Raw genomic sequence first — 57,671 nt, 5'->3', positions numbered from 1 at the left:
CTACGTGTCCACCCATCAGCCCGGGCCGCTCACGATGGCGCAGGCCGCGATCGAGAGCTACACCACCAGCTTCTGGTGGGCCACGGCCACTTTCGTGTTCGGTGCGATCGTGATCGCGGTGCTGATGCCGAACACGGTGCCCGCCCCGGCCGAGGGCGAGCCGGTGCTGGCGCACTGACCCACCCGCGCGCGGCCCGGACCGGTACTCGGTCCGGGCCGTTGCCGTGCGCCGGTCAGGCGATGCTGGGTGTTTGCCGGACCCGCACCGCCGACTCCGGTGTCGGTGGGTCTGGATACGATGAGCACTGACCACCGTCGGATCAGCAGGGGAGGGCAGCGCATGACATCGCGGCCCGCCGCGCTCGATCCGGCAGTCCTGGCGGCCATCTCGGTGGGCGGCGGTCTCGGGGCGACGGCGCGCTACGGGGTGGGCCAGTGGTGGCCGGTGCGCGCCGGTCAATTCCCGTGGTCGACGTTGACGATCAATGTGGCCGGCTGCTTCGCGCTCGGGGTCCTGATGGTGGTGGTCACCGAGTTCTGGTCCGCGCCGGTGCTGTTGCGGCCCTTCCTGGGAGTCGGTGTGCTCGGCGGCTTCACGACCTTCTCCGCCTACAGCCTCGAGCTTCGTACACTGATCGACACCGGTTCGACGGGCACGGCCGTCGGCTATCTCGGCCTCTCGGTGCTCGCGGGGCTCGGCGCGGTGGTCGCCGCCATGACCGGAACCCGCTGGGCCGCGGGCGCCGCGAGGCGCAGCACGTGAATCCGACGACGGAAGGTGGCCATCCGATGGTCGAGACGCGGGCTCGGACACCGGGAGTGCGGCGATGACCGCGGCTCTGGTGTTCGCGGGCGGGATGCTCGGCGCACCCGTGCGCTACCTCATCGACCGGGCGGTCACGGCGCGATTCGCGGCCGGGCTGCCGTGGGGGACGGCAACCGTTAACATCGTCGGTTCGGCGTTGCTCGGTGGTCTGATCGGCGCGAGTACCGGCAGTGCGCTGTCGGCGTTCGTGGCCGTCGGCTTCTGCGGTGCGCTGACCACGTTCAGCACGTTCGGTTACGAGACGGTCCGTCTGGTGACCGAGGGCGCTTACGCGTACGCCCTGGGCAATGTCGTGATCAGCGTCGCGGCGAGTCTGGCCGCGGTGTACGCCGCCGCGACCCTGACCCAGTGGTTGTGCGCATGATCCTCATGACCAGCCGCGCGCAGCCGACACGGAAGGGAACTCCCACCATGGCCCACGATCGCGCCGGACGGCCCGCCCGCCCGACCGACCTGGTGGACATCGCCCACCTGGTCACCGCGTACTACAGCCGCGTCCCCGATCCGGACGAGCCGAGCCAGCGGGTGGTCTTCGGCACCTCCGGCCACCGCGGGTCCAGCGCGGACAGTGCATTCAACGAGGCGCACATCATGGCCATCACCCAGGCGATCGTCGAGTACCGCGCCACCCGCGACATCACCGGCCCGGTCTATCTCGCCCGCGACACCCACGCCCTGTCCGAACCCGCCTGGACCACCGCGCTCGAGGTCCTCGCGGGCAACGACGTCACCGCCGTGATCGACGCCCGTGGCCGCTACACCCCCACCCCGGCGCTGAGCCACGCTGTGCTGCGCCACAATCGGGGCGGCACCAAGCACCAGGCCGACGGCATCGTGGTCACCCCGTCGCACAATCCGCCCCGCGACGGCGGCTTCAAGTACAACCCCCCGCACGGCGGTCCCGCCGACACCAAGGCCACCGACGCCATCGCCGCCCGTGCCAACGAACTGCTGCGCGGCGGGCTCGCCGAGGTCAAGCGGGTGTCGCTGGCACAGGCGATGAAGTCCCACGTGGAGCGCTACGACTACCTCGACCGGTATGTGTCCGACCTGCCGAACGCGCTGAACCTGGACGCGATTCGCGGCGCGGGCATCCGGATGGGCGCCGACCCGATGGGCGGGGCCAGCGTGGACTACTGGGAGGAGATCGGCCAGCGTTTCGATCTCGAACTCGAGGTGGTCAACCCCTTCGTCGATCCGACGTGGCGTTTCATGACCCTCGACAGCGACGGCAAGATCAGGATGGACCCGTCCTCGCGCCACGCCATGGCCGCGCTCGTCGGGATCAAGGACGACTACGACATCTCCACCGGCAACGACGCCGACGCCGACCGCCACGGCATCATCACCCCCGACGGCGGCTTGATGAACCCCAACCACTTCCTCGCCGTGGCCATCGAATACCTCGTCGCGAACCGCATGTGGTGGGACGCGCTCACCAAGATCGGCAAGACCGTGGTCACCTCCTCGATGGTCGACCGGGTGGTCGGGCTGCTCGGGCGCGATGTGTACGAGGTGCCGGTCGGATTCAAGTGGTTCGTGCCCGGATTGTTCAGCGGCAGCCTGGCTTTCGGCGGTGAGGAGAGCGCGGGCGCCTCGTTCCTGCGGATGGACGGCACCGTGTGGACCACCGACAAGGACGGCATCCTGCTGGCCCTGCTCGCCGCCGAGATCGCCGCCGTCACCGGCCAGACCCCCTCGGCCAGGTACGGCGAACTGGAACGCCAGCACGGCAGCCCCGCCTACGCGCGCATCGACGCCGTCGCCACCAGCGAGCAGAAAGCCAAACTGGCCCGGCTCAGCGCCGAGGCGATCACCGGCACCGAGGTCGCCGGTGAGCAGATCACCGGCGTGATCACCACCGCGCGCGGCAACGGCGCCGCACTGGGCGGACTGAAGGTGACCACCGAGAACGCCTGGTTCGCCGCGCGCCCCTCGGGCACCGAGGACAAGTACAAGATCTACGCCGAATCCTTCCTCGGCGCCGAGCACCTGACCCAGGTGCAGGCGGCCGCCGAGGAGATGGTGAACCAGGCGCTGGAAGAGTGAGTACCCCGGTCAAAGTCCGGCTACCCCCCGAGATCTGGGTCCTGATCGCGGCCGCGTTCGTGATCGCCCTGGGCTTCGGTCTCGTCGCACCGGTCCTGCCGCAGTACGCGCGCGAATTCGGGGTGGGCATCGCCGCGGCCTCGGCGATCGTCAGCGCGTTCGCGTTGATGCGGTTGCTGTTCGCGCCCGCCAGCGGCCGGCTCGTGCAGAAGCTCGGCGAGCGGCGGGTGTATCTGGCCGGTATCGCGATCGTCGCGGTGTCGACCGGTGCGTGCGCGCTGGCCCAGACCTATTGGCAGCTGATGGTGCTGCGTTCGCTCGGCGGCATCGGCTCGACGATGTTCACCGTCTCGTCGATGGCCTTGATCATCCGGGTGTCCCCACCCGCCGCGCGCGGGCGGGTCTCGGGTGTCTACTCGACCAGTTTCCTGCTCGGCTCACTGCTCGGCCCGCTGGTCGGCGGCGCACTGGCCGGGCTCGGTCTGCGCGCACCGTTCGTCATCTACGCGGTCGCGCTGCTCATCGTGTGCCTGATCGTTTTCGTTGGATTGCGGGAATCGCCGGTGCTGGCCACCGACTCGGCGACAGCCGCGCCCGAACTGACCTTCCGCCAGGCCATGTCGCGGCCCGCCTACCGCGCGGTACTGCTGACGAGTTTCGCCGGCGGCGCGGCCGTGTTCGGTGTGCGAATGGCGTTCGTTCCGCTGCTGGTGGTGGAGATCCTGGAGCAGGAAGCGGGCATGGCGGGCGTGGCGCTCACCGTGTTCGCCGCGGGTAACGCGGCGGTGCTGTTCGCCTCGGGCCGGCTCTCCGACCGTTTCGGTCGCAAACCGTTCCTGATCCTCGGCTCGGCCATCTGCGCCGTGGGCACCGCCGCGCTCGGGTTCGCGCCGACGATGCCCTGGTTCCTGGCCGCCTCGTTCGTGGCCGGACTGGGTTCGGGGATGTTCACCCCCGTGCAGCAGGCGGCCCTGGCCGACGTGATCGGCACCAGGGCTCGCGGTGGACCGGTGCTTGCCGCGTTCCAGATGTCGGCCGATCTGGGCACCGTGCTGGGCCCGATCGTGATCGGCTGGGTCGCCGACCACACCTCCTTCGAGGTGGGCATGACGGTCACCGGTGCGGTGCTGGCCGTGTCGGCGGCGCTGTGGCTGGTGACGCCGGAGCCCTCACGGATCGTCCACCACGAAGACCCCGCCCACCCCGATCACGCGGGCGACGGCATCGACCCCCAGTGCACCTGCGACGGCGGGCCCGCCGACGCGCCGGTGGTGCGCGACGGCATGGCGCCCACCGGTCGGCGCGCCGGCTACGGCAAGTCGCCGTAGCCGATCGGCTGGTCAGCGACGTTTCCGACCGCCCGGGCGGCGCGCCGCGACCGACTCGAGGCAGAGTGGACGGGTGAGCAAAGCCGGTTCTTCGCACAAACCCAGCCCCGTCTCGAGCAACACCACCTACGCGCTGGGCGCGGTGGCACTCGTCGTCATCGGTTTGATCGTGTTCGCCGCCTTCAAATGGGGCAAGGAAACCCCCACCGAGGTGCGCAACGACGGTTACGGTGCCGTGCGCGAAGCCGCGGTGGAGGTGGCCGTGCAGCCCGAGGGCGTGATCCGGCTCGGCCGCCCCGACGCCGCGAAGACCATCGACATCTTCGAAGACCCCCTCTGCCCCGCCTGCGGCCTGATGGAACGCGGTTTCGGGCAGGAACTGGCCCAGAAGGTGGACGAAGGCAAGCTGGCGGTGAACTACCACTTCGTCGCTTTCCTCGACCCGCAGTCCAAGAGCGAGGACTACTCCACCCGCGCCATCGCGGCGAACCTGTGTGTCGCCCAGGCCGGCTCGGGCCCCGCCTACAGCAAGTTCCACGAAACCCTGTTCGTGGATCGTCAGCCCGCCGAAGGCGCCGAGGACCTGAGCAACCCCGCCTTGGCCACCATCGCCCGCGAATCCGGCTCCCCCGAATCCGCCGCCGCCTGCATCGCCAACAGCACCCAGCGCGACGCCGCCGCCACCGCCGCGCAGAAGAACCTCGCCGACCTCGACGCCCGCACCGACAACAAGGCCGCCACCCCAGCCATCTACGACGGCACCACCGCCATCGACTGGCGCGACGAGAACTGGGTCGTCGACCTCGCCCCCTGACCCGCGTGAGGTTCGGCACATCCTAGTTCCCACCCCGTCCCACCGCACGCCCCAGCGCCCACCCCAGCCCCACCCACAACGCCGTGTTTTCGCCCGCTACCAGCCGATTTGTTCTCCCGGAGAACCATGGTGTAACTTCATTCAGGCAGCAGCGAGAGCCGCTGAGAAAACAGAACACGGGGCTATGGCGCAGCTGGTAGCGCACCACACTGGCAGTGTGGGGGTCAGGGGTTCGAGTCCCCTTAGCTCCACAGAAATAGCAGGTCCGGCCCGGTCATTGACCGGGCCGGACCTGTTTTCTGTCCTGGCCCCCCGGAAACCCCCCGTTTTGGTCGTGTGTTGATGGATTCGCCCTGCGGGCTGCTCGTGCTTTTGGTTCGGACCACCGTCTTTGTCGCAGGTTCGATTCCTCGGCAGGACACGCAGAACATGGGAAACCGGAAAACGCCTGGTCGTTGGAGATTCTTACCCGATCTAACGATGTCGGACTGCCGGTACGGACTGGTGCCCGGTCCCATGTTCGATGTGCCCACGGCGGGGCGTGTCGAACATTGGAACGCAGACGAGCAGCGGTTTTGCGCTGGTCGTCTCATGGTCGACGCCACCTAGCCGTTGTAGATGGACGCTGACGGTGGTGTGTCCGCAGGGCGGATCGACCAGTACGCCAACCCTGCTTCAGCACCGAACACTACTGGTCGCGGGTTGATTCGTAGGGTAAAGCCCGCCGCCGTCGTGCACGGCGGCGGGCGCAACGGAGCCTACGCGAGCCATCGATCACTGCTACTCGAAGACTCCTCCCCGCAATCGATCGGGGGCTTCGACCTACTGGATGAGCTATCTGCCGAGTATCACGTGCAGCAGGCCAACCATCGCGAGTGTGGTCGCAACCCCGGCGCCCACATCGGTGATCGCTCCGACAACGACGCCAGTTGCGCCCGAGAACGCGAGGATCACGAACCACCGCAGCGGCAGCGGCTCGGGATCCGGTTGCCAACCGGACTGGTTCGCGGTGCTGGTTGCCATGTGGTGACGCCTCTCTGTCGTGTTGTCGGCCTTCGCGGTACGCGCCGTGCAGGGGTGGTTAATGCGCTCCAGCCTTCTACCGGCAGCGGTCTCCGTCTACGCTTGGTCCTGTATCGATATGGCAGGGGCTTATCATTTCGGACGACGATGTAGTGGCGGCCCTCAGCGTTCCGCCGTTCGACGGGCAAACCGGTACCGGCGGCATGGCTTTCGCCGATGCGGATGGGACACAGCGAGTCGTGGTCACCTACAGCGACCTGCCCGGACCGTGGACGTACACGATCGAAGGTTCGCTCGTAAAGGGCGAGCCGATGATCACCAAGTTGTCAATCGGGCAGCGAGATCCGGCGACGCCGATCTCGATCAACCAGACCCGCCTGCGCCGCGTACAGGTCAAGGTGCTCTTCGAGCGCATCAAGCATGCGCTGCACACCGACTGGTCCGACCGGGTGTCACAGCTGCTCGGTGACGCCCGGACTCAATTGCCCAAGTCGGATAGGTCGTGGCACGCGCAGCACTACCTGCAGGTGAGCTGGGCGTATACCGAGGCAGAGAAGGCTGGGCGTCCGGCCCGCAAGGCGATCGCCGATCAGTGGAAGGTCTCACTTGTCACCGCGAGCCGCTGGCTGAGCGAAGCGCGTAAACGCGGCTACCTCCCGCCCTACGTGCCGGGTAGAAACCGGGATACCGAGGACGATCTATGGTCGCGGCAGCGCTTCGCCACGTCCATCGTCGAAAAGTCGGCCGCAGAAGCCTTCTTCCACCGCGTGGTGAGCGATGCGGTGAGCGCGTCATCGGAGACGGCACTGGACACGATCTTGGACACCGCGCTCTCCATGGCCAGCGAAGCCATCTCGCGCTGCACTGCCACCGAGCAACCCGAAGCCGAGCTCCGACTCACCGCGTTCATCAGAGAATTGCTCGCCTTCACCAGACCCGGTCAGCCCAGCGATGTGCGCTCAGCGGCGAACGTGCTCCTGGATGTGCTCGCTCCAGAGGAGGGCAACGGCAGCTCCTGACGTGTACCGCTTGCGCCAGAGCCGGTGGATGCCAACCACCGCGCCCTCGTCGAACCGCCGTCCGCCCAGGCTCGGCCGCGCGCAGTGAGTTCGCGGAGCGGGAGCGGGAAGGGCGCTATCCTGTAGCTAGGGAACACCGACCGGGGAGGCATTCCGATCAACGACGATACGAACCGAATCGATCGGGCCTCCGTCGGGCTTTGCGAGTTTCAGATCAACGAGTTTCTTGGGCATACCTTCCGAGAACAGACGACCTCGGATTTTGGTGTCGACGCTCATGTGGAAGTCAAACGTGATGGAGTTCCAACTGGTCGGTTGGTCGGTCTACAGCTGAAAGGGGGCCGCTCGCAGTTTGGCGAGGAAACAGATGTAGGTTGGAAGTTTCGTCCCAAGAAAAAGCACATTCCGTACTGGCTCGGTCACTCCCTGCCTATGTATCTCTTGCTGATCGACAAGAGTGCACAGACAATATACTGGCAAGAATTGTCGGAGAGGACGTTGAAAACCGGCCCGCGCGGCGGCGTTTACGTCGTGGTTCCAAAGACTCAGACCCTGCCCAGCGCTGGGGCAACTTGGGAAACGGCCGCCGAGCAGTTCGCAAAAACGGCGCTTTCGGACTATCGCGACAACCTGACGCGCTTGCCGTCGCCGGTAATTACTCGGTTAGAGATCTTCGAGGCTGCGAATGCGGATGCAGCTGCTTTGCTCGCTGCGCACCTCACACGAGGTCGTGGGGCGCCCGAAGTCGTTGTGCGCACCTTATTGGGCAGCGCCCCAGCTTGGCTCTCGCCCGATGGCACAAGTGATGGTCTGGTAATACTAGCTAACTATGCACACGCTCATGGTTTGCCAATATTGGCGGTCGACGTGCTACTTGCTGCTGCGGAACAGACGCCGGAGTTGAAGTTCAGGTACACGCGTGACGCGGGTCTCACTGCGCTGGAATTCGATCAACTTCGTGCCCAGGAGCTCCTCGCGGTCGCTGCCTCAATGCCCGAAGCCTCCGGGGATGTGCACCTCGAAATTGGTTGTGCTGTTCTCGCCCATCCCGAAGGCTCAGCCGCGCCTGTACCTTTGACGGAGGAATTCAAGGCGCGACTTGAAGCTATTGCCGACGACGAGCTGGTGATTTCCTTTCTTGCGCGTCAGAGCGAACACGCCGACAACCTCGATCGCGCCGTTGAACTGTTCGAGCGGGCGCTCGCGCGGGTTCCTGAATCAGCCGGACTGATGAGTGCTTTAGCGCGTGTACTCAGCCGCAGGGCGCGAACACCGAGCATGCAGCCTACTGACCAACGGCGCGCTGTCCAATTCGCCTCTGATGCCGTCGACCGGATTCACGCCTGGTCCGGCCCCACCGAGTTTGCATTGCACACGCTGTTGCAGTGCCTGCTCGTCGCGGGCCAATTCAGTAAAGTGCTCGATCGAAGTTTGCCAGCGCCCGACGGCAGAGCGACTTTCGAAGAGTCGCAAAGGCTCGATATCTGTACCTTTGCAGCGACTGCGGCGACCGCTCTCGGGCGACGTGACCTCGCGCTGCAATTGATTGAGTCTCTCCCACCGGGCGCGGATCGAGACCTCGCGCGACTTCGGTTGGGAGACGAAGCCGATGAGGACGGGGACCAGAAAAGAGCGTTGATCAGTCTGGCCGAACGACTGGACAAGACCCGGCCCGAGGCATTGCTACAAGTCGTGATGCGTTTGAGCGACCTCGGAGTGGATGAGTCAGTGCGGCTCGACCCACTCGTGGCCGATCGCATCATTGCAGCGGATCTCCGGGATCTCGCAGCGATCAGCGCCAAGGCTCATGCCGATCTCGACGCAGTTCTCCCGGAATTGCGCCTGTTGGCTGAGCGTGACGAACTCGCTGCAAGGAAGCTTATTGATTATTTGGCAGACGCCAACAGGATCGACGACGCCGAAGTTGCAGCCGAGGCAGCCCATCTTCGATTCGGCATTCCTGATTTCGCGTTGAGGCGTGCTGAACTACTGATCCGCTTGCAGCGCCTGGATGAGGCGCACGACACGGCTACTGATGTCCTTGCGTCCTCCGTCGCTGAGCCGGTTGATCGTCGTGCCGCCCATCAATTGTTAGCGCGTCTTCTATGGCATCAAGCTCTAGAGAATCCCGCCGACAGCCGAATTTTCTCGCGGCTCGAACGCCAGCTTATCGAGTGCGTGAACTCGGATGAACTGACTGTCGAAGAGCGCGATGTCTGGCAACTGCTAGAGGTGCAGATGCGCCTGGCCAAGGAAGATGACGCTTTTGCGACGCTGTCGCGTTACGAGCCGGCGATCGTCACACCGGACATGGCTCGTCTCTGGTTTTCGGTCGTGATGACCCGACCAACGCTAGCTGCACCCACGTACGCGCGCATGTTGCAATTGGCGGACACCTTTGCTGCCGAGGCAGAGCTTAGCGCCGGTCTTCTGACCGCGGTGATCACTCGCACGCGCGATGCGGACGACGAACTGGCCACACCTGTTGATCAACGACCAATCCTCGATCGTGATCGCCGAGCAGCCGCGTTCGCTGCACTCGATGCTCACGTGGAGCGGCACGGTGACCGTAGCCCGATTAAAATCCTGCAGGCGCCTACGAGCGAAGACCTGATCGCCCAGATGACCGACCTCACGCGTCGCGATGAGCGTCCGCTGATCGAACTCGTACAGATGATCCGTCAGGCCCGCCTACCTTTGGGCATGTTGGCTTTGGCGGCGGGGCGTCCGTACTCTTCCACTCTCGCGACCAGACCGCTCGGATACTTCATTTCAGCAGCGGCAATCGAAGAGGACGACTCAGCCGATGAGGAGGCAGCCCGGGCAGCGTCAAACCGTGATGTCGTGGTCGATGCTTCCACCCTGCTCGTCGCTGGTGAACTCGGCGAGTTCGACAACTTCCGCGGCAAGTTCCGTAGCCTCCTCATCCCTCTAGGGTCTTACACAGATATACGTGCGGGACGCGCCGTTCTGGAGGGTCGCTCTTCAAGTAGCAGCTCTATACGATACGACGCAAGAACCGACTCGATCGTAGCTGTCGAGATCGAAATAGAAGGCCATCTCGAAGCGCTCGCCCGATTCTCGAAAATCGACCGTGCTCTTGCCGCTACGCGAACGGTCGAAAACGCCACTCTTGAAGAGGTCAATCTCCCGGGGGCAGCCCCTTGGCTCGGACCGATCGCGCTCGCGAAGCGCCGAGGTGTGCAACTTTGGTCCGACGATCTGGCGCAGAGGCGACTGGCTAGAAGCCTCGGTGTAGAAGCATTCGGAACATCGACACTACAGCAACTTCGTACTGCCAGCCGCTTAGAGAACGGAGCGCTGGACGAGACGCAGTATAAAGAAATCCTTGAGATAAGGCGGCGAGAGATCCTCGACGCTCTGGGAGCACACATCGTCGATGTTCCAACTGACTGCCAGGTTGTCGTCGATCGAGGCAGCAGCGAAGAATGGGACGAACAAGTCGCGCTGGTCACAGTAGGTCGGCCCGGGTGGTGGCATATGGCTGTCAACTCATGGAAAGACCTGCAATACATTTTGGCAGCCGTGGAGCGAGAAAGCGGCCCATCCGATACGTGGCGCTATCAAGCTATGTGGGGTGTCACTCAAGTTGCGCCCGACGACTCGACACGTGTTGCAATGCTACTCGCCTGTACTGCCATGATCACTGTCGGAGATACAGTGCAAGAGGACCGAATGGTTGAGCATCTCACTGTAGCCTGTGAGATCGCGACTCAAAGTGGCGCTAAATCTCCTATGGACTTCCTGGTCGAGGCCGCAACGGTGCTTGAGTCAGCGGGAGCGTCTTCCCCCGCGCCAGTTGACGTCGCACGCCTGCGCTCAAGGCTCTCCAGATCAGACGACTGACCTGGACTGTTGGTCCAGTCCGAACACGCCACTCAAGCATGCGGCGCAGTATTCTCGGTAAACGCGCTGGGTCGCCCGTAGGGTCGTTCCTTTCGAACGCCGTTCGCCGTCTTCGGCCGCGCGCTTCGTGTGCGAGCCCGCTCGCCCATCGCCGGTGCTCATCGCGGTGACGGGTCGGACAGGCGACTGCGGCGGCGGGCAGCCATTGCCGATAGTTGTACCCAAGCTGCCGGTCGCCGACTGTTGGAGGGTCGATATTCGTCGCTGCGTTATCCCCTGTCGAGTCCGGACTGTTCCTGCCCGCACGCGGAGGCTAGGTAGGCACACGGATCGGTGGACCGGGGATCGGAGCAGCCTGTTACGTCTAACAGACACCGGTAAGCTTGGATGCCTCCGGGTGCCGGTTTCGCCACACGAATACCGCGCGCCCGGTGGCGTTCTCGTGCGGTGCCCAGATCCACGCGCCGAACGCCCGCTTTCCCTGCCGCTCGGGGCTGCCATACCAGAACATGCGGACCATCGGGGGCAAAACCCGCACCTGGGTGCCGTGCTCGTCTGCTGTCACGTCGCCCGCGCGTGGTGACCTGATGCCCATTGACCCCCCCGGGAATCCGGCCGATGGCTGTCCTCGCTCAACCAGAGTAGTGCGCAGTAGTGAATGATCGCAGCAGTTCAACCAGCAGGCCGCCGGCCTATGTCGCCACTGCCAGGTCGACGACCGTGGCGTCGGCGGCGTTGAACGGAGCGATTGGCGGATGGGTCGCGTGGTGCACGCGACAGGTGTGCTGTGGGAGCACAGTGTCCTTGAACGTTCGGTACGTAGGTGGTGCGAAGTGAACGTATCGCTGCAGTCCAAGCCAAGGCGCTGGCCGCGCTGTTGAGTTGGCTGCAGATTCGTGGCGACAAGATCCGCGCTAAAGGCCGGGTCGAGCGGTTTCCGGCTCTGATCGCCGCAGCGTTGGCTGTGCGCCGTGTCGGGAAGAAGTCGGCAAGTGCAAGACTTGAGGCGGGCCCACCGGTAACCCCCCGCTTTCGTCGTAGAGGTGGCATCAATGTCAGGCTGTGCCGAGAGAAGATTGTTCGAGAACTGAAGGCCGCGCTGTCGGCAGGCTTCATCTTTGTGCTGGTCAGCCCCTTTTACCATGCTCCTGACCATCTCGGCAAGGTGAACCGGGCGGCTTCCTGTCGTCCGTTGGCGTATTTGACGTTCTGACCACCGATCAGCGCGGGCTGAGTACCTGCCGCTGGTCTCGGGGTGACCCGCGGATGGGTGCGGTGCGGTTTTCGCCACGGAAGAAGATTCCGATCAAGGCGCCGAAATTCTGTCGCAGCCGAGCATATTTCGAGATTTCAGCGACCTATTGCCCGGTCGGGGTGGCCGCCGCGCTGGACTGGTCGTCGGTGGGGTTGGGCTCTGCACACCAACCCCGTCGGGGCCGGTGGACTCATGACGCTCTATGTGGGGGTCAGGGGTTCGAGTCCCCTTAGCTCCACAGAAATAGCAGGTCAGGCCCGGTCATAGACCGGGCCTGACCTGTTTTTTGCGGTTCAGCCCCCGGTTACCCCCCGCTTTGGCTGTATGTCTGATTGATTCGGCCCGTCCGAACTTGTCGTGGTTCGATGCACTGCGACGGATCGAAATCGGCACTAGGTCATGTGTCCCAATCGGATTTTCGGTTCACCGCCGGTAGTCCGTCAGGTCGGGCATCATGTTCGCCGTGGCGAAGACTGCCGGTGATCGGCATCAACTTCTGACGGACAACCAGTGGGAACTTCTCGAGCTGCTGTTGCCGAAATCCGATGGCCGCGTGGGTCGTAACTTCTCCAACAACCGCCAGGTCGTGGAGGGAATGTTGTTCCGGTTGCGGACCGGAGTGCCGTGGCGGGACCTGCCCGAGGCCTTCGGGCCGTGGCAGACGGTGTGGAAACGGCACCGCCGCTATGCCGCCGACGGGACCTGGGATCGGGTGTTGGTCGCGTTGACCGCGTTGGCGGACGCGACCGGCAACCTCGATTGGGCGGTGTCGATCGACTCGACGATCGTGCGGGTCCATCAACACGGCGCCAACACCCGTCGCAGCGGCGGCGCGGTTTCCGGCCCGGATGGTGAGTTATGAGCCGACTGATCACGGGATCGGCCGGTCTCGGGGCGGGTTGACTACCAAAGCCCATCTGGCCACCGACGGTAATGGTCGCGGTTTGGCGGTGTTGATCACCGCGGGCCAGGCCGCAGATTGCCCGGTGATGCCCGCGGTACTCGACGCGATCGCGGTCCCGAAACTGGTCATGGTCCGCCACGCCGCAATCCCGATCGGGTCTTGGCAGATAAAGCGTATTCCTCTGCGGCGAACCGAAAGCTGTTGCGCAGCAGGCGGTTCGTGGCGGTGATCCCGCAACGGTCTGATCAGGTAGCCAACCGGAAACGCCGTGGCAGTGCCGGCGGGCGCCCGCCCGGGTTCGACTCCGACGCTTACAAGAGGCGCAATGTGGTCGAGCGGGCGTTCAACAAAGCGAAGCATTGGCGTGGTGTCGCGACTCGTTACGACAAGCTGGCTTGCACCTACCGGGCCGGGATCGTCATGGCCCTCACGGTCGAATGGCTGAAGCTATTGGGAGACATAACCTAGTCGCCACAAGATCTTGTCCGGAGTCGGTCTGGCGTCAGCCTGACCGCTGCCGCTCGCGATGGGTTAGGCGCTACGTCTGCCGTGCCAAGCCCGAATCGCGATGGCTGTGGCGGCACCCACGGCGGCAATAACCGCGGCATTGGCGTTGCCGAACACGACGAGGGCAACCAATGCGGTCAGTATCAGTGTCAGTGCGAGAAGATCGACGGCCGCGCCGGGCCACGACATCGGGACTGGCACAGGGGGGCTCTGGGTACCCCTCTTGACGACGCCGGGCTGCGGCTGGACGGCCCGGGGGGAACGGCGTGGCACTGCTACCTCCTGTTTTCGTACTTTGAGTCTGTTTACGGCGCTTAGTGCCGGATAGGCGTTCGGCGGTCGTGCTGAAACAAGGTTGGCAGCAACGGATTTCCCGGGCAAACTCTTCTCAGGTGCTCTGCTGAACTGGTGAGACACCGCTGATGTGAAGTAGATGTCAGGTTGAAAAGATGTTGCCAAGGGGTCGTCAATGGCGAAGCGCCGTCTCCGGAAGCCGGGTGTGCCCTCGGGTGCCCGGTTGTCGTTCTTCCTGTACTTGCAGCGGCTGATAACCGAGTGTGGCGACAAGTCCACCACTGAGCTGGGGCGGATGGCCGGATACTCCCACCAGACCGTATACAAGGCGCTGACCGGCCCACGGATGCCTGCGCGTGCGATGACCGAGGCGCTTGTCGGTGCACTTGCGTGCCAGTCCGAGGTGGACAAGGTGATGAGGCTGTGGAGCCTCGGTGTTCATGAAGAGCGCAACCTACACGAGGAACCTCTCATCGCTGAGGAACAGCCCATCCGCGTGAGTAGTCCTCAGACTGAGCTTCCCCTCCGCCAGCCGGCCCGATCCACGAAGCTGGATCGGGCTCGCGCTGCTGCGGCGGCAAAGGGCGATACGGGCGGTGAGCCACCTCAGAAGCCCTACGACCACCTCATAGCCAGTCTCGACAGCATGGGTGTGTCTGCCGCCCACTACAACATGCGTCTGCAACTCGCGCACCGCATTTGGTCCTGCCTGCACAGCGCGGGCGTTACCCCGGAGATGTTCCAATCTGAGTCGACACGTACCGGCCTGCCCGGCTGGATGGCTGCTGAGACGATGCCAAATCGGCAGCAACTACTGAACTTCGTCTACGAACTCCGACCGGCGGAGGAAGTACGAGATGCGCTGATGGCTGCATACACCAGCGCAGTCGCCGAACGGGAGGAGTTCGGGAAGGCTGGTGCTCCGTAGTCGAGCCGGGTCAGAGTGCTTTCGGCACACTTTCCGAGGGCCTTCATTCCACCCTCGCGAGAGCCGAACGGCTCGTGCGGTCCCTCGAAATCCGTGCGCGCGACGGCCTGTAGCCCGACTGGTTGAAGATCCTGGATATGGCGCCGGTCCAGTCGGGTAGTCGCAGGTTCGATTCCTTGGCAGGACACGCAGAACATGGGCAGCTGCAAAACGTCTGGTCATCGCGGAGGCGTGTTCGATTCGATGATGTTGCTTCGGATACGGGCGGGCAATCCGTTGCCTCGGGCATGGGCAATTGAAGTAATGCTCCGGATGTTTCGCGGGAAGGTCGGGACGCGGGCGCCGTGTCGGTCGCCGCCGGTCAGGTGCCTAGTCTCAGCTTCGCCCCGGTGCGTCGCATCATCTCGAACGGGTCCATGCAGGTGGCACCGATCGCGGCGCACGCGTCAGGGATTTTCACCCGCTTCCGCGAGTTGGGGTCCGGCCTCTCGTGGGTGACCAGCACAAGGTTGTGACCGCGCGCGTGAGCCACCAGTTGGTAATCGGCCTGGTTGCCTGCGAACTCCGCGAGTGCTGCAGGAGTGAAGGTACGCGACGCAGCCCACGCAGAGAGAGCCGGGAAGTGAGCCGTCGTGGCCTGATCGATCGACTGGAAGAACGAACTGTTCCTCTGCGCCCAGGCCGAGAGATCGTCGGCTCGGCCGACCAGCTCAGTCTTCACCGCCTCAATGCTGCACACTTCGCCAGCAGCATGCGCGCCCTCAAGCCATTCCCAAAACCCGGGGGCGATATCGAAGGCGTAGTAGCGGTTCTTCGCCTCGATGAGAACGTTCGCGTCAACCAGGTACATCAACCGATTCCGATCTCGTCGGCCAGGCGGGCGAAGGTTTCGTGCTTTTTCGTTCCAAGGAGCTGAAAGGCATCTCGGAAGCTGGTGTCGCCCTGATAGGTGCTAGCGACCACGGCACGCGCGAACTGGCGGCTTAGGCGCAACGGCTGAGTGTAGTAGTAGTTCCCTCCAGAGTTCTCTCCGCGGAAGCGCTTTGCCAACTCGATGACTGCCTCTCGCTCTGCCTCGTACCGCTCCTGATAGTCATCCCAGCCGAGGAAACGTGCGTCGAACAGACGCTTGAGGATCACCAACGTGCTCACCCTGTAGCGACGGGCCAGCCGTGTCAGCTCCTGGGGTGTCAACTCGCCCTGGTAGTCGCGGCGAAGAGCGGCCAGTGGGACCAGGACTTCGGCGGAGACCCGGTTGCACCACAGCTCTTCGGCAACGCCGTCCAACGCGGTCATCGCCGCGTCGGACAGGGCGCTGCCGCCGAGCCAGACGTGGGCGAGCTCATGGACCAGCGTGAAAATCTGCGCCGCCTTAGTGTCGGTACCGTTGACGAAGATCAGCGGCGCCACCGGATCGGACAGCGCGAAGCCCCGGAACTCCTCCGGGTCGAGCACGCGGTGAGTGTCGCCGCCGACGATGCCGTTCACCATCACGAGGACGCCGATGGCCTCGGTACGGTCGATCAGCTGCCGCAGCGCATCGTCGGAATTGGCAAAGGCGGTGCGCTCGGTCAGGTCGAAGCCGAGGGCAGCGCGGATCGCCCGCGCTGCATCCACCGGAGGTGTATCGGTTGTCGCGGAGCCCACGAAATCCAGCTGTGGAGCACCGTGATTCCGTGCGTAGTCGCGGTACCACTCTTGCCGGGTCTGGCAGATGTAGATCGTGTCCAGCAGGTCCACCGATGGGCGGGGAACCGTCGCGTTGCCGACCGTACGCATGTCCGGAATAGGCAAAGGCTCGTTCGGGGGCTCGGGCAGGAACAACAGACCGAACGGCGTATGAGTCGCCTGCGCGAAGCTCTCCAACTGCTTTAGGGTCGGCTGACGCTCGCCGCTGATCCACTCATCGAGTTTCGGGGCACGGCGCTCTATTGTCTCGTCGTCCCAGCCAGCGCGTTCGACGGCCCACTCCAGGAGGCTGGGGGCGACACTGACGCGTACCGGCATCGGACCTCACCTCTCCTTGCTTTGCTGCAGTGTGATCAGTTTGGCATGGCTGCCGCTCGTGCGGTATCCGAAGGAGTAAAGCCGTCTGTCGAGCGATTGAGCAGGTGGTAGCCGCGGTCAGCATGCCCTCCCTCCCAGCGTAGAACGTTGGCGACGCGCCGAATCCTCGCACCTGCGGTTTCAGCCTCTATCTTGCGAGAGATACCGACAGGCCCTGCGGCACCGGGTGAACCGTCACGGATTTGGGACCGCTTTGGGCTGTCTCGGCTTGATGTCCGGTACGCACTTCATGCAGGTGTCCAAGTGGCTGGGACACAGCACATTCACCCTCACCTTGAACACCTACGGCGACTGGATCCCCGAAGAGGACGGTGGCGCGACCAACCTGCTGCCCGAACCACTCGCCCCGGTGGCTACGTCTGCTCCGGTGGTTGAGGTTCCGTCGAGTGTGGTGCCGCTGTTTGGTCGTCGGTCGGGGTAGTTCAATCCCACAGGCCAACGATCTCCGCACCGGCACGGAGCGCGGTACGCACCCGCGAATAATGGAGATTGCAGAGCCCGCGAACCTCGGCTGTTCGGGTACAGTTCTCTGCTGAGCATTTTGGCTGGTCGGATCGGCTGAGTAACCATTTACTGTAATGCCGTTTGCAGAGTTCTCGAGTATGAGAACTTTTGTCGCACCCCTCATGCTTGCAGGTACTACGATTGCGAAGCCATTGAGTGTAGTGTGACCGACAAAGTCCCCTCGCGCGCACAGGATTAATGCAATCTTTCGCACTGCACGCCGACAACTTTGCGGGCAATTCTGTCGTGCCGTACTTCTTGACACGGTGGTAGTGCTTGTCGCACATTCTTTTTGTACCTGCAACTCGGTCACACTCGTCCGCAGAGCAAGTCGCTCGAGTCATCGGCATATAATCGTCCCGCCATCTTTCAAGTAGCACCAGAACCTCGGCTGGATCTCGTCGCCAGCCGAACTTGTCGCCTTTCGCGATATTGCAGGTCTTATGCGCGAGTGCCAGATTCTTCGGATCATGGCTTCCGCCTCGGGCAATCGGAATTATGTGGTCTACCTCCGCGGCTAGCGGGTGGTGCTTAAATGCGTCAGTCGGAATCGGCAGCCCACATATGCTGCAATCATCGCCGTCGCGTGCCCGAATGTCATCCGCCGATAGGTACAACGACGCGCTGCGATGGCGGCAGTCATCGCACAGCTTCTTCGAAATCGGTGTCATGCGGTTTCCGCCGCCGCTGGCGGGAGCTAGGTAGTCAATCAGCTTTCCGCATTGACTGCATTCGGCGGTTTTGCTTTTTGTTGGATGCCGTCGCGCCAAATTTCGGCATGTTATTGAGCAGTACCGACTCGTGCTGCCAGCACCGACCGGCTCGCCGCACCATCTGCATGGTCCGTTCGGTGTTTGGGGGGCTCGACTAGAAATTGCTCGAAGGGTCTCTCCGCGATTTTGCTGCTTCGCGTGGCTCGAGCACAGGCCCTTGCCTGATACCTGCCGATCGCAGGCAGGACCGCCGCATCGGGGCTTGCAGGCTTCCGAACAGTAGCGCCGACCCCTTGGAAGGCCTGCCAAATCTTTACCGCAGCCACGGCATGGGCGACTCGTCGGATGTTCTGCGCCAATGCCGTTGTCCTTAGCGCGGGCTCGCGCTGCGAGCGGGGCAGATGACAATCGGCCAGTCCGCTGGAGCTTTGCATAGTGATACCTGCATAGACCGCGTGCCTTTATCGCGTTCGAGCAGTCGGTTGTGGAGCACATTCCGGTAGATCTTCTCAGGTTTTTGCGCGCGGCGTCGTAGTGCCGCTGGCACAGACCCTTCGCCGTGGTTTTGCCGTTGCAGTGAGCCGTCGAGCAGACCTTGGGCTTCCGCTTCTCTAGCGATCCAGTGCGACGCAGGCGTTGGCGATGCATGGAACAGAGCCCTTCACGGCTGCTCCGTGTCCGCTCACAATCAGGAGCGTGGCATCGCTCTCCCCGTGCACGTGAGCGGCTTCCGTTTGGGTCGCCGTACTTCCAGTAGGCTTGATAATGCTTTTCACAAAGCTGTTGACTCTTGTTCGAGACCTTCAAGGAACACGCCTCCGCCACGCAAGTGGCTACCGGACCCTTGCCTGATCTATCCGGCACAAAAGGTGCCGGCTCTGCGGCCGAACCATCTTCCACCTGCTCAGACTACGACGGGACACCGACGACCGTTCGCACCCGGCATGTGACAGCCTCTTGCCGGCCTCATGCTGACGAACTTGTTCGCCAGCATGAGGTTATGGCTGTCTACCTGCCCGCGTGCCGGGGTGGCGACGCTGATGTACGTCGTGACCGGCGGCGCAACGCGCCCACCTGCGCAAATGAAGCGGCCCCCACAGGGACTCGAACCCTGACTGGGCGGCTAGTACTTCCTGAACCGCTTGTTGAAGTCCTCGATGCGAAGCTTGACCGGATACAGCCGGATCCACTCCGGCCGTCCGCGATCGAGTCATAACCCCCGCGACACAGACGGTCTCGCCGTAGGTGTCGCTGGGATTCGGGTAGGTCTTGATTGTGATCATCGCCGTTGCTGTCACGTCGCCCGCGCGCGGTGACCTGATGCCCATTGACCCCCCGGAATCCGGCCGATGGCTGTCCCCGCTCAACCATAGTAATGCAGAGAGGTGAGTGATCGCAGCAGTTCAACCAGCAGACCGCCGGGGCGAAGATTATTGTGATGCAATCTATTTCAATACACCGTGGGTGCTTCGGCCTGCTGCTATGGCAGATGTTCGCCGTCGTGGTTCTCGGCACCCTAGATCTCGAAGACGGCCTCGAGCGGCGCTGCCCGCTGGCCCAGTGGGGCGCTCGCATCAGGGTGCGCGGATTGTCCGGGGGCGACGGTTCGTCGACCGGGCGCGTCGGCCTATGTCGCCCACTGTCAGGTCGACGGCCGTGGCGGCGGCGTTGGACAGGCGATTGGCGGATGGGTTGCGTGGTGCACGCGACGGGTGTGCTGTGCGAGCACGGTGTCCTTGAACGTTCGGTACGTCGGTGGTGCGGAAGTAACGTATCCCTGCTGTCCAAGCCAAGGCGGTGGCCGCGCTGTTGAGTTGGCTGCAGAGTCGTGGCGATAGCGATCCGTGCTGAAACCCGTGTCGAGCGGTTCCCGGCTCTGATCGCGCAGCCTCTGCTGTGTGCCCTGCCGGGAAGAAGTCGGCAGGTGCAAGACTTGAGCGGGCCCGCCGGTAACCCCCCGCTTTCGTCGTAGAGGTGGCATCAGTGTCAGGCGTTGCCGAGAGAAGATTGTTCGAGAACTGAAGGCCGCGCTGTCGGCAGATTTCATCTTTGTGCTGGTCAACCCTTGCCCTATGCTCCTGACCATCTCAGTAAGGTGAACCGGGCGGCTTCCTGTCGCCCGTTGGGGTACTTGACGTTCTGACCACCGATCAGCGCGGGCCGAGTACCTGCTGCTGGTCTCGGGTAGCGAGCGGAGGGGTGCAGCGCGGTTTTGGCCTCGGACGAAGTTTCCGATCAAAGCGTCGAAATTCTGGTGCAGCCAAGCATGTTTTGCGATTTCAGCGACTTTCTTGCCCGGGCGCGGCGGTCGCCGCGCCGGACTGATCGTCGGTGGGTCGGGCTCCCGCACACTGACTCCGTCAGGCCGATGGGCTCATGACGCTCTATGTGGGGTCAGGGGTTCGAGTCCCCTTAGCTCCACTTAAAACATCAGGTCAGGCCCGGCACTAGTGCCGGGCCTGACCTGTTTTGTTCTGCTGCCCCCCGATTACCTCCAGACCGTCGACTGCTGGCTCATGGTGGTTTCGCTTTCTCGGAGGGTGTTTACTCCGACCAGGCGGAGTTCTGGATGACCTCGACGAAGTCGCCGCGACGGAAGCCTGGGACGAAATGGGCCAGTACATCGGCTTTGACATTGCCGAAGGTGGTGTCGGGGCGGTCACGAATGCCGTCGGTGAAGGCGGCCAGGATCTGGCGCTTGAAGTCGGGGCGCGGATGTTCGGCGATGACCGCCGCACGCTGGTCATCCGTGATCGCGTCGTAGCCGATGCCGAGTACGTCGAGTTCGACGCCGCGGGTGACCAGTGCGATCTCCGGCGCCATGTGCAGCGGGATCTGCGGGGTGGTGTGCAGGGCGATGCCGGTCCAGGCCAACTCGGCCATGCAGTCGGCGATGCCGTGGGCGCGCAGGAAGCGACGCGCCTCGTCGGCGCCGTCGATCTCGAAGCGCTGGTGGCCGGTGCGGTAGTGCCGGGTCAGGCCGAGATCGTGGAACATGGCCGATACGTACAGGATTTCGGGGTCGTAGCTCAGGCCCGCGGCCGTGCCGCGCAGTGCGCCGAAGTAGTAGACGCGCCGCGAATGGTGGTAGATCAGCGGGCTCGCAGCGGTGCGAACCAGCTCGGTGGCCTCGGCCACCAGCGCGGAATCCGGGATCGCCGGAAGTTCGGACATCAGAGGGTTCCTTTCAGACAGTGACCGGTTCGCGACGGCGAACCGGGGTGAACCGAACAGCGCCGTCGTCGCCCACGGCATGGCCGCCGAGCACACAGCGGCGGCGACGAGCCACGGGAATCAGTCGTGCGCGCAATCTCCGCGTAGCCGGGCGACTTCTCCCTCGAGCTCGGAGTTCTGGTGACGCAGGGCCCGCATCGCTTCGGCGACTACGGCCTGCGGGTACAGCACCGGGATATGTTGACGGCAGTTCCAGTCGAACGCCTCGACCTCGATCAATACCGCGCGTTCGGCCTGTGCGCGATATCCGTCGATCACCAGCGAGGCAATCAATTCCGGATCATCGGCGGCCTCGACCGCCCGGGCCCGGCCGAAGATCTTCATCCGCGACTGGGTGGCGTAGTCCATCAAGAACAGCGAGACGCGGTCGTCGTGGTCGAGGTTGCCGCGGCTGACGTACTGTTTGTTGCCGCGGAAGTCGGCGAAACCCAGTGTGTGCGGGTCGAGTACTCGCAGGAATCCCGGTGCGCCACCACGATGCTGGATGTACGGCCAGCCGGTCTCACCGACCGTCGCCAGGTAGAAGCTGTCGCGTTCGCCGATGAACCAGGCCTCGTCGGGCCCGATCCGATCGGCGACCTCGGGCACCTGCGCCATTCGCTCGTAGCTGTGCAGGCTGCCGTGTGTGCGTTGGTGCTCACGCACCAGCGGGGTGAACGCGACCTGACCGTAGTGCCCGGTCATGACTTGCCTCGGGGGCGTTCGATGTGTGCGCTCGGTGAGTCGGGACTCGCCGGATCGAGGGCATTCTTCGGGTCCCCGGGTACCGGGTGGGTGGACTCGGGCGTCGCGATGAGCACACCGCCCGCCGTGGCCGACCCCAGCGGGGGTGTGTCCTGGTCCAGGTCATGCAGCGCGATATTGCATGGCCCGCCGTAGGTTCCGATGTCGAGACCGGAACCGAGCTTCTCGGCGGCACGCAACATGGTGTTGTGCGGGCCGGTCCGCGGACTGGGGGACAGGGCGAGTGCGGTGTGCGTCATGGCTTGTCTCCGTTGTGGTGCGGGGAGCGTCAGTGCGTGTGGTGGCGCACGACCGGCCAGTCGATATCGGTGTCCACGGCCTTGTTCAGGTAGTTGGTGAACACATTGAGCGCGACATTGGCGATCACCTCGGTGATCTCCGCGGCGGTCAGGCCCGCAGCTCGGGCCGACTTGATATCGGCTTCCTCGACCCCACCCTTGGTGCGCACCACTGCGGTGGCGAAGGTCAAGACCGCTGCGGCTTTCGGTTCGGCGGACTGCCCGTGGCGGGCACTGCCGATTTCGTCGGCGTCGAGCTTGGCGATATTGGCGCCGAGGTAGCTGTGTGCCGACAGGCAGTAGTCGCAACCGTTCTCCTCGGCGACCAGCAGCGCGATCCGCTCCCGGGTCGGCGCCGAGAGCGCGCCACCGCCCAGTGCCCCGGAGAACCCGAGGTACGCCTCGAGAACGGCAGGGCTGTTGACCATCGCCTTGGTCATGTTCGGGGTGACGCCCAGGGCTTGCTGCACGCCGGCGAGCAGGTCGGCGGCTTTGCCGGTGGCGGTATCGGGCTGGATCAGGGGCAGACGAGACATTGGAGAGGCCTTTCGGATTCGAGGGAAGCGCCTGTTGGGCACACCTGAAACGTATGGCCCCAGCGGTCGCTGACGACGGACCGTTGACGACGTTCAGCGGACCATTCACGCCAAACCATCCAGTCGGATATATCTGGCGCCGCTATGCGTGCCCGCCCACCCGGGGGCCATCATGAAGCAGCGGCTTGTTCGGCCATGCCCGAGCAATCCCAGCCGGAGGCCGGGAAGGGCCTCTGGCGTGGATCGGTTCGGGGCCGTTGGAGACCTCCGCTTCAGCCGGACTCCGTCAGGATTGGCGGAGAGCGTGGGGCGGGTGGCCCAGCCAGCGGTTGACGGAGCGGCGCAGGGCCCGAGCGTCGCTGTAGCCGAGACGGGCGGCGACGGTTTCCAGCGGGAGGTCGGTGTCGCGCAGTAGCTCGAGTGCACGGTCCTGGCGGGCTGTCCGGACCTCTTCCCGCCAGGTCGTGCCATGCTCGGCCAGTCGGCGTTGCACCGAACGCGGACTCATCATCAGTCGTTGGGCGACTGCGGCCAGGGTCGGTGCGTCGTCTTGGGCAAAGGCCATATCGAGCGCCGCCCGGAACACGCCGAGCCAGTCCAGGACCGGCTTGGCGGTGGCGTAGACGAGATCGGCGTGCTCGAGGAGGACGTGCTCCAGTCCCGGCGGGGACATCGGCAACGGTGCACGGACGTCGTCCTGCAGGAAGGTCATCGAGTTCCACGGGGCGTCGTAGACGATGTTCGCGGTGCCGAATGCCTCGACGAGACGCGCGTGCGCCCGGCTGGGCGGATACTGGAAGGTGACCCGGACCGGCGTGACCGGCCGTCCGGTGGCTTCCCGTGCCCGTCGGAGGAACAGCGCTTGCGCAAAGATTCCGATGGCCGCATCGACGTCGGGGGCGTAGGGCGTCATGCCATACCGGATGGTGAACAGTGCGCCGTCTTCGATTGTCTCGATCGTATCGGTGCCCGGATTGCTGATGAGATGCACACGATCGAAGGCACGGCCACAGCTGCCGATGAAGTTCTCGCCGGTGACGAAGAGGTAGTCCCATACGCCGAAGTGCCCCACCGGCACCAACGTGGCGGCTTCTATTCCGACGACCGTTCCGAGGTCGCTGGTGATGAGCTGTTCCCACATCGAGTAGCTGGACTGCGTGGAGACCCGGCATCGATCGTCGGCGAGCACTTCGGGCCGCAAATCCTGCCGCTGCGCGAAAACGGTGGCGTCCATTCCGGCGCAGGACAATGCTTTGATCAACATCCGCGCAATGCTCACGGAGTTCGACCCTTCGTTCACTGCTGAATCCTCTTCACGCTCTCGCCTCGCTACACCCTAATCTCCCGGGTGTCTCGCCCGGCCGGGTACGGGGCTTCTTTCCGCCCCGCCGCAGCTTCGGCCCGAGACCGGATTCCGAACCGGGGCAGACTTTCCCACCTTCTTGACCCCTTGGCCGTGCCCCGAGCCAGGGGTATTCTTCTCGCCTCCGGTGCTCGCGGTGGCGTAGCGATACTCTGAGAGGCGTGGACACTGATCCGCTTTCGGATATCTGTGGTTCGGCGCGGACGCCGGTGGCTTGGGTGCGGGCCGGCCATGTCGGCTATGTCGGACCGGATCTCGGCGTCGAACCGCATTCCCCGTCGGTCGCCATGCTCAGCGTCGGACTGCACGGCCCGCTACTTGTGCATACCGGCGCGCACGGCCGGATCAGCACCGGCAGTTTCTTCGCCCCCGCTCGCACGACACAGCGACTGGTCGCTACCGAGGGCTGGATTCTGGCGCTGTTCGTCGAGCCCGCGGGCGCGCCGGCCACCGCCATCGCTGACGAGATGACTGCTTCCGTAGGGGTTTTCGGCCTCGACCATCGACGGGAACGAGAACTGGTCGAGTTGTGCTCAGCCGAGAGCGTGGACCCGGATCGCATCTACGCCCGCGCCGTCGCCGGGCCCGCGCCGGTAACCGACCCGCGTATCGAAGAGGTCGCCGGCACCATTCGCGACTATCCGGACCGAACCTTCCGGGCCGATCAGATCGCCGCGAACATGGGCCTGTCCACCACGCATTTCCTGCGACTGTTCACCCAGCAGTACGGCACTTCCTTCCGTGGCTATCAACGGTGGAGCCGCATCGTCCGTACCGTTCGCAACGTCGTGGCCGGCCACGACCTCACTCGCGCCGCCATCGACGCCGGTTTCGCCACTCCGTCGCATTTCAGCGAAACCTTTCGCGACATGATCGGACTGTCGGCCACGGATATGCTGCGCGCGGGTATCCGCTTCGACCTCGGAACAGCTCCCGCCGCATGATTTTCGACCGCCGCGGTGCCGTGCCCGGCGCCGACGGCCATACCCCGCGCAGGGATCAGCTCGTCGGCCACGCGGTTTCATCGATCGCGAGCCACGGTGCGCGCGCGACGAGGGGCGGGGTCATATCGGTGATCGCCTTGGTGCGCCGATGAAGATGGGATTGGTCGGTATAGCCTGCCTCGACCGCGGCATCCGCGGGCGAGCGACCTGCCGCCAGCAGATGGGCGGCATGGTCGAAGCGGACGAGTTCGGCCGCATGCTTGGGCGAGACTCCGATCCGGGTCCGGAAGTGGGACCAGAGTCGCCGGCGGGTCCAGCCGGTCTCGGTGGCGATTGTCTCGATTCGGAGCTGCCCTCTGGTCCGGACAGTCTGGTCCCAGGCATATACGAATTCGGGTGCTGCAGCGAATCTGCCGGGCGCCCGGCTTCGAAGGAACGCGGCTGTGAGAGCGAAGCGGTCGTCCCAGGACGGCATCGAACGGAGCCGCTCGGTCAGAATGCCGGCGCTGCTGCCCCACAGGTGCGACAACGACGTCACGGTACCGCCGATCATCTCGGTGTCTCGGAGAATCGCCGCGGCGGCGACGGGGGACAGACGGATCTGCAAAACTTCGCCGGCCCCCGCGCTGGTCATGCGTAGGGCGCCGGCACGCAGGCCGATGATCGCGTTCCCCACGACCGGGCCTGCGGGACCGTTGTAGGCGACTCCGCGTTCGGTGAGATCGAGCAGGAGCGTGACCGAGGGATGCGGGATCATCGTGAGGTCCACGGCGCCGATGTCGTAGTAGCGGAAACCCGCCATCCGGACTCCCGGAGTCGGGAGACCGGCCGGGACAGCGACCTCGACCCGGCTCCAGTCCAGCAGGCCGGAAGCGGTCATACGCCCCAGGCTAGCCGGATCGCGGCGACGTGACATTCGTACAAGATCGAGCGACGGGTTTCGACGAGGCTGTCGATATGAGCGAATCCGGCCCCGGCCGTACACGTACCGACACGACAGTCCACGGGGTGCACGTTGTCCTCGAAGGAGACCCGGCAGCACCGCCCTTGTTGCTCATCCACGGTTCGGGCGCAACCGGTTCGACGTGGGCACCGGTGGTGCCGTCGCTCGCCACGACGTATCGGGTGATCACGATCGACCTTCCGGGATGCGGCCGATCCGAGCCGGCGTCCGCGTATGCCGTTTCCCAGCAGGCGGACCGGACAGCGGCACTATTGGACGAGCTCGGGTTCGGGAGCCTGAAGGTGGTCGGTCACTCCAGCGGGGGATATGTCGCTACCGCCCTCGTGGAGCGTCGCCCGGATCTGGTCGGCGAGCTGGTCCTGGTCAGTACCGGGCCGAGCCTCGCAGCGCTGTTGCCCGAGCCGGCGATCTTCAAGGTGCTCGCCTCGCCGCTCTTCGGTCCGCTCGTGTGGGCGATGCGTACCGACTTGATGGTCCGCCGCGGACTGGCGGCGACTGCGGTGGCCCCGATCACGGTGCCGGACACAGCGGTAGCGGATCTGCGAAGAACGACCTATCGAGGGTTCCGTGCGATCCTCGCCGCCAACATGGACTACATCACCGCGGGGACTGTGCCCGAGCGCCTCATCGCAGCCGGGAAGCCCCTGCTCGCGGTCTTCGGGGATTCCGACCCTCGGTGGGACCCGGCCGCCGCGCACCAGTACGAGGCGGTGCCGGGCGCCGAGCTCCGATACCTTCGCGGAGTCGGGCACATGGCGATGCTCGAGGACCCCGACGCCCTCGTCCGCTCGATACTCGACTACACCCGCTAGCCGTATGCTTCGGTCCGACCTGACGTGGTGCGGGGAAGAACGCGAGTAGTCGTTGACGAAGAAGTCCGAACGGGCCGCACGGCCGCACCGGCCCGAGCCCAACGGCGTCGCCTCGCGTTGGCTGGGCGGGGTCGTGTTCACACCCGGGTTGATGGCGTTCACCGGCGGTATCGGCGATGCCGCCGCGCACGCGCACGCGGCCGTGCAGGTCTTGTTCGTGGCGCGCGGGCAGCTCACTGTCGCCGACGCGGCCGGGAACACCGCACCGGCAACGGTCGCGATCATCCCGCCGGGCGTGATCCACCGAGTCCACGCCGAACCCGGAACCAGTGGGTTCGTCGCATTTCTCGACCCCGACTCGATCACTGCCCACGCCGCCCTCACCCGCCTTGCCGGAATGCCCGCAGATGCCGCCACCAGCTGGATCGCTGCTGCCACTCCGCGCCCAGAACATCCCGGCCCAGCCCCGCTTCCAGGTGGAGCTCGACGTTGCCATCCGCTGGTGACCGAGGCACTACAGCGCGCGGCCGATTGGGACGGCGGCCCACCATCGTTGACCGAACTCGCAGCCCAGGTGGGGATTTCGCCGAGCCGCCTCTCCCACGTGGTCGCCGACCAGATCGGTCTGCCGTATGCGGCATGGCGGCGTTGGACACGGCTGCAACGGGGCTTCGCCGTGGTGCGCGACGGCGGCTCGCTGACCGACGCGGCGCACACCGCGGGCTTTGCCGACAGCGCGCATCTGGCCCGCACCTGCCGTGACCTGATCGGCATCACCCCGACCGAAGCGCTCATCGCCACGGGGTGGCGACCACCACGAATCCAGGTCAGCTGATTTCTTCAAGCCCCCACATAACTCACCGGCGACGCTGGATTCATGTCCACGCTCGTCGCACCGCTCATCCGTTACGGCTATGCACCATTTCTGCTCCTCGGTATCAACGGCGCCGGTATCGCTGTCGCAGCCGTCGGCGCCAACAAGCTCTGGCTGATCGCCTTGCTCGGGGTCGCGGTCGCGGCATCGTTCGCGGCCGAACATCTGTTGCCGTATCAGGACAGCTGGAACAACTCCCACGGCGATGCCGGCCGCGACGCCACCCACAGCGTTGTCAACGAAACACTCGTTCTCACCAGCGTCGCGGCCATCCCCGCTCTCGCCGCACTCATCCCCGGCGACGGGATCTGGCCACACACATGGCCATTCGTGGTCCAGGTGCTGATCGCCATCCTCGTTGCCGACCTCGGGATCACCCTGGCCCACTACGCCAGCCACAAGATCGGCGTCTTGTGGCGGTTCCACGCCGTGCATCACAGCGTCACCCGCTTCTATGGGCTCAACGGGTTGATGAAGCACCCCCTGCACCAAACCGTCGAAATGATCGCCGGGGTCACACCACTGCTGCTCGTGGGAATTCCGGTCCCCGTGGCTGCGAGTCTGTCGTTGGCGGTGGCGGTGCAGCTGCTGCTGCAGCATTCCAACGCCGACTACCGCGTCGGTGCCGCCAAGTATGTTCTCGCGCTCAACGAAGGCCATCGTTTTCACCACCTGAAGTGGGCGGGCGTCGGTGATGTCAACTTCGGACTGTTCACCTTGATCTGGGACCACCTGCTGCGTACCTACAGCTATGACCCCGCTCGCCGGTTCACCAGCGCCGACCTGGGCATGGCCGCCGAACCCGACTATCCGAGCGGCTATCTCGCCCAGCTCGCCGAACCCTTCACCCGCCACGGCGCCTGCGATTTCGCACCCGAGACCGCCGACTCCGACGAGGCAGAGCGCGTGACAACCCTATGAGCTCATGACGCTCTTCATGTCCGGAGTGCGAACGTAGCGATCCGATGAGACTCGCGCAGCTCGTTACTGATCAGCGACTGGGCGCGGTGCTTCGACGCGCAAAGCTGGGTGCCGTCGATCGCCTCAGCGTTGGCGGGCGGCGGCAGCGAAGGCCAGCTTGTCCTTGTCGGCAATGGTGCGCAGTGCGATGATGCGGCCGCCTTCGAGCTCCAGGGTGATGACGGCGCGCAGTTCCTCGCGGTCGAAGACGAGCAGAGCGGGTTCGCCGTTGACGGGCGCGGTTTCACTGGTGACGCGCAGCATTTCGGGCCGGCGTCCGACGCCGAGCAGATAACGCAGGACCCGGTCGCGGCCCTGGATCGGGCGACGGGCGGCGGTCGCGCCGCCGCCGTCGATCCAGGACACCACATCGGCGGCCAGCAATCTTTCCAAGCTCGCCGCGTCACCGGAGCGTGCGGCGACGAAGAATTCGGCGACGATGCGATGGTGGCGGGCATCGTCGGTGGCGAATCTGTTTCGGTGCCGGCCCACATGCGTGTGGGCCCGATGGTGGAGCTGGCGCGAGTGGGCCGCGTCGATGCCGAGGATGTCGGCGATCTCGCGATGGGAATAGTCGAACGCCTCGCGCAGCACGAAGACGGCTCGTTCTGTGGGGGTGAGGCGTTCGAGTAACACCAGCAGGGCCATCGACACCGACTCGCGCTGTTCCACCGTATCCAGCGGGCCGAGCGCACCGCTGTCGGTGAGTACCGGTTCGGGCAGCCACGGGCCCGGGTAGGTCTCACGGCGCGCCCGCGCGGAGGTGAGCTGGTTGAGGCACAGGTTCGTCACCACTTTGTTCAGCCACGGTCCGGGTGCTTCTACCCAGTCGGCGCCGTGCCAGCGCAGATAGGCGCTCTGCACCATGTCCTCGGCGTCCGTCGCGGAGCCCAACAGGCGATATGCCAATCCGAACAGGCGTGGCCGATTCTCTTCGAACACCGTCGCGCGATGGGCGTCGGTGGGTCCGGGCGAATCCATTGCCGACGAGGTTACTCGAGGATGACTGCCGCGTACGGGCATGTGTGAGCTGGGTCATAGCCTGCGCGCGCCTGTCACATTCCGGAGCGCTGCGCGGTTCTGCACTGGTGAACCACTGATCGCCTGTGAGAAACGAGGTCATGATGAGAACAGTGTTGGTGACCGGCGGCACCGGGAAACTGGGTCGCGCCGTGGTCGAGCGCTTGAACGATGGGCGGCACGAGGTTCGGGTGCTGAGTCGCACCCCGGGCTCGGCGGCCACGCGGCGAGTGGTCGGGGACTTGCGCACCGGGGCTGGGCTCGATGACGCCGTCGCCGGAGCCGAGGTGATCGTGCACTGCGCCACCACCTACGGCCGAGGAGACGTTGCGGCAGCCCGCCATCTGCTCGACGCAGCTGTCCGAGCCGGCCTCGCACCGCATGTGGTGAACGTATCGATTGCCGGTGTGGACCGTATTCCGGTGCCCTACTACCGTGCCAAATTGGCGGCCGAGGAGGCGATCACAGCCAGCGGGTTGCCGTGGACGACGCTGCGCACCACCCAATTCCACAACTTGCTGGCCACCGTGTTCGCGGGCCAGCGACGGCTGCCGGTCACCTTCGCCCCGAAGGGGTTTCGGTTCCAGCCGATCGACATCGGCGATGTCGCCGACCGGCTCGTCGCACTGGCGGTGGGCGAACCGGTCGGCCGCACACTCGAGCTGGGTGGTCCACGGGTGCACACCATGGGTGAGCTGGCGCGTTCCTACCAATCGATCATGGGGTGGCGACGACCGGTACTGTCGCCGCCGGTGCCGGGCAAGACCTTGCGCGGTTTCACCGAGGGGTGGAATCTCGTTCCCGGTAAGCCCTGCGGGACTGTCACATTCGAGGAATTTCTCCTCGGCGGAATCGGCGGTGTCACGCGATGACCGGTACGCGGGGGCTGGTGGTACGTGGTGGTCTTGCGTTCTTTGCCGTTGTTTCCGGTGTGCTGGGAACCTGGATTCTCGTCTCCCCTGAAGGATTCTTCTCCTTTCCCTGGGTCAATCTGGGCATGCCCTACAACCCGCATCTGATGCTCGACTACGGAGCCATGAATCTGGCCGCCGCCATACCCCTCGCGGTGGCCGTGATCTCGGCTCCACTGGTGGTGCGCGCCGCGCTGGCGTCCTACACGGTGTGGACGGTCGCGCACCTCGGGATCCATTGGCACTTGCGCGCGCATCTGGCGGCACACACCTCCGAGGGGCAGGCCGGTGTGCTGCTCGCGATACTCACTGCCGGCGCCGTGATTTCCCTCGCGCTGCTGGTGCTGTCGCTGACCGGCCCGAGGCGTGAGTAACTCAGCGCGCCGCTCCTGGCCGGATGGGTGTAGACCTCGGTCGATGTCACCGGCCACGGCGTTGACCGTCGGGCGGGTGACCGCCTACCCCGCTGCCGTCACCTTGGAGATGTGGGCGGTGGATGCGCGGTCGAGGGAGTCATCGGACGCGCCGACTCGGTCGGTGACGGGGGCTCGGGCGTCTTCGGTGCCGTGGTCGTCGGCGACGCGGGTGTCGTGGGCACCTCCGGCGCCGTGGATGTCCTGGTCGGAGTCGCGGTTGTCGTGGTGCGAGGGGGTACTGACGTGGTGGTGGTCGTCGTGGGCCTCGACTGAAAAGCTCGCCGTGGCGGAGAAACTCACGCGTATCGACGGAACTGCTGTGTTGGTAGCCGAGGCATCGGTCGTCGACGCTGTCGTCGACTCCGTCGTAGTGGGCGTGCCGGTACCGGAGTCGGCGCCGGGGGCATCAGGATCGGCGGCCGATGGGGTGGTTCCGGTACCGGTAGCCGTGTCGGTGCCCGAGATTTCGCCCGGCACGGGGACCTCATGCGGTACCGGGACCTCGTGCGGTACGCCTGATGTCGTGCTCGCGGTGGCCTGGCCCGGGACGGCGCGATAGTCGTATGTCTGCGTGGTGGGTTCTCCCAAGAACGTCTCCGCATTGTTCGCCCGTATCGGCGGGCTCGAATCCGCCCGTACCATGAGCGTTATTCCGATCCCCGTGGTCACCAATGCGGCCATTACACCCGCACGCGATATCTGCTGCCGGAACCGATCGGCAGATGACCCCGCAGCCGGCCGACGACACCATCGCGGAATCTGATCCCGAGGCTCAGCATTGACCTCCGGTTTCGCCACTGGGCCTTCGCTGTTGTCGACGGTGTTCATCCAGCTACCGCTTTCTCCTGCGAGGTGTGTCAGGGATCGACCGAGAAGGGCGGTGCGCAGACACCGCGGCTGCGATCTTTTCAGCGCGGGGCATTCGCGCGAGGTTTCAGGGTTTCGAGTAGGGGTCCACGTCGAGCAGCTGTTGGCGGTGGATTCGTTGCAGTTCGCCCGCGCGGGTGAGGAAGTCGGCGATTATTTCGAGTTCGGTGGAGTCGTAACAGCTCAGCAACATTTTGTAGCTCTCGACGATCATGGGCACGACGAGTTCCTGTATTCGATGGGCTGCGAGCTCAGTGGCCATCACGATCACGCGACGGCGGTCGGTCGGGTGCAGCGAGCGGGTGATGTAACCCTGCTTCTCGAGCCGGTTGAGCATGATCGTGACGCCGGCAGCGGTGAGGCCGAGCCGTCCGGCCAGCATTCCCGGTGTCGTGGACTTCTCGTCCTCGAGCAGGACGATCTCCAGTGCGCGTCGATCGGTCTCGTTCACGCCGAGTATCCTGACCAATTCACGGATCAGATCTTCGACGGTTCCGTGATAGAACTCCAGCGCCTTCTTCAGCTCGACCGGGATCCGGGCGGGTTCGCTTGTCATCGGGCACACAGGCTTTCCCATCGATCACTTGGAACGCGAAGCACTCAGCAGCAGTCGCCGATCAGGGGCGTGTTCGGGTGCCGAGCGCCCGACTCCGTCCGGGGAGTCGGGGAGATCAGTGGGCTCGATGGTTGCAGCAGGCGGCGGTAGCGGAGCTTTGAAGCGGGCATGTGGCTCCTGTCAATCGATTGTCGGCAGCCCGACCGCGGCTGACGAACATCACGAAAGCGGACACCGCATCGGCCGTCGAAGCGACCGTGGCTGTGTCGGATATGCACTGTACGACACAGTGGCCGGTTCGAGACGATGCATCGAGATTATTCGGCCGAAGTGGCTGCTCCCACACCAAACGCGAAGCGGGGCAACCACTGTCGGGAACTACGTTCACCCGGTCCGGCTCGGGTGAGAACCTGGACCGGGCTGCCGGCGCAACCCGATCCAGGCATGTTCACCACAGGTCGCCGACCTGGACTCCGATCATCACGCTGTGGTGTTTGTCGGGCGGTTCAGCTGACAGTGGTGGTGGTGAGGGTCGGGGACGGGTCAGGGAAGCACGCGGTGGCGACATTGCCGACGAACGAGACGTTGGTGGTCATGGTCATGCCGGGATTGGTGTAGCTGGTCCCCGCGTACTTGCTGGTGATCGGCGTTCCGGCCGCGCCTGCGGTGACGTTGAGGGTCACCGCGGGCGGGGTGTAGCTGGTGCCGCCGGCGATCGGACCCGGAACCGTCAGAACGGCATTCCCGCCCGAAACGGCGACGGTGCCCGGCGTGCTACCCCCGGAGAGAGTGGCCGAGACCAATGTCGAATTCGCCGGCGTCGGAATGGTCATTTTGAGATTGCTGATGTTGTTCACGGTGAAGCCGGAAGCCGAACTCGGAACCGACGAGGCGCCCGGTGCGATGGTGATGGCCACCGCGGAGCCCGACGCCGCCGAGCCCGGCGCGGTGGTGGTGACCGTTGCGGCCATGTTCGAGGTCTGGCCGATTCCCCAGACCGTGCCCTTGCAGGCCCAGTTCACGTTGACGGTGGCGGCATTGGCCGGTGCGGCCATACAGAAGACGGTAGCGACAGCTATCGGAGCGATAAGGCTGGCACGAAGCAGGGGTGAGGTCGATCGCATGGCTGTCTCCAGAAATGTCGAGAACGGTGCGGCTGGGATGTCGAACCGCAAAATGAGTGTTTAAAAAATATAACCCGTTCTCGTCTTTCTGTGGTCGAAATCATCGATCTCTATTTGTCGAAAAACTTGTTATCTGCTATTAGATATTCACTACTGATAGTTAATTCCAGAAAAGGTTCTGGCCGGACTGTCATTCGCTCGAATATGCCCCCGGCCGGGGATTGTATCTGATTCAGCCGATTGTCAGATTCATATGCTTACTTTCGAGTCGCGACACTGCGCGGCCGATCCGCTATACGAATCCGGATTCGTAGGCGACGATGACCGCCTGGGTGCGGTCTCGGGCGCCGAACTTCGCCAGGATCGAGCTGACATGGGTCTTCACCGTCTCCGAGCCGACATACAACTCGGTCGCGATCTCCGCGTTCGACAGCCCTTTCGCCATCAGCCGCAGCACCGCCACTTCTCGTTGCGTCAGGTCGGCGCGCGCCAATATCGCGCGTGCGCTGTCGTTTCTGCGCCCAGCCGCCAGCGATCGGACCGCGGCCGGATAGAGCACGGAGTCGCCCTGTGCGACGGTGCGCACCGCATTCGCGATCTCGGCGGGGCGGGCGCGTTTGAGCAGGAACCCGTCGGCGCCGGCGCGCAACGCCTCGTAGACGTAGTCGTCGTTTTCGAAGGTGGTGATCATCAGGATCTTCGGTGGGTTCGCGATGGTGCGAAGTACCGTCCGGGTGGCTTCGATCCCGTCCAGCAACGGCATCCGCACGTCCATGGCGACGACATCCGGGCGCAGTCGCTTGACCTCGCCGACCACCGACACACCGTCGGCCGCCTCACCGACCACCGTAATTCCCTCGTGCGCATCGAGGATCGCCCGCAGGCCCGCACGCGCCAACGGTTCGTCGTCACCAAGGTCTCGCGGTCACCGGATGCTGGGCGGCGGCCATCGGTGTGGGTTGGCTGGCGCTACGCCGCCGCGACTCCTAGCTGGAGCCGCTGGGCAGCAGTCCCGCCGAGCCGCTGCCGAACCGGGCGTCTCCGGTGACCTCGACGACGAGGGTCTTGGTGGAAGAGCCCTGAGTGGCCTCGATGGTGTAGGTGCCCTTGGCCGGCGGGCGCCAGGTGCCGCGGATCGCGCTGCGCTGCCGGTCCGGGTAGTCCAGGCGCTCAGCTGAACCGAGCTCGCGGCCGTTGATCGTCACGGTGGCGGGCAGGTCGTAGTCGGAGCCGAACATCCGGGCCATGACATGACACTCAGCACCCACATAATCGCAAGCGGCGGGCATTCCGCCATCACCCCAGGTGTAGATGGTGATGTCGTCCACCTCCGCCGAGGCCGCGGGAGCCAGGATGGCCGGGAGGATCAGTGCGCCCGCCGCGACGGCGGTCAGTCCGGTGATTCGCATGGGTTCGGTGGTCCTTCGTATCAGTGTGGTCGGCCCCGGGGCTCGACGGGGAACCGCGTGAAGCAGTAGCGTTCCACGGTTGTCGCGGGGCCGGTACCCCGAAAAGCCAGGGCTTGACCCTGGTTTTTCGACCGTCGCCCGGCTGCTGCATCGCATGGAATCGCGGCCGCTTCCAATGGCTCGTGGATCCAGTCGTGCCGGAGGGCAACCTCGCGGTTCTCCCATCAGGGGCGGCGGGTGCCGTGCCCGGCGGGTTGGAACAGTTCGATCAGGTTGCCGGCCGGGTCGGACAGCAGTACCTGTTGCCCGCCGGGCCCCGAGACCGGATCGCTGCGGAAGTCGAGTTCAGCGGCGCGGAGGCGGTCGATCTCGGCGGCCAAGTCGTCGACGAGCAGATGGATGCGGTTGTGGCCGGCCGTGTCGGCGTCTTCGGGAGTGGCCCGTGCGCCCGAGCTGGTCGGGCCCGACAGCAGTAGCCGGAGCCGGCCGCGTGTCACGTCGGCGAAAGCCGGTGCGGCGTTGGTGCGCACCGTGAACCCGAGATGTGTGGTGTAGAAGTCGACGGCGGTCTGCACGTCGTCGACGAGGTAGCGGACATGGGCGAACTGATCCGTGTCGGTCATGGGATTCCTCCTCAACTGTGACTGTGCGTGCTCGGCTGGGCGGGAGCGGCTCGCGTGGACAGCAGGTGCGGGCCGAAATGGGTGATGCGGCGCGCGATTTCGGCGAAGGCGGTGTCGTAGGCGTTCGTGGTGCCGACCGGGGTGGGGTTGGGGATGGACCAATGGTGGTCGACGAGCTCGCTGAGTTCCTCCCGGGCGCGGTCGCAGACGGTGATGACGAGGTCGCCGTCGGCGTGGACATCGGTGAAGTGCCGCGGTCGGTGGTCGGGGAGCGTGAGGTGATGCCGTGCAGCCGTCGCCGCGGCCCCGGCGGACAGTCGATCGGCGGGGTGTGTGCCGGCCGACGACGTCGGGACTCCGCCGGCCCGGGCGAACAGGGCCGCCGCGATCGGGGAGCGGGCCGAGTTGCCGGTGCACACGAAAAGCACCCGCGCACCGGTGAGCCGAGGGGGCTCGCCTCGGAGTTCGAGCGCCTCGGCGTGGAGTTTGACGTAGCGCCGACGACGGTCCCCCTCGGAGCGTCCCCACGACACGATGCGGGCGCGTTCGAGCACCCGCAGGTGGTGCGAGAGCAGGTTGCCCGGAATCTCGAGTCGGTCGCGGAGCTCGCTGACCACCAGATCTCCCAGCGTCAGGAGGTCGACGATGCGCAGGCGCACCGGGTCGGCGAGCGCCGCGTGACGCTCCACCCGGGATTCCACCGAATCGAACCGCTCGTGCATAAGTTCAATGGTTGCTGAACTAATGCCGGAGGTCAAGGTCTGGTGCGGCGGCACTCGGTTTCTCCGTGGCCGGCCCGGGTACTGCGGCTCGAGAAGCATCCGCAGGTTGCGGGACCGTCGCCCAGGGAAGGACCCGGCCATGACCGAACCCGAGCAGACTTACGATCCGCCGCAGGGCACCGGCGCCCCCGACGCGGTCGAAACCGACCCGGCTGCCCTCAACAGCAGTGAGGACCTGGACGAGGACCGACTGCGTGAGGACCCGCTCGAAGCCGGGATGGACCCGCCCGAGCAGTGGGAGGGCGTCACCAAGTACGGGATGACGCCACGGGAGGAAGCCCATCCCCGTGGGCTGGGCGATCGACTGTCGGAGGAGGAACCCGACGTCACCGCGGACTCGCGCACGACCGCGCCGCCGGCCGAGGCCGTGCAGCTCGACGAGGAGGGGAACGCCTCGGATGCCCAGCGTGACTACGAGGAAGACCTGGGTATCTCCGCTGACGTAGCGGGCGGCTCGATGGCGGAGGAGATCCGCACACCCGAGCCACCCGAGTGATCGACGGCGGCGAGCTCTGCCGCCCGGCGCGCCTGGCTCGTTGCGGTGATCGGCGGCCATGAAGCGCGGTCGGTGCCCGCCGACCACCCAAAATAGAGGATAGGCTACCCTTATGTCTCGTTCAGATGATGTCGAGATATCGAGGCGCCATGAGTATCACCCCTACGGCAGCGCCTCACCTGCCGTTGAGTCCGGCTCAGCGGGAAATGTGGCTGGCCCAGCAATTGCTGGCGCCGATCCCGCTGACCGTCGCGCAATACCTCGACCTGCGCGGCCCCTTCGACGCCGCCGCTTATGTCGAAGCCAGCCGTAGGGCCGCCCGTGACCTCGGCGTCCACCGGCAGTTCGTGGCCGGTGACGGGACCATCGGCCAGGTCGCCGACCCCGAGGTCGCCGACAGCGCGGTCGTCATCGATCTGAGCGCCGACCCCGACCCGCACGCCACTGCCCTCGCTTGGATGCGAGCCGACCAGGCGGGTGACTTCGACCCGGCCGGCATGCCCGCGATCAGCACGACCGTGCTGCGGCTGAGCGCCGACCGGCACCTGCTCTACACACGGGCCCATCACATCGCGCTGGACGGGTACGGCGCGACCCGGCTGCAGCAGCGCGGTGCCGAGCACTACGCGGCGCTCGTGGCCGGCCGTGACCTGGCACCGGAGCCGGCAGACGAGATCGACTCCGCCGCCGTGCTGTACGCGGCGCAAGCCGACTACGAGAACTCCCCGCGCGCTCGCACCGACCGCGCCTATTGGGCCGAGCGGCTCGTCGGCCTCCCCGAACCGGTCAGCCTCGCCACCCGCACCGGCGATCCCGACCCGTTGCCGCGGATCCTGGGCGCCGACCTGGCGCCGGAGCTCGTCGCCGAGCTGAACCGTCGTGGCGGTGTCGCCACCGTCGTGGTGGCCGCCTTCGCCGCCTATCTGGCCCGGATGACCGGCACCGACGAGGTGGCGCTGAGCCTGCCGATGACCGCCCGCACCACCGCCGCCATGCGCCGCAGTGCGGGCATGATCTCCAACGTGGTGCCGGTGCGCGCCGCGGGGATCGGTACCGTCTCGGCGCTGATCGACGCGGCCCGGCGCGAGCTCGGTGGGGCGCTGCGGCATCAGCGATACCGCGGCGCCGACATGCTGCGTGACGCCGGATTCACCAACACCACAACCGGTTTCGGTCCGGCGGTGAACATCATGAACTTCCGCACCGGTGCCGAGATCGGCGCCGTCCGTGGCACCCTGCACCTGCTCAGTACCGGTCCCGTCACCGATGTGGCGTTGAACGTGTACCCCGGCACCGGCGAGCTGCGCATCGAACTGGAATTCAACCGGCACCGCTACTCCGTCGCCGAAGGTGCCGCGCATCTGGACCGATTCATCGAATTCGTGACCGCCTTCGGCACCGCCGACCCGGCCACCGAGGTCGGCGGGCTTCCGGTGCTCACCCCGGCCGAGAGCGATGTCCTGGTGCCGTGGCGGGGGCCGACGGCGACAACGCCCGCCACCCTCGCCGAGCTGATCGAGGAGGCGGTGGGTGTCGACCCGGATGCCACCGCCGTCGTCTTCGGCGAGTACCGGTGGAGCTACCGGGAATTCGACGCGCACACCAACCGCCTCGCACGGGCGCTGCTGACCGCGGGCGCCGGTCCGGAAGTGCTGGTCGCGATGGTGCTGGAACGGTCCGATGCCTCGGTCGCCGCGATCTGGGCGATCACCCGCGCCGGGTCCGGATTCGTCCCGATCGACCCGGGCTATCCGCCGGAGCGGATCGCCCACATCCTGGGTGACTGCGCGGCGCCGGTAGGCATCACCACGGCTGCCCTGCGCCCGGGCCTGCCCGACCACATCCGCTGGCTGATCATCGATTCACCCGCCACCACAGACGAATTCGAGTCCGGTCCGGTCACCGCCGCGGATCGCCCGAACACACTGCGCAGTACGCACCCCGCCTATCTCATCTACACCTCGGGATCCACCGGCGCCCCCAAGGGCGTGCTGGTGACCCACGGCGGGCTGGCGAACCTGGCGGCCGAACGGCGGGATCGGTATCAGCTCGCACCGGGCCGTGGCCACACCCCGCGCGTATTGCACCATGCCTCACCGGGTTTCGACATGGCGGTCGGTGAGATCCTCTGCGGCATCGCGGGCGCGGGCACTCTGGTCATCGCCGGTCGGTATCAAGTCGCCGGACCGGATCTGAGCGCGCTGATGCGCCGGGAGAACATCACCAACGCCATCATCACCCCCGCCGTGCTGGCCACCCTCGACCCCGCCGACGTGCCCGGCCTCCGGGTGCTCGGGGTGGGCGGTGAAGCGATCCGCGCCGACCTGGTCGACGCGTGGTCGCCGAATTGCTTGATGCGCAACGGGTACGGCCCCACCGAAGCCACCGATATCGGCACCATCGCCGAACTGGTGCCCGGTCGCGCGGTGACCATCGGTGCGCCGCTGCGCGGCTTCCACGCCGTGGTCCTGGATCACCGGTTGCGGCCGGTACCGCCCGGGGTCACCGGTGAGCTGTACCTGGGTGGGCCGGCCCTGGCGCGCGGCTACCATCGGCAGGCTCCGCTCACCGCGGGCCGTTTCGTCGCCGACCCGTTCGGTCCGCGGGGCGGAAGGCTCTACCGCACCGGCGACCTGGTCACCGTCACCGTGGGCGCCGATCCTGAACTGATCTATCACGGCCGCAGCGACTTCCAGATCAAGGTGCGCGGACACCGCATCGAACCGGGAGAGGTCGAAACCGCCCTCACCGCGCTGCCCGAGATCGCGGCCGCGGCGGTGACCGCGCACCAGGACAGCCGCGGCACACACCTGGTCGCCTACCTGGTCGCGTCCGGCGCACCCGCCCTCGATCTCGACGCTGTTCGCGATCGGATGGCCGGGTCGTTGCCGAACTACCTGCGGCCCAGCGCCTACCTACCGGTGCCGGAACTGCCGCGGACCGCGAACGGCAAACTCGACACCCGCCGCCTGCCCGCCCCGGTCTTCGGGCGCAGCTCCTACCTCGCCCCCACCACGGCGGCCGAACTCGCGGTGGTGGGGGCGTTCCACGCCGTCCTCGGCGCCGACCGGACCGAAGCGGTCCGGATCGGCACGGCCGACGATTTCTTCGCCCTCGGCGGCACCTCACTCACGGCCACGCAGGTCGCGGCGCGCCTGGGGGTCACGGTGCGGGCCGTGTTCGACACGCCCACCGTCGGTGCGCTGGCCCGCCGGCTCGACCGGGACGGTTCCGACTGCGGCCCGGTCGCCGGTCGCCGGCCGGAATCGTTGACGCCCGCACCGGCACAGCTACGGATGTGGCTGCTGAACCAGCTGTATCCGGAGTCGCCTGCCTACCATCTGCCGATCGCCGTGCGGCTGAACGGGCCGGTGGACACCGCGGCCCTCGCCGCGGCGATCCGGGATCTGGTCGACCGGCACGAGGTACTGCGCACCACCTACCCGAGCAGCACCGCTGCCGGGCCCGGCCTGCGCTTCCACACTGCCGACGACGTCTCGATCGACACGGTGGCGGCGCAGCCCGACGGTGCGAACGGCCACGACATCCGGGCCGAACTGCGTGCGTTCGCGTCGTTGCCGTTCGACCTGACCCGTCAGCTGCCGTTGCGCGCTCGCCTGTTCCGCTGCGGCGCCGACGAACACGTCCTGGTGCTGGTGGTGCATCACATCGCCGCCGACGGCTGGTCGCTCGCACCGCTGGTGACGGATCTGACCACCGCCTACGCGGCGCGCAGTCGCGGGCGCGCGCCCGACACCGAACCGCTGGCGGTGCAGTACGCCGATTACACGGTGTGGCAACAGAATCGGCTCGGCGACCGGCACGACCCCGAGTCGCCGGCGGCCGGGCAGCTCGAGCACTGGACCAGCACGCTCGCCGGCGCGCCGGACCGCCTGGCCCTGCCCGTCGACCGCCCCCGGCTGCCGGGAGCCGACGGAACACGCGGCGCCGCAGTGGAGTTCACGATCGATGCCGCCACCGCGCGCGGCGTGGCCGACACTGCCCAGCGGTACGGTGCCACCCCGTACATGGTGCTGTGCGCGGCCTATCTGGCGTGGCTGCATCAGCTCAGCGGCGACACCGACATCGTGATCGGCACCCCGGTGGCCGGACGAAACCATCCCGTGGTCGAACCGCTCATCGGCATGTTCGTCAACACCTTGCCGGTGCGCGCCACGGTCGATCCCGGCGCACCGTTCGAGTCCCTGCTCGCGCGGACCCGCGCGGCGACGGTGGCCGCACTGGACCACGCCGATGTGCCGTTCGACCACATCGTCGAGGCCGTGAATCCACGCCGTGACGACACCCGCAATCCCGTGTTCCAGGCGGTGTTCGCCTACGAGGACCTGCCCGTGTCCACACTGGCGGCGAACCTGGGCGAAGCGCAGGCCACCGTCATCGACCTCGAACTCGGCACGACCCATTTCGACCTGACGCTCACCCTGCGTGAGAATGCGGAGAACTCCGGCTACTCGGCGGTGTTCCGTTACGCCACAGACCTTTTCGATCGCGCCACCGTCAGCGCGTTCGGCGCGGACTACGCGCGGCTGCTGCGTACCGCGGTGGCCGATCCGACGGCGCCGGTCGCCGGTGGAACCCGGCGCCGATCGGATGCGCCCACCACCGCGCCGCCGGCCGCGGCGCCGGTCCAGCGGCACACGCCCGCCACGGCATCCGAGCAGGCGGTGGCCCGGGTGTTCGCCGACGTACTGGACCGGGCCTCGGTCGGCGTGGACGAGAACTTCTTCGATCTCGGCGGCACCTCGCTGCTGGTCTTCACCGTGCGCGGGGAACTGCGAAACCAGCTCGACCTGGAGGTGGAACCGCGGATCCTGTTCGACAACCCCACGCCCCGGGCGCTCGTCGCCGCCCTGGCCGCCACCGCCGAGCAGTCCCCGCAAGCGTGGGTCGAGCAGTTGAGTGCCGACTGCGTGCTCGATCCGGCGATCACGGTGGGTGGCGATCAGCGCGCACCCGGCTTCGAGACGGTGCTGCTCACCGGTGCCACCGGATTCGTCGGCGCACATCTGCTGGCCGAACTGCTCGACCGCACAACGGCAACGGTGTACTGCCTGGTCCGCGCGGCCGACGCCGACGCGGGACGGGCCCGGCTGACGGCGGCGCTGACCCGGTTCGAGCTGCCGGTGCGCGGACTCGACCGGGTGATCCCCGTCCTGGGTGATCTGGCCGAGCCCCGGTTGGGGCTGACCGAATCGGCCTTCGGTGAACTCGCCGCGACGGTGGACGCGATCGTGCACAACGGCGCCCGGGTGAACCACCTGGAACCGTACGGTGCGATGCGCGCCGCCAACGTCGTGGGCACCGTCGAGGTGCTGCGGCTCGCGGCGCTGCACCGGAGCTCGACGGTGCATTTCGTGTCCACCGTGTCCGCGGCGGTCGGCGCCGACCACGACAGCACCACCGCGGTCACCGAGGACTCGGTGATCGGGGCGGCGCAGGTACCCCAGCACGGCTATCTCGCCGGCAAATGGGTGGCCGAACAACTGGTCCGGGCCGCCGGACGTCGCGGCCTCCCGGTGATGGTGCACCGTCCGGGTCTGGTGTCGGGCGCCACCACCACCGGAGTGATCCCGCAGGACGACTCGTTCTGGACCCTCATCCGCACCGCCGCCCACCTGGGTGTGTGTCCTGATCTCGGCGACGCCCAGGTCACGCTGGCCCCGGCGGACTACATCGCGCGCGCTATCGTCACCCTCGCCACCACCCGCCCGGCCGCCGGGCAGACCTATCACCTGGTCAACTCGGCGCCGACCAAGGTCAACGACATCCTGGACGTGGTGCGCGGCAAGGGCTATCGGATCGACATGGTCGATACCTCGCAGGCCGCGGACCTGCTCGCCGACCGGGTGGGTGGCCTGGTCACCGGGCACGCCGATCTGTTGCGCACCGCCCTGCTGGCGGAGAACTTCCTCGGCGGCGCCGCCGACCTGGTCGTCACCGACGACCGGACCCGGCCGGTGCTCGCCGCGGCCGGGGTGAGCTGTCCGGCCATCGATGCCGAGGTGCTCGACCGGTATGTCTCGGGCTTCGTCACCTCCGGACTGCTACCCGCGGTGGCGTAATCGACACGGCCGCAACGCAGAACACCCCCACCGCACAGCAGTCGGTGGGGGTGTTCGGTCGCGGCGAAATCCTGATGCCTACTCGGCGTCGGTGAGATACCCACCGCGTGCGAAGAATTCGGCGGGATCCTGATCGTGTCCGTCGGCCGTACGCACGGCGGTGACCACCAGGGCGTGGTTGCCACCACGGAAGCTGTCCGGTCCGCAGACGACCGCGGCCTGGCCATCGACCACGACCACGCGACCGGGGGTGCCGCCGAAGCGGAAGTCGGAGATGCGCGCGCCCACGATCTCCACTCGCCGGCCCCGGTAACAGCTGTAGGCGGGCGGGTAGGGCGCCGACAGCGCACGGACGAACCGTTCCAGGTCGACGGCCGAGGACGACCAGTCGATCCGGCTGTCGATGTCGGCACGCTTGTGGAAGTAGGTGCGCTCGGCGCGGTCCTGTGGCCGCCAGACGGCGGTTCCGTTCTCGATGGCGTCCAAAGCTTCGCTCAGCGCGTCGGGAATCAGGTCCAGGCCGGCCAGCACGAGTTCGGTGCCGGTGGCGGTCGGTCCGATCGGCAGCGACTTCTGCACGATGATGTCGCCGGTGTCGAGGCTGTCGTCCATCCGGTGCACCGTCAGGCCGGTTTCGGATTCACCGCTGATCAGCGCCCACAGCACGGGGGAGAAGCCGGTGAACTTGGGCAGCAGCGAATCGTGCAGGTTCACCGTGCCGTGCGGGGGCATCGCGTACAGCTCGGCGGGCATCCAGGTGTACCAGCTGTTCACCACGATGATGTCGGGCTCGGCCCGCTTGACCAGGTCGATCGTCGCCGCGTCGGCGCGCTCGGTGAGATGCACCGCGATGTCGTGCTCGCGTGCGAGTTCCTCGACCGAGTCGTTCCAGATCGCCTTGTAGGACGATTCGCTCGCCGGGTGCGTGACCGCGAGAACGACCTCGTGGCGGGAGTCGATGAGAGCCTGTAGTGTTCTACGCCCCCATGTCTGGAAGCCGAACGTCACAACGCGCATGCGGGGGCCAACCTTTCCGAATACTGGGTTTCAGGTAAGCCTAACCTATCGATAGAACCGTCCATGGAAGCGCACTGCTCGCGGTGCGGTCGCGCAACGCATCGGTTGTCATCGATCTGCAACCCGTTCACCCATCGGCGGGTTCGATACGCCATGCTTGTGCCGTGGTTATCGCGTCTGATGTCGTGCCCGTGCGTGGCAGTGAATACTCGGTGTTGTTGCGCCGGATCCGGAAGGCGGGTCTGTTGGAGCGGCAGTCGCAGTACTACGGGTGGAAGAGCGCGCTCACCGCGGTGGCTTTCGTCGGCGGCTGGGCGGCGTTCTTCGTCCTCGGCGACTCGTGGTGGCAGCTCGGCGTCGGCGTGTTCCTGGCGGTGGTCTTCTCGCAGATCGCGTTCCTCGGCCACGACGCCGGGCACAAGCAGATCTTCGCGGGCAGGCGCGCCAACTATCTCTACGGCTTGATCGCGGGCAATCTCGCGATCGGGCTCAGCATCGGCTGGTGGACCAGCAACCACAACCGCCACCACGCGCACCCCAACACCGAGGGCATGGACCCCGACGCGATGGGTGTGCTCGCGTTCTCCGGCGACCGCGCGCGAGCCGGAAAAGGCTGGCGCCGTTTCATCTTCCGCTATCAGGCGTGGTTGTTCTTCCCACTGCTGCTGCTCGAAGGCGGCAGCCTGCACTGGTCGAGCATCCGCGCGGTGTTCCGCTGGCCCATCCCCAACCGCGTCGGCGAGGGCGCACTGCTCGCCGCGCACTTCATCGGGTACCTGACGGCGGTCTTCCTGGTGCTGTCGCCGGGTAAGGCGTTGGTGTTCATCGCTGTTCAGCAGGGCCTGTTCGGTCTGTACATGGGCTCCACCTTCGCCCCCAACCACAAGGGCATGGAGGTCTTGCCCGACGGCGACAACACCGACTTCCTGCGCCGCCAGGTCCTCACCTCACGCAACGTGCGCGGCAGCTTCCTCGTCGACACCGCGATGGGCGGCCTGAACTACCAGATCGAACACCACCTGTTCCCCTCCATGCCACGCGCCAACCTGCGCAAGGCCCAGCCGATGGTCGCCCAGTTCTGCGCCGAAGTCGGCGTACCGTACTGCGAGACGGGCCTGCTGGAGTCCTACACCCAGGCGATGACACACCTCAACGAGGTCGGCCGCCACGCAGCACGCCAACCGATCACCGCGTAGACGCCGGGGTCCGCCCGAAACTTACGGTCGCGGTGCGGTGTGGATGGCCACCGCTGCCGGCGTGCCACTCGACTCGACCACCCTGCCGGACAACGGACTTCAGTGGCGCCGTGCCAATGAGCTCAACGAAGCGCCACCTCTGCTCCACCCGAGTACGCGGAGTCGTGCAGTTCGAGGCTGGCCGGGACGGTTCCCGCTGGCACGTCGAACACGACGACCACCTGGACAGAGTTTCCGGGGTTGATATCCGACATCATGGCGGTGCCGTCGTTGACGTTGATTCCGGCCATGGTGTCGTTCTCGAATTCGCGGCCCCGATCATCGAAGAGCTTTTGGTTGCTCGCGAAGTAGGACTGCGGCCTGTCGCCGATATTGGCGACGGTCAGGTGTACGAGGATGTACTCGCCCTGCGCGGTCTTCTGCAGGTAGGGGTTGTCGCCGACGACCTTGACCGGTGGATCGACCGCCATCACAGTGAACTCGAACTTGCCGTCTCGAACTGGAGTACCTGCGGGAGCCGGCCCGTCGGCGGTCGGCGGGGCCGATGCTGTGGCCGGCGGGGCCGGTGCTGCGGCCGGAGCAGTCGGCCCGGCCGGACCGGTGGTGAAGGTCGCGGCGGTCTCGGTCTTGTCGCTATCGCTCGACAACGCGGCCACACAACCACCGAACCCGCAGAGCACGAAGACGCCGGCGACCACTGACAGAATGATCGTGTTCGCATTGCTCTTCTTCGGCGGCTGCGGAGGATACGGGTACCCGGGGCGCCCGCCGTAAGGTTGCTGAGGATAAGGCTGCTGCGGATACGGCGGGGTCGTCAAAGGGATGGCCTCTCATAGGATCTCCCTGGCTGCTGCCAGTCGGTAGGAGATCTCTACTGCGGGCCGGGGTGTTACGCAACTGACTGCTTCTCAGCGTTCAGGGCAAATCAGGCCACTTGGAGTCGCGAGGTTCTCCCGCGACTCCAAGTGCGCAACGGGTGCCGGGTCAGCTCAGGCGGACCGGTAGGGATGCGTGGCCGTTGGAGATGAAGCTGGGTACCGAGCCGAGGTCGGCGCCCTCGGTGGCCAGGCGCAGGCCGGGGAAGCGGGCGAACAGTGCGGGCAGGGCCACTTCGGCCTCGAGTCGGGCCAGGGGGGCGCCCAGGCAGCGGTGCACGCCGTAGCCGAAGGCCAGGTGCTCCTTGTTCACGCGGGTCACGTCGAACTCGTCGGCGGTGTCGCCGTGCAGCTTCGGATCGCGGCTCGCGCCCGCGTAGGACGCCAGGATCGGGTCGCCCGCGGCGATCTTCACGCCCTCGAGTTCGATGTCCTCGACCGCGAAACGCAGCGGCAGATGCGCCACCGGCGCCTCGAACCGCAGTGCTTCCTCGATCACGTCCGGCCAGGTTGCCTCGCCCGCGGAGACCGCGGCCAGCTGCTCGGGGTGGGTCAGCAGCGAGTAGACCGCCTGGTCGAGCAGGTTCACGGTGGTTTCGTGGCCGGCGCTGATCACCAGCAGCAGGGTGTCGACCAGTTCCTGCTCCGAGAGCTGGGAACCGTCGTCCTCGTCGCGGTGCGAGATCAGCAGGCTGGTCATGTCGTCGCCGGGGTTGTCGCGCCGGTAGACCACCAGTTCGCCCAGGATCCCGTACATCGCCATGTAGTTGGCCTGGGACTCCTCCGGGCTCAGCGAGGTGTCGAAGATGCCGTCGACGCAGCGTCGCAGGCCGCCGTGCAGGTTGTCCGGCACGCCCATCAGCTCCGAGATCACCTGGATCGGCAGCGGGTAGGCGAAGCGCTCACGCAGGTCGACCACCTCACCCGCCGGGACCGCGGCGAGTTCGTCGAGCAGGGTCGTGGTGATCTTCTCGATCATCGGGCGCATCGCCACCGTGCGCCGATGAGTGAAAGCGGGCGCCACGAGCTTGCGCAGCCGCTTGTGGTCGGCGCCGTAGGCGGTGAACATGTTGTTCACGGCCACCCACAGGAACAGCGGCCAGTCCGGCGGCACCTCACCGGCGACGAAGGCGGGCCAGTGCTGGCTGGCGTCCTTGGACACCCGCGCGTCGGACAGTAGTTGCTTGAGCACGGCCGCGTCGGTCACCGACCAGGCCCGCACCCCGCCCGGCAGCTCGACCGGCGTCACCGGTCCCCGCGCCCGAATCCGCGCGGATTCTCCCTGAATATCTGCTCCCGTGGGATCCAATACCAGCGCCACGTCGTCCATCAGGGTCTCCTCATCACTCGCATCACACTGCTTGCGGGGCAACCGCTTTCACGGCATACCGCCCGCCCCGGTTTCACGGTAACAGTGCGGGCGAACATGCGCCGAGGCTTTCATCCGCCCAGCGCCGGGCCCGGAGTGTCGTCGTCGGCGCCGATGCGGCCTGCCAGGGGTGCGGATTCGGCACCCTAGGGTGCGAATCAGGGCTCGCGCCCTAACGGGCTCACCGAGTGTCTCGATGAACTGGTCGTATGCGTGATTGCGCGTAGGGGACTCGGAATCGAGGGAATCATGAAGAACTCCGTTCGAATGGGTGCGCTGATCGCGGTGGCCGCGGGACTGGTCGCGGGCTGCAACACCGATGAGCTGCCCGGGCCGGGTGCGACGACCACGGTGGACACGTCGGCGACCGCCGCCCCGACTTCGGTGCGAGCACCGATGGAACAACCCGGCCCGCCGGCGACCGGGCAACCCCCGGCGACTCGGCCACCGGCCGCCACTCCGGCTCCCGGTGAACCACCGGGGACCGCGTCGCCCACGGCCGCCCCGGCACCCGCCGATGACATCAGCGGACCGGGAAGGTGCATCGACCCGGCGTCCTCGGGTGTGCAGAACGCGGTGGCACGGCTGGGCGCGGGCTGGGTGGCGGTGAACGGTTCCGAGGACCTGCCGGGCAGTTGCAGTGAACTGCTCTGGATGCGGGCCGTCGGCGGGAACTCGGCGGGCGCGCCGATCCACATCATGTTCTTCCATGACGGCAAGTACCTGGGCACAGGCACTTCCGAGCCTTACGCGTTCACCACGGTGGCCGGCTCGGACGGCGTTTCGGTGACCGTCGAATACCGGTGGCTGGCCGGTGACGAGCCCTTCGCCGCACCACAGGGCGGCCCGGCCACGATCACCTACTCCTGGACCGGAACGAGTGTCGTGATGAGCGGGCCGCTGCCGCCTGAGGTGACCAGGCCCCACAGGTGAAGGCCGCGATTGTGATTCGCCGATCCGCGCGGCGCTGGCCGGCGGCGGCGATCAGGCGGGTTCGGGATGCAGGACCAAGACGGTGATCTCACTGGGCGCGAAGATGCGCAGCGGCGGACCCCAGAACCCGGTGCCGCGGCTGGTGTAGAGCTGGGTGTTCTCGGCATGGCGGCTCAACCCGGCCACCACCGGCTGATCGAGGCGCACCAGGTAGTGGAACGGCCAGATCTGACCGCCATGGGTGTGCCCGGAGATCTGCAACGCCACACCCGCCGCGACGCTGTCGGCGATCTGTTTCGGCTGATGGGCCAGCAGCACCACCGGCAGCGTGGGGTCGGCGCCCGCGAGCGCCGCGGGCAGGTCGGGGCCGTGACCGGCCAGTCCACGGCCGGTGGGGTCGTCGATACCGGCGATGACCAGACGGTCACCGTCGCGGGTGAGGGTGCGGTGCTCGTTGTGCAGTGGTTGCCAGCCGAGCGCGGCCATGTAGTCGATCCAGCCCTGCGCGTCACCGAAGTACTCGTGGTTGCCGGTGATGTAGAAGCGGCCCAGCGGTGCCACGACCTTGCCCAGCGGGTCGACCTGGTGCTGGCGGCGCGCGACCGAGCCGTCCGCGAGGTCACCCGCGTGGCAGGCGATATCGGGTCGCTGATCGTTGACGACCTCGACCACCCGTTCCGACCACCGCTGCCGGTTCAGCGCGGCGTAATGGGTGTCGGTGACGACCACGACCCGCAACCCGTCGAGTCCGGCCGCCAGCCCACGGATCGCGATGTCCACGGTGCGCACCCGCGGTACCCGGCGCGCCTCGTAGACACCCCAGGCGACCAGTGCCGCCGACACCAGACCCACCCCGGCCGCCACCATCGGCGCGGAGCCCCGAACACCGACGACGGTCAGCACACCTCGTGCGAACACCCCGATCGCCGACCAGGCGAACACCACCCAGCTCACACCGAGCAGTGCGTCGCCGACGATGACGGCCCGATCCGACTGGGCCGGGCCGTGCCCGAGGAACATCGTCAGCGGCAGGGTCAGGCAGGCGAGCAGCGTCAACGCGGTGCCTGCCCAGAACAGTGCGCCGCTGCCGCCGGTCGGTGCCAGCACCAGCGTCCACCACGGCAGGGCGAACAGGACGGCGGGGATCAGCACCATCATCATCAGGCGTACAACGAGCTTCACGGAGGTCCGTCCTGGCAGGGCCGCCGGGGTCGCGGCACGAATCGACTCCACCCTAGTCTCCGGACCCGCAGCCGACCTCGGTCCGGCTGTGGCGGGTGCCACGGCGGCGGTACTGCTGCCGATCGGGGCGGGAGCGGTGCCCGCGAGCGGCGCGCCGGATCCGGCGGCCATCTACCTCCCGGTGGAGTCGTCGATGGGCACGATCAACACGCGCATCCTGCGCGCGGCCGACGGCAACACCGACCGCGTGGTGTACCTGCTCGCCGGCGAACGCGCCGAGAACGACCTGAACGGATGGGAGAAGCACACCTCCATCCCCGCGGCGACGCAGAAGAGCCGGCAGGGCAAAGGGCAGTCGATGCCAATCCTCAGTGCGGGCGGCGCAATTCGGTCACCGCGATCCGCGCGGCCTCGCCGATGGCGGTGTCGACCACCGGCAGCATCGGGTCGGCGCGGGCGGCACGGGTGAAAACCGCCACCGCCACGGGTATTTCACCCGGAAACTCCACTACCGCGACTTCGTTGCGGATCACCCCGATCGTGCCGGTCTTGCCGGCCACCAGCACACCGCGATGCGGGAAGGCGGCCGCGATCCGGTGCGGCCACACCTGCTTGCCCATCACCGCGCGCACGAATTCGGTGCTCGCGGTGGACAGCACGCGACCCGACCACAGCTCGCCCAGCAGTCTGGTCATCTCCTCGGCCGTGGTCGCGCTCGCATACGCGGGGTCATAGGCCGACACCGTCCATGCCGCGTCGTTGTCGGCCAGTGCGGCGAAAGCTTCGGCGGTGCTGTGGGTATCGGTGTCGCGGACCAGGCCGCGCAGTTGATCGGCCGTGCCGCCGACGACCCGGGTGTCGGCGAGCTTCAGTTCTTCGGCCAGGTCGGTGACCGCGGCCAGGCCGATCTCACCCAGCAGCACGTCGGCGGCGGCGTTGTCGGACACTGTCATCATCGAGGTCGCCAGATCGCGGCGGCTCAGGGTGACGGGATCGTGCAGTGCCGCGATGCCGGTGGGGCCCGGCGTGCAGTCGGTGGGATCGATGGTGATCCGGGCGGTGGGGTCGAGGCGGCCGTCGTCGACCTGGCGGCAGAACGCCACGAGCAGCAGCAGTTTGTACACAGACGCGATGACGACCCGTTCGGCCCCGCGTACCGAGACCTCGTCGGGGGAGCCGTCGCACCGCCGCGCGTGCAGCCATCCGGTGCACCCCGCGTCGGCGAAGACCGCGCGGATCCGGTCGGTCGCCGACCCCGGCTGATCACGCGCGCTCACCGCAGCCGCTCCCGGTAGAGCACCCGGTCCACTGCCGCGGCCTGCTCAGCGGCGGTGGTACGGCGAATCACCCTGACCCGCAGGGCGACCGACTGTGGTGCCAAGGTCAGCCAGGCCACTCCGGGAGTGGGCGCGGGTGGGGTCGCGGTGAGGCCGAAGCTGGTGCCCGCCGCGACCGCCGCCAGCATCGTGCGATCGTCGGGAGCGGGCAGCGGTGGGGCGTCGAGTCCGCGCTCGCGCAGCAGGTCGAGCACGGCGTCGAAGGCGGGCGGATTCGCCGAGCGGGGTGGATGGGCGAAGTGCAGCCCGGCCAGCATCGGGAAAGTGGGCCGTTCGGTCGTGGTGGTGCGGTGCTGTGCCGGGACCACCAGCCAGCGCGGCAGCTTCACCACCGGTCCCACCGCGACACCTTCGACCAGTGCGGGATGCTCGATCACCGCCACATCGCACACGCCCGCCCGCACCTGCGCGACCAGGTCGACGGTCGTGCCCAGCGTCGTGGACACCGTGCCGTCGGCGCTGCGCAGCGCGGTGACGCACGCGGTGACCAGCCGGTCGGGCAGCGCCGTGGTGGCGGCGAAGCGCAGGCTCCCGCTGAGCTGGGAGATCCGCTGTGATTCGGCGAGCAGCCGGGCGGCGTCGTCGACGAGCAGCCGGGCCCGCGGCAACAGTTGCCTGCCCGCGGCGGTGAGCATCGCGCCCTGATTGGTGCGATGGATGAGTTCGAGTTCGAGGTGCTGCTCGAGCCGCCGCAAACCCTGCGACAGGGGTGGTTGGGTCATGTCCAGTGCCGCTGCCGCCTTCCCGAAATGGCCCTCGTCCGCGACGGCGACGAAGAACCGGAGGTGGCGGATCAAGTCCATACAGCTATTGAACCAGCGGGTCGGCGGCCACTGCGGTGATCAGCTCGGACAGTACGGGCGCGCTACGGGCGCCGAGGTAGTTGAACCACGGTTGAGCTGCGCTGATATCCACCGCGACTTGTCCAGGCCGGTGTCGGGTATTGGCCCGCGACCGGGCGGTGGTGATGTGGTGCAGCGGTGACTTCGACAACGTATCGCCCACACCGGCTCCGCAGGCGCTTGGCGGCTGCCGCCCTGGCCCTGTGGGCCGTAGCGCTCACCGCCTGTTCGTCCGAGACCCGCGAGTCCGTTCCGGCGGACACCGCGCCCGGCGGCTTTCCCGCGCTCGAGTCGAAATACGATGCCCGCTTGGGTCTGTCGGTGGTCGACACCGGAAGTGGCGACACCGTGAGCTACCGCGAGGGCGAACGCTTCCCGATGGCCTCCACCTTCAAGGGCCTGGCGTGTGGGGCGCTGCTGCAAGCGCATCCGCTCGCCACCGGCTACTTCGACCAGGTCATCCAGTACACGCCCGCCGACATCGTGGTGTACTCGCCCGAGACCGAGAAGCACATCGACACGGGCATGACCGTCGCGGCCCTGTGTGATGCGGCGATCACGTTGTCCGACAACACCGCGGGCAATCTCGTCCTCCGGTTGCTGGGTGGCCCGGCAGGTTTCACCGAGTTCCTGCGCACACTCGGTGACACGGTCTCGCGCCTGGACCGCTGGGAACCCGAACTCAACACCGCCATCCCCGGCGACGAACGCGACACCACCACCGCCGCCGCCCTGGCCGCCGACTACCGCGCTCTGGTCGTCGGCGACGCGCTGCCCGAACCGGAACGCGCGCAACTGACTTCGTGGCTGCGGGCCAGCGCGACCGGTGCCGACCGGATCAGAGCCGGCCTGCCCGCCGACTGGGTCGTCGGCAACAAAACCGGCACTCCCGCCTACGGCTCCGCCCTCGACGTCGCCATCGCCTGGCCGCCCGGTCGCGCCCCGATCGTCCTCGCCGTCCTGTCCACCAGGTCCGAAGAGAACGCTGAACCTTCGAGCGAGATCGTCGCCGAGGCCACCGAAATCGCCGTGGGCCTGCTCAACTGACCCGCCACCCCGCGGTCACCGACCGCGCACAGCGCCCCGGGTCGTCACCGGCTCCCACGAACAGTGCCTCGAGCATCGGGATCCCGTAGTCGAGCGCGGCCACCGGCAGCGGCCCGGTGGCGACCAGCCCGGCCAGCCCGTGCCCGATCGCCCAACTCTGGGTCGCCAGGTCCAACGGGACGATCTCGCTACGAAACCGACCGAGATCCTGCGCCGCCGCCACCGAGACGACCAGCCGGTCCAGGGTGGCGTCGGCCGCCGCGGCGTCCTCGAGGTCGAAGCCGGCGTCGAACATCACTCGGTACAGGTCGGGGTTGGCCAGCGCGTTCGCCAGGTAGGCGCTACCGAGCGCGGCCAGGTCGTGCACCGGATCATCGGTGCCCTCCACCTGCGCCAACCGTGCGGCCAGCCGGGTGAAGCCCTCCTGGCGCACCGCTCGCCACAGTCCGTCCATGCCGTCGAAATAGGTGTAGACCGCCATCGTCGAGACCTGCGTGCCCGCGACGAGGCCGCGCAGGGTCACCGGCTGTCGCTCACGCAGCAGATGGGCGGCCCGGTCGATGAGCATCGATCGCACCGCCGGATTCTTCGTCCTCGCCATGGCCAAAGTTTACATAGCGTTGTTATGGTATTCGGCAGCGACCGCGGACGACAGGAGAGAACATGGCTGTGGAATTGGTGAACCCGGCGGGACTGCCCGCACCCGAGGAATACCGGCAACTATCGATCGCGACCGGGTCGCGGTTGGTCTTCCTGTCCGGGCAGGTGGCCCGTGACGCCGACGGAAACCCGGTCGGCGCGGGCGATCTCGCCGCGCAGGTCGAGCAGGCGTACCTCAACATCGGTACCGCGCTGCGGGGAATCGGTGGATCCTTCGACGATGTCGCCAAGCTGACGATCTACGTCGTGAACTGGGGTCCGGACAAGTATCAGTTGCTCGGTGAAGGGGTAGCCAGGGCCGCGGCGAAACTCGGGGTCGACCCGGTAAAACCGATCACCCTGCTCGGTGTCGCCGCGCTGGGCGAGCCGGATCTGCTCGTGGAGGTCGAAGCGACCGCGGTGCTCGAGTAGCGGGTTCATAGCCGCGGCGGCGAGCGTGTGACGATCATCGGTGATCGGGGAGCCGACCAGCGCTGATACCGACCGGCGGGCCAACAGCGGGTGAACCCGCGCCGCTCGAGTGGCAGCGTGGGGGAAGGCTCGATATGCTGCCCTACGTTATCGAAACGGGCTGCGCTGCCGCGAGTTTGGCGCGAAGATTGGTGGGTGGGGGCCTGTGAGTTCTCCGGAGGCCGGACCGATGGTGTCCGCGCCGGTGGGGCTGCCCGTCGCAGCGGAAGACACCGCGGGACAGGCCGGCTATGTGGTGCTCGGCGCGGGAGTCGCCGTGGTGGTGATCGCCGCGGTCACCGCGTTCTTCGCCCCGCCCGAGATCGGCGTTCCGATTCTGACCGCCGCGGTGGCCGCCGCCCTGATCGGCTGCCCGGCCGTGTTCGTCGCGCTGCGGCAGCGCGCCCAGGCCCGCGTCCACGCCGCAGCGGCCGCTCGCATGGAACACCAGTTGGCCGCGACCGTCGCCGAGACGAATCAGCGGGTGGCCCGCGCCGACGAACACACCGCCACCTACGCGTGGGAAGCCCAGGAGAACGCCCGCCGTGGCGCCGCCGCGCTGGCCGCCTTCGCCGGGGCGGCGGGCCGCATCCAGGCGATGACCACCTCCATGCTGGCCGAACTGCGCGAGATGGAGCACCGCCACGCCGACCCGCGCGTGCTCACCGATCTGCTCCACATCGACCACCGCACCGCGCAGGCCGGACGGCTCGCCGACAGCATCGCGGTACTCAGTGGTGCCCGCACCGGCCGCCGCTGGGCCAAGCCGATCGCGATGGAGTCGATCCTGCGTGGCGCGATGGGCCGCGTGGCCGGTTATCAGCGGGTCCGGTTGCGGGCGGTCGCCGAGGTCGGCGTCGCCGGGCACGCCGCCGAAGGCATCATGCACACCCTGGCCGAACTGCTCGACAACGCCTGCAACTTCTCCCCGCCGACCACCGAGGTGCACGTCTACGCCGCCGAAGTGCCCGCCGGGGTGGTGATCACGATCGAGGACAGCGGGCTGGTGATGAGCGAATCGGCGTTGCGCCGTGCCGAGGCCGCCGTCACCGGACGCGATCACAAGGGCAAGGGCACCGACCTGGCCTCGCTCTCGGGTACCCGGCTGGGACTGGCCGTGGTGGGGCACCTGGCGCGCAAACACGACCTCACCGTGTCCTACCGGCCCTCGGCGATCGGCGGCACCGCCGTGGTCGTGGTGGTGCCACGCGAGCTCACCGCCCGCGCCGAACGACGCAGCCGCAGCGCCGCCCAGCCGACAGTGCAGCCGCTCGGCCAGTTCGGCGCCCCCACCCCGCGCACCGCCGGGCAACCCACCGACACCGCCGGTCGCGGCTGGGCCGAAACCATCGCCCGCCAGGTCCCGCCGCCCCAACAGCGCACCGCGGCCCCCGTCGCGCCCACTTCGCCGGCTCTGCCCAAGCGGCGCCGGGGCAGCACCCTGGCCGAAGTGCATCCGGAGGGGCTGCCCGCCGCGCCGGCCGCCGAACCTGCTCCGGCCGAGCCGTCCGGTCTCGGTGCCTTCCAGCGGTCCGCGCCCGGCCGTCGCACCCCGACATCCGAACCTTTGGAGGACCGATGACCACCGCCGCATCGACGAATCTCGGCTGGCTGCTCGAGAACCTGATCACCCGCACCCCCAAGGCGCGCCATGCCCTGCTGCTCTCCGGTGACGGTCTCAAGATCTGTCACACACCGGAACTCGATGTCGACCGCGCCGATCAGCTCGCCGCCATCGCCGCCGGCTTCCAGAGCCTGGCGCACGGGGCCTCCGTCGAATTCGGTGACGGGCGTGGCGGAGTGCGCCAGTCGATGACCGAGTTCTACGGCGGCATCCTGTTCGTGGTGGAGGCCGGACGCGGTGCGCATCTGGCCGTGATCGCCGCCGAGGACGCCGATGCCGGCCTGGTGGGCCACACCATGCACGAACTGGTCGAACAGCTCGGCGAGCATCTGGCCGCCCAGCCCCGGCGTGGAGTGCCGAGTTGACCAGGGCGGGCCGCGACGACGATCCCGACCGGTTCTACACCCTCACCGGTGGACGGGCCCCGGCCACCGACGACTTCGACCTGGTGACCCTGGTGGTCACCGAATCGGTGGCGAGTCCGGGGATGACTTCCGAACAGGTCGCGATCCTCGACATGTGCGCCGCGCCGACCGCGGTGGTGGAGATTGCCGCGGAACTGCGCCTGCCGGTTGGCGTGACCACTGTTGTGCTGTCGGATCTGCTCGCCGCGGGCAAGATCACCGTACGGCCACCGCTGTCGGCGGCGATGTCGCTGGACGCATCCACCCTCGAGAAGGTGCTCGTTGGACTTCGCAAGCTCTGAAGACGTACCCGAGCGGGCGCGAGCACCGCTGCACAGTACTGCCCGGCATGGTTTGAAGATCGTCGTCATCGGCGGATTCGGGGTCGGCAAAACGACATTGGTGCGGTCGGTGAGCGAGATCAGACCCCTCGACACCGAGGCCACCATGACCGATGTGGGTGCCGGGGTCGACGACACCAGTGGTGTGCCGGGCAAATCGACCACGACTGTCGCCTTCGACTTCGGCCGTATCACCCTCGACGACGAGCACGTGCTGTACCTGTTCGGAGCGCCTGGGCAGCAACGGTTCTGGTTCCTGTGGGACCGGCTGTTCGCGGGCGCGCTGGGCGCCATCGTGCTGGTGGACCAGCGCCGCATCGCCGACTCCTGGTACGCGATCGACCGGCTCGAACATCAGCGCACACCGTTCGTGGTGGCCTGCAACGACTTCGGTGACTCCCACGACCCGCAGGACGTGCGCGAGGCGCTCGACCTCGATCCGGCGGTGCCGCTGCTGATGTGTGACGCGCGCTCGCGCGATTCGAGCAAACAGGTGCTGATCGCTCTGGTCGAACACCTGTACTCCGCTGTCCCGCAGGGGGAGACTGTTTCATGAGCACACCGACCGGCGCGTGTCCGATCACCGGCGCAGTCCCGTTGAGCGGCCCCGAGTTCCACATCGAACCGCACGAGGTCTACCGCCGGATGCGCAGCGAGCACGGGCCGGTGGTTTCGGTGGAGCTGCCCGGTGGCTTCCCGGCATGGCTGATCATCGGCTACCGCGAACTGCATCAGGTGACCAGCGACCCGCTGCTGTTCCCGCGCGATGTGTCGCTGTGGAACCAGTGGGGCCGGGTGCCCGAGGACTGGCCGCTGCTGCCGATGGTCGGCCGGCCGATGCCCTCGATCTACTTCACCGCAGGCGCCGAACACCGCAGGCACCTGGCGATGGTGGAACCGGCCCTGGAAGCGGTGGACCACTTCGAATTGCGCCGGGCCTGTGAGGAACTCGCCGATCGTCTCGTCGACGGTTTCTGCGGCCGCGGCCACGCCGACCTGGTCGCCGAATTCGCCGAACCCCTGCCGGTGCTGGCGCTGGGCCGCATCCTCGGCCTGCCCGACCACGACGCCGCCGACCTCGCGCTGACCATGAAGACCCTCGCCGACGGCGGCGCCGACGCACACGCCGGACACGCGCGTTTCGGTGAGCACATGGCGCGGCTGGTCGCGGCCAAACGGGCCCGCCCCGCCGGTGACCTCGTGTCGCTGATGCTGGCCGACCCGGAACCGTTCACCGACGAGGAGTACATCAACGACCTGATGGCGATCGCCGCCGCAGGTCATCTCACCACCGCCGACT

General features: G+C 66.7%; 53 protein-coding genes, 1 tRNA gene and 1 pseudogene (2 of these 55 only partly in view). 30 read left to right on the top strand and 25 right to left on the bottom strand.

The window, feature by feature from the left end; translation table 11 throughout:
• The 7 genes from ACFO5K_RS13495 to ACFO5K_RS13465 all read left to right on the top strand — a co-directional run.
• Positions 1–178: the 3' portion of an MFS transporter gene (locus ACFO5K_RS13495; RefSeq protein ID WP_378561259.1), read on the top strand. Its footprint begins 1,319 nt before the window's first position; the window shows 178 of its 1,497 coding nt (coding positions 1,320–1,497); its start codon lies beyond the left edge, outside the window; its stop codon occupies positions 176–178.
• A 162-nt stretch (positions 179–340) separates the two neighbouring features.
• The gene (locus ACFO5K_RS13490; protein ID WP_378561257.1) at positions 341–763 is read left to right on the top strand and encodes a fluoride efflux transporter FluC; all 423 of its coding nucleotides are present in this window, start codon (positions 341–343) and stop codon (positions 761–763) included.
• A gap of 64 nt (positions 764–827) precedes the next feature.
• Complete coding sequence (gene crcB, locus ACFO5K_RS13485; RefSeq protein WP_378561254.1) at positions 828–1,190, top strand: fluoride efflux transporter CrcB; 363 nt, start codon at positions 828–830, stop codon at positions 1,188–1,190.
• Between the two features lie 47 nt (positions 1,191–1,237).
• Positions 1,238–2,875, top strand: a complete 1,638-nt coding sequence (gene pgm, locus ACFO5K_RS13480; protein ID WP_378561251.1) for a phosphoglucomutase (alpha-D-glucose-1,6-bisphosphate-dependent) — start codon at positions 1,238–1,240, stop codon at positions 2,873–2,875.
• A complete protein-coding gene (locus ACFO5K_RS13475; protein ID WP_378561248.1) occupies positions 2,872–4,203 on the top strand; it encodes an MFS transporter in 1,332 nt (443 codons plus the stop codon). Before pgm ends, ACFO5K_RS13475 begins: the two co-directional genes overlap by 4 nt.
• 73 nt (positions 4,204–4,276) lie before the next feature.
• Positions 4,277–5,017: a DsbA family protein gene (locus ACFO5K_RS13470; protein ID WP_378561246.1), complete on the top strand. Its 741-nt coding sequence runs from the start codon at positions 4,277–4,279 to the stop codon at positions 5,015–5,017.
• Positions 5,018–5,195: 178 nt separating this feature from the next.
• Positions 5,196–5,268, top strand: a tRNA-Ala gene (locus ACFO5K_RS13465).
• 583 nt (positions 5,269–5,851) lie between these two features.
• Here ACFO5K_RS13465 and ACFO5K_RS13460 read toward each other — a convergent pair.
• Positions 5,852–6,040 carry a hypothetical protein gene (locus tag ACFO5K_RS13460; protein ID WP_378561244.1) on the bottom strand — a complete coding sequence of 63 codons (189 nt, stop codon included), beginning with the start codon at positions 6,038–6,040 and terminating at the stop codon, positions 5,852–5,854.
• Between the two features lie 152 nt (positions 6,041–6,192).
• Between ACFO5K_RS13460 and ACFO5K_RS13455 the strand changes: the two genes are divergently transcribed.
• From ACFO5K_RS13455 to ACFO5K_RS13435, 5 genes and pseudogenes are all read left to right on the top strand, one after another.
• Complete coding sequence (locus tag ACFO5K_RS13455; protein WP_378561242.1) at positions 6,193–7,059, top strand: hypothetical protein; 867 nt, start codon at positions 6,193–6,195, stop codon at positions 7,057–7,059.
• A gap of 150 nt (positions 7,060–7,209) precedes the next feature.
• Positions 7,210–10,926, top strand: a complete 3,717-nt coding sequence (locus ACFO5K_RS13450) for a DUF4365 domain-containing protein (protein ID WP_378563806.1) — start codon at positions 7,210–7,212, stop codon at positions 10,924–10,926.
• A gap of 823 nt (positions 10,927–11,749) precedes the next feature.
• A complete protein-coding gene (locus ACFO5K_RS13445; RefSeq protein ID WP_378561240.1) occupies positions 11,750–12,139 on the top strand; it encodes a hypothetical protein in 390 nt (129 codons plus the stop codon).
• A 496-nt stretch (positions 12,140–12,635) separates the two neighbouring features.
• Positions 12,636–13,553: pseudogene (locus tag ACFO5K_RS13440) on the top strand (IS5 family transposase).
• 556 nt (positions 13,554–14,109) lie between these two features.
• Positions 14,110–14,814 (top strand): hypothetical protein, encoded by a 705-nt coding sequence (locus ACFO5K_RS13435; protein WP_378561238.1) that lies wholly within the window; start codon positions 14,110–14,112, stop codon positions 14,812–14,814.
• 361 nt (positions 14,815–15,175) lie between these two features.
• On the opposite strand, the gene ACFO5K_RS13430 is transcribed toward ACFO5K_RS13435, so the two are convergent.
• Both ACFO5K_RS13430 and ACFO5K_RS13425 read right to left on the bottom strand, forming a co-directional pair.
• Positions 15,176–15,664: a DUF4411 family protein gene (locus tag ACFO5K_RS13430; RefSeq protein WP_067985289.1), complete on the bottom strand. Its 489-nt coding sequence runs from the start codon at positions 15,662–15,664 to the stop codon at positions 15,176–15,178.
• Positions 15,664–16,821 (bottom strand): ImmA/IrrE family metallo-endopeptidase, encoded by a 1,158-nt coding sequence (locus tag ACFO5K_RS13425; protein WP_378561236.1) that lies wholly within the window; start codon positions 16,819–16,821, stop codon positions 15,664–15,666. Before ACFO5K_RS13425 ends, ACFO5K_RS13430 begins: the two co-directional genes overlap by 1 nt.
• 271 nt (positions 16,822–17,092) lie before the next feature.
• On the opposite strand from ACFO5K_RS13425, the gene ACFO5K_RS13420 reads away from it, so the two are divergent.
• The gene (locus ACFO5K_RS13420) at positions 17,093–17,302 is read left to right on the top strand and encodes a hypothetical protein (RefSeq protein WP_378561234.1); all 210 of its coding nucleotides are present in this window, start codon (positions 17,093–17,095) and stop codon (positions 17,300–17,302) included.
• Between the two features lies 1 nt (position 17,303).
• Here ACFO5K_RS13420 and ACFO5K_RS13415 read toward each other — a convergent pair whose 3' ends face one another.
• The 6 genes from ACFO5K_RS13415 to ACFO5K_RS13390 form a co-directional block, all read right to left on the bottom strand.
• The gene (locus ACFO5K_RS13415; RefSeq protein WP_378563803.1) at positions 17,304–18,056 is read right to left on the bottom strand and encodes an HNH endonuclease; all 753 of its coding nucleotides are present in this window, start codon (positions 18,054–18,056) and stop codon (positions 17,304–17,306) included.
• Between the two features lie 2,586 nt (positions 18,057–20,642).
• Entirely contained in the window at positions 20,643–21,272 is a 630-nt protein-coding gene (locus ACFO5K_RS13410) for an HD domain-containing protein (RefSeq protein ID WP_378561231.1), read from the bottom strand.
• Between the two features lie 120 nt (positions 21,273–21,392).
• On the bottom strand, positions 21,393–22,016 hold the full coding sequence (locus tag ACFO5K_RS13405; protein ID WP_378561229.1) for a pyridoxamine 5'-phosphate oxidase family protein: 624 nt from the start codon (positions 22,014–22,016) through the stop codon (positions 21,393–21,395).
• On the bottom strand, positions 22,013–22,315 hold the full coding sequence (locus tag ACFO5K_RS13400) for a hypothetical protein (protein WP_378561227.1): 303 nt from the start codon (positions 22,313–22,315) through the stop codon (positions 22,013–22,015). Before ACFO5K_RS13400 ends, ACFO5K_RS13405 begins: the two co-directional genes overlap by 4 nt.
• Positions 22,316–22,344: 29 nt before the next feature.
• Positions 22,345–22,890, bottom strand: coding sequence for a carboxymuconolactone decarboxylase family protein (locus ACFO5K_RS13395; RefSeq protein ID WP_378561225.1), 546 nt, complete (start codon positions 22,888–22,890; stop codon positions 22,345–22,347).
• A gap of 286 nt (positions 22,891–23,176) precedes the next feature.
• Positions 23,177–24,154, bottom strand: coding sequence for an AraC family transcriptional regulator ligand-binding domain-containing protein (locus ACFO5K_RS13390; protein WP_378561222.1), 978 nt, complete (start codon positions 24,152–24,154; stop codon positions 23,177–23,179).
• A 260-nt stretch (positions 24,155–24,414) separates the two neighbouring features.
• Here ACFO5K_RS13390 and ACFO5K_RS13385 point away from each other — a divergent pair, with 260 nt between their 5' ends.
• Positions 24,415–25,197 (top strand): helix-turn-helix domain-containing protein, encoded by a 783-nt coding sequence (locus ACFO5K_RS13385; RefSeq protein WP_378561219.1) that lies wholly within the window; start codon positions 24,415–24,417, stop codon positions 25,195–25,197.
• 55 nt (positions 25,198–25,252) lie between these two features.
• On the opposite strand, the gene ACFO5K_RS13380 is transcribed toward ACFO5K_RS13385, so the two are convergent.
• Complete coding sequence (locus ACFO5K_RS13380; protein WP_378561216.1) at positions 25,253–26,077, bottom strand: AraC family transcriptional regulator; 825 nt, start codon at positions 26,075–26,077, stop codon at positions 25,253–25,255.
• 77 nt (positions 26,078–26,154) lie between these two features.
• Here ACFO5K_RS13380 and ACFO5K_RS13375 point away from each other — a divergent pair, with 77 nt between their 5' ends.
• Genes ACFO5K_RS13375 through ACFO5K_RS13365 form a run of 3 tightly spaced genes read left to right on the top strand, consistent with a single transcriptional unit; the run spans position 26,155 to position 28,768 of the window.
• Complete coding sequence (locus ACFO5K_RS13375; RefSeq protein ID WP_378561213.1) at positions 26,155–26,973, top strand: alpha/beta fold hydrolase; 819 nt, start codon at positions 26,155–26,157, stop codon at positions 26,971–26,973.
• 52 nt (positions 26,974–27,025) lie between these two features.
• Entirely contained in the window at positions 27,026–27,808 is a 783-nt protein-coding gene (locus ACFO5K_RS13370) for a helix-turn-helix transcriptional regulator (RefSeq protein ID WP_378561210.1), read from the top strand.
• Positions 27,809–27,850: 42 nt separating this feature from the next.
• Complete coding sequence (locus tag ACFO5K_RS13365; RefSeq protein ID WP_378561207.1) at positions 27,851–28,768, top strand: sterol desaturase family protein; 918 nt, start codon at positions 27,851–27,853, stop codon at positions 28,766–28,768.
• Between the two features lie 123 nt (positions 28,769–28,891).
• On the opposite strand, the gene sigJ is transcribed toward ACFO5K_RS13365, so the two are convergent.
• Positions 28,892–29,788: an RNA polymerase sigma factor SigJ gene (gene sigJ, locus ACFO5K_RS13360; protein ID WP_378561204.1), complete on the bottom strand. Its 897-nt coding sequence runs from the start codon at positions 29,786–29,788 to the stop codon at positions 28,892–28,894.
• 143 nt (positions 29,789–29,931) lie between these two features.
• Between sigJ and ACFO5K_RS13355 the strand changes: the two genes are divergently transcribed.
• Positions 29,932–30,699: an SDR family oxidoreductase gene (locus ACFO5K_RS13355; protein ID WP_378561201.1), complete on the top strand. Its 768-nt coding sequence runs from the start codon at positions 29,932–29,934 to the stop codon at positions 30,697–30,699.
• Entirely contained in the window at positions 30,696–31,112 is a 417-nt protein-coding gene (locus ACFO5K_RS13350) for a hypothetical protein (RefSeq protein WP_378561198.1), read from the top strand. Before ACFO5K_RS13355 ends, ACFO5K_RS13350 begins: the two co-directional genes overlap by 4 nt.
• 84 nt (positions 31,113–31,196) lie before the next feature.
• Here ACFO5K_RS13350 and ACFO5K_RS13345 read toward each other — a convergent pair whose 3' ends face one another.
• The 7 genes from ACFO5K_RS13345 to ACFO5K_RS13315 all read right to left on the bottom strand — a co-directional run bounded on the left by ACFO5K_RS13345 (position 31,197) and on the right by ACFO5K_RS13315 (position 36,455).
• Complete coding sequence (locus tag ACFO5K_RS13345) at positions 31,197–31,742, bottom strand: hypothetical protein (RefSeq protein WP_378561195.1); 546 nt, start codon at positions 31,740–31,742, stop codon at positions 31,197–31,199.
• Positions 31,743–32,088: 346 nt separating this feature from the next.
• A complete protein-coding gene (locus tag ACFO5K_RS13340; RefSeq protein WP_378561192.1) occupies positions 32,089–32,577 on the bottom strand; it encodes a MarR family winged helix-turn-helix transcriptional regulator in 489 nt (162 codons plus the stop codon).
• Between the two features lie 506 nt (positions 32,578–33,083).
• Complete coding sequence (locus tag ACFO5K_RS13335; protein ID WP_378561189.1) at positions 33,084–33,632, bottom strand: hypothetical protein; 549 nt, start codon at positions 33,630–33,632, stop codon at positions 33,084–33,086.
• 361 nt (positions 33,633–33,993) lie between these two features.
• Positions 33,994–34,599: a response regulator gene (locus ACFO5K_RS13330; RefSeq protein WP_378561186.1), complete on the bottom strand. Its 606-nt coding sequence runs from the start codon at positions 34,597–34,599 to the stop codon at positions 33,994–33,996.
• An 88-nt stretch (positions 34,600–34,687) separates the two neighbouring features.
• Positions 34,688–35,110: a hypothetical protein gene (locus ACFO5K_RS13325; RefSeq protein ID WP_378561183.1), complete on the bottom strand. Its 423-nt coding sequence runs from the start codon at positions 35,108–35,110 to the stop codon at positions 34,688–34,690.
• Positions 35,111–35,334: 224 nt separating this feature from the next.
• Positions 35,335–35,733, bottom strand: a complete 399-nt coding sequence (locus ACFO5K_RS13320) for a VOC family protein (RefSeq protein WP_378561181.1) — start codon at positions 35,731–35,733, stop codon at positions 35,335–35,337.
• A gap of 11 nt (positions 35,734–35,744) precedes the next feature.
• A complete protein-coding gene (locus ACFO5K_RS13315; protein ID WP_378561178.1) occupies positions 35,745–36,455 on the bottom strand; it encodes an arsenate reductase/protein-tyrosine-phosphatase family protein in 711 nt (236 codons plus the stop codon).
• Positions 36,456–36,594: 139 nt separating this feature from the next.
• Between ACFO5K_RS13315 and ACFO5K_RS13310 the strand changes: the two genes are divergently transcribed.
• A complete protein-coding gene (locus ACFO5K_RS13310) occupies positions 36,595–37,011 on the top strand; it encodes a hypothetical protein (RefSeq protein WP_378561175.1) in 417 nt (138 codons plus the stop codon).
• Between the two features lie 149 nt (positions 37,012–37,160).
• Positions 37,161–43,094, top strand: coding sequence for an amino acid adenylation domain-containing protein (locus tag ACFO5K_RS13305; RefSeq protein ID WP_378561172.1), 5,934 nt, complete (start codon positions 37,161–37,163; stop codon positions 43,092–43,094).
• Between the two features lie 78 nt (positions 43,095–43,172).
• Here ACFO5K_RS13305 and ACFO5K_RS13300 read toward each other — a convergent pair whose 3' ends face one another.
• A complete protein-coding gene (locus ACFO5K_RS13300) occupies positions 43,173–44,111 on the bottom strand; it encodes a methionyl-tRNA formyltransferase (protein ID WP_378561169.1) in 939 nt (312 codons plus the stop codon).
• Between the two features lie 164 nt (positions 44,112–44,275).
• On the opposite strand from ACFO5K_RS13300, the gene ACFO5K_RS13295 reads away from it, so the two are divergent.
• Positions 44,276–45,307 (top strand): fatty acid desaturase family protein, encoded by a 1,032-nt coding sequence (locus ACFO5K_RS13295; protein ID WP_378561166.1) that lies wholly within the window; start codon positions 44,276–44,278, stop codon positions 45,305–45,307.
• A 122-nt stretch (positions 45,308–45,429) separates the two neighbouring features.
• Here the strand turns inward: ACFO5K_RS13295 and ACFO5K_RS13290 are convergent, their stop codons facing one another.
• Positions 45,430–46,005: a DUF4352 domain-containing protein gene (locus ACFO5K_RS13290; protein ID WP_378561163.1), complete on the bottom strand. Its 576-nt coding sequence runs from the start codon at positions 46,003–46,005 to the stop codon at positions 45,430–45,432.
• Positions 46,006–46,291: 286 nt separating this feature from the next.
• Positions 46,292–47,512 (bottom strand): cytochrome P450 family protein, encoded by a 1,221-nt coding sequence (locus ACFO5K_RS13285; RefSeq protein ID WP_378561160.1) that lies wholly within the window; start codon positions 47,510–47,512, stop codon positions 46,292–46,294.
• A gap of 288 nt (positions 47,513–47,800) precedes the next feature.
• Here ACFO5K_RS13285 and ACFO5K_RS13280 point away from each other — a divergent pair, with 288 nt between their 5' ends.
• Entirely contained in the window at positions 47,801–48,484 is a 684-nt protein-coding gene (locus ACFO5K_RS13280; protein ID WP_378561157.1) for an LppP/LprE family lipoprotein, read from the top strand.
• A 51-nt stretch (positions 48,485–48,535) separates the two neighbouring features.
• Here ACFO5K_RS13280 and ACFO5K_RS13275 read toward each other — a convergent pair whose 3' ends face one another.
• From ACFO5K_RS13275 to ACFO5K_RS13265, 3 genes are all read right to left on the bottom strand, one after another.
• The gene (locus tag ACFO5K_RS13275) at positions 48,536–49,645 is read right to left on the bottom strand and encodes a metallophosphoesterase (RefSeq protein ID WP_378563800.1); all 1,110 of its coding nucleotides are present in this window, start codon (positions 49,643–49,645) and stop codon (positions 48,536–48,538) included.
• 389 nt (positions 49,646–50,034) lie between these two features.
• The gene (locus tag ACFO5K_RS13270; RefSeq protein WP_378561154.1) at positions 50,035–50,943 is read right to left on the bottom strand and encodes a serine hydrolase; all 909 of its coding nucleotides are present in this window, start codon (positions 50,941–50,943) and stop codon (positions 50,035–50,037) included.
• Positions 50,940–51,806, bottom strand: coding sequence for a LysR family transcriptional regulator (locus ACFO5K_RS13265; RefSeq protein WP_378561151.1), 867 nt, complete (start codon positions 51,804–51,806; stop codon positions 50,940–50,942). Before ACFO5K_RS13265 ends, ACFO5K_RS13270 begins: the two co-directional genes overlap by 4 nt.
• Before the next feature lie 177 nt (positions 51,807–51,983).
• Between ACFO5K_RS13265 and bla the strand changes: the two genes are divergently transcribed.
• Positions 51,984–52,892 carry a class A beta-lactamase gene (bla, locus tag ACFO5K_RS13260; protein WP_378561148.1) on the top strand — a complete coding sequence of 303 codons (909 nt, stop codon included), beginning with the start codon at positions 51,984–51,986 and terminating at the stop codon, positions 52,890–52,892.
• Here bla and ACFO5K_RS13255 read toward each other — a convergent pair.
• Positions 52,885–53,493 carry a TetR/AcrR family transcriptional regulator gene (locus tag ACFO5K_RS13255; protein WP_378561145.1) on the bottom strand — a complete coding sequence of 203 codons (609 nt, stop codon included), beginning with the start codon at positions 53,491–53,493 and terminating at the stop codon, positions 52,885–52,887. The genes bla and ACFO5K_RS13255 overlap by 8 nt on opposite strands.
• Positions 53,494–53,555: 62 nt before the next feature.
• Between ACFO5K_RS13255 and ACFO5K_RS13250 the strand changes: the two genes are divergently transcribed.
• The 6 genes from ACFO5K_RS13250 to ACFO5K_RS13225 all read left to right on the top strand — a co-directional run.
• Positions 53,556–53,963, top strand: coding sequence for a RidA family protein (locus ACFO5K_RS13250; protein WP_378561142.1), 408 nt, complete (start codon positions 53,556–53,558; stop codon positions 53,961–53,963).
• A gap of 205 nt (positions 53,964–54,168) precedes the next feature.
• A complete protein-coding gene (locus tag ACFO5K_RS13245) occupies positions 54,169–55,584 on the top strand; it encodes a sensor histidine kinase (protein WP_378561140.1) in 1,416 nt (471 codons plus the stop codon).
• Positions 55,581–55,991: a roadblock/LC7 domain-containing protein gene (locus ACFO5K_RS13240; protein ID WP_378561138.1), complete on the top strand. Its 411-nt coding sequence runs from the start codon at positions 55,581–55,583 to the stop codon at positions 55,989–55,991. The genes ACFO5K_RS13245 and ACFO5K_RS13240 overlap by 4 nt, the downstream gene beginning before the upstream one ends.
• Entirely contained in the window at positions 55,988–56,332 is a 345-nt protein-coding gene (locus tag ACFO5K_RS13235; RefSeq protein ID WP_378561135.1) for a DUF742 domain-containing protein, read from the top strand. The genes ACFO5K_RS13240 and ACFO5K_RS13235 overlap by 4 nt, the downstream gene beginning before the upstream one ends.
• Before the next feature lie 28 nt (positions 56,333–56,360).
• The gene (locus tag ACFO5K_RS13230) at positions 56,361–56,927 is read left to right on the top strand and encodes a GTP-binding protein (protein WP_378563797.1); all 567 of its coding nucleotides are present in this window, start codon (positions 56,361–56,363) and stop codon (positions 56,925–56,927) included.
• Positions 56,924–57,671, top strand: partial view of a cytochrome P450 gene (locus tag ACFO5K_RS13225; protein WP_378561132.1) — the 5' portion only. Its footprint extends 506 nt past the window's final position; 748 of the gene's 1,254 nt are visible here — the first part of the coding sequence; the start codon lies at positions 56,924–56,926; its stop codon lies off the right edge, out of view. The genes ACFO5K_RS13230 and ACFO5K_RS13225 overlap by 4 nt, the downstream gene beginning before the upstream one ends.

The organism is Nocardia halotolerans (assembly GCF_042650145.1).
Taxonomy (GTDB): Bacteria; Actinomycetota; Actinomycetes; order Mycobacteriales; family Mycobacteriaceae; genus Nocardia; species Nocardia halotolerans.
The sequence above is the reverse complement of the archived record's forward strand: the minus strand, read 5'-3'. Positions and strand labels throughout refer to the sequence as shown.

Coding starts and splice junctions, on each gene's coding strand:
- ACFO5K_RS13395 (WP_378561225.1), bottom strand. CDS start 22,890: ATGTCTCGTCTGCCCCTGATCCAGCCCGATACCGCCACCGGCAAAGCC.
- ACFO5K_RS13280 (WP_378561157.1), top strand. CDS start 47,801: ATGAAGAACTCCGTTCGAATGGGTGCGCTGATCGCGGTGGCCGCGGGA.
- ACFO5K_RS13340 (WP_378561192.1), bottom strand. CDS start 32,577: ATGACAAGCGAACCCGCCCGGATCCCGGTCGAGCTGAAGAAGGCGCTG.
- ACFO5K_RS13255 (WP_378561145.1), bottom strand. CDS start 53,493: ATGGCGAGGACGAAGAATCCGGCGGTGCGATCGATGCTCATCGACCGG.
- ACFO5K_RS13390 (WP_378561222.1), bottom strand. CDS start 24,154: ATGTTGATCAAAGCATTGTCCTGCGCCGGAATGGACGCCACCGTTTTC.
- ACFO5K_RS13315 (WP_378561178.1), bottom strand. CDS start 36,455: ATGCACGAGCGGTTCGATTCGGTGGAATCCCGGGTGGAGCGTCACGCG.
- ACFO5K_RS13365 (WP_378561207.1), top strand. CDS start 27,851: ATGTCCACGCTCGTCGCACCGCTCATCCGTTACGGCTATGCACCATTT.
- ACFO5K_RS13275 (WP_378563800.1), bottom strand. CDS start 49,645: ATGATGATGGTGCTGATCCCCGCCGTCCTGTTCGCCCTGCCGTGGTGG.
- ACFO5K_RS13430 (WP_067985289.1), bottom strand. CDS start 15,664: ATGTACCTGGTTGACGCGAACGTTCTCATCGAGGCGAAGAACCGCTAC.
- ACFO5K_RS13460 (WP_378561244.1), bottom strand. CDS start 6,040: ATGGCAACCAGCACCGCGAACCAGTCCGGTTGGCAACCGGATCCCGAG.
- ACFO5K_RS13425 (WP_378561236.1), bottom strand. CDS start 16,821: ATGCCGGTACGCGTCAGTGTCGCCCCCAGCCTCCTGGAGTGGGCCGTC.
- ACFO5K_RS13335 (WP_378561189.1), bottom strand. CDS start 33,632: ATGGCCGCACCGGCCAATGCCGCCACCGTCAACGTGAACTGGGCCTGC.
- ACFO5K_RS13265 (WP_378561151.1), bottom strand. CDS start 51,806: ATGGACTTGATCCGCCACCTCCGGTTCTTCGTCGCCGTCGCGGACGAG.
- ACFO5K_RS13305 (WP_378561172.1), top strand. CDS start 37,161: ATGAGTATCACCCCTACGGCAGCGCCTCACCTGCCGTTGAGTCCGGCT.
- ACFO5K_RS13250 (WP_378561142.1), top strand. CDS start 53,556: ATGGCTGTGGAATTGGTGAACCCGGCGGGACTGCCCGCACCCGAGGAA.
- ACFO5K_RS13375 (WP_378561213.1), top strand. CDS start 26,155: ATGAGCGAATCCGGCCCCGGCCGTACACGTACCGACACGACAGTCCAC.
- ACFO5K_RS13410 (WP_378561231.1), bottom strand. CDS start 21,272: ATGTCCGAACTTCCGGCGATCCCGGATTCCGCGCTGGTGGCCGAGGCC.
- ACFO5K_RS13355 (WP_378561201.1), top strand. CDS start 29,932: ATGAGAACAGTGTTGGTGACCGGCGGCACCGGGAAACTGGGTCGCGCC.
- pgm (WP_378561251.1), top strand. CDS start 1,238: ATGGCCCACGATCGCGCCGGACGGCCCGCCCGCCCGACCGACCTGGTG.
- ACFO5K_RS13420 (WP_378561234.1), top strand. CDS start 17,093: ATGTCCGGTACGCACTTCATGCAGGTGTCCAAGTGGCTGGGACACAGC.
- ACFO5K_RS13415 (WP_378563803.1), bottom strand. CDS start 18,056: ATGACACCGATTTCGAAGAAGCTGTGCGATGACTGCCGCCATCGCAGC.
- ACFO5K_RS13490 (WP_378561257.1), top strand. CDS start 341: ATGACATCGCGGCCCGCCGCGCTCGATCCGGCAGTCCTGGCGGCCATC.
- ACFO5K_RS13285 (WP_378561160.1), bottom strand. CDS start 47,512: ATGGACGACGTGGCGCTGGTATTGGATCCCACGGGAGCAGATATTCAG.
- ACFO5K_RS13380 (WP_378561216.1), bottom strand. CDS start 26,077: ATGACCGCTTCCGGCCTGCTGGACTGGAGCCGGGTCGAGGTCGCTGTC.
- crcB (WP_378561254.1), top strand. CDS start 828: ATGACCGCGGCTCTGGTGTTCGCGGGCGGGATGCTCGGCGCACCCGTG.
- ACFO5K_RS13240 (WP_378561138.1), top strand. CDS start 55,581: ATGACCACCGCCGCATCGACGAATCTCGGCTGGCTGCTCGAGAACCTG.
- ACFO5K_RS13320 (WP_378561181.1), bottom strand. CDS start 35,733: ATGACCGACACGGATCAGTTCGCCCATGTCCGCTACCTCGTCGACGAC.
- ACFO5K_RS13405 (WP_378561229.1), bottom strand. CDS start 22,016: ATGACCGGGCACTACGGTCAGGTCGCGTTCACCCCGCTGGTGCGTGAG.
- ACFO5K_RS13325 (WP_378561183.1), bottom strand. CDS start 35,110: ATGCGAATCACCGGACTGACCGCCGTCGCGGCGGGCGCACTGATCCTC.
- ACFO5K_RS13310 (WP_378561175.1), top strand. CDS start 36,595: ATGACCGAACCCGAGCAGACTTACGATCCGCCGCAGGGCACCGGCGCC.
- sigJ (WP_378561204.1), bottom strand. CDS start 29,788: ATGGATTCGCCCGGACCCACCGACGCCCATCGCGCGACGGTGTTCGAA.
- ACFO5K_RS13400 (WP_378561227.1), bottom strand. CDS start 22,315: ATGACGCACACCGCACTCGCCCTGTCCCCCAGTCCGCGGACCGGCCCG.
- ACFO5K_RS13350 (WP_378561198.1), top strand. CDS start 30,696: ATGACCGGTACGCGGGGGCTGGTGGTACGTGGTGGTCTTGCGTTCTTT.
- ACFO5K_RS13300 (WP_378561169.1), bottom strand. CDS start 44,111: ATGCGCGTTGTGACGTTCGGCTTCCAGACATGGGGGCGTAGAACACTA.